Origin of the sequence: Ruminococcus flavefaciens ND2009 (assembly GCF_000621785.1) — a bacterium.
GTDB classification, from domain to species: domain Bacteria; phylum Bacillota; class Clostridia; order Oscillospirales; family Ruminococcaceae; genus Ruminococcus; species Ruminococcus flavefaciens_C.
Map to the genome: position 1 here is coordinate 201,754 of NZ_KK211346.1, position 57,671 is coordinate 259,424.

Here is a 57,671-nt window from a genome sequence, read left to right on the forward strand (position 1 = left end):
GGTCTCCCTCCGCACGGAGGGAGTGGATTGAAATGGAGTTGTTATATTAACCCATGTGGAAGTATCCCAGTCTCCCTCCGCAAGGAGGGAGTGGTTTGGAATCACAACTACTATAAACGCCCGCAGGAAGAAAGCTAACTACCGAACATGGAACACAGGGCAGTCCCACATCATCGGCAAACTTCTGCACAAGTACGGATTAGCCTATACCGGGAGCTCCCCGGGTGAAAACAGGTCAAATATGAGGATAATAAGTGTAATGCGGCTGTTGCTATTTTCAGGAACTTATGTTATAATTATATAAATATTTTATGATGCGGAGGGCATATAAATGGAATTCAAGGAAGTTGTAAAAAATCGTTATTCATGCAAAAAGTACAGCAGCAGACAGGTAGAAGCAGAAAAGCTTGCTGCTATCCTTGAAGCGGGACGTCTTGCGCCTACAGCAAAAAATCTCCAGGAGCAGCATATATACGTGGTCCAGTCCCCGGAGATACTCGGGAAGATAGATGAGCTGACTCCGTGCCGCTATGGTGCGCCGACTGTACTGGTCGTTGCGTTCGATAAGGACAACGTTTTTACATATCCCGGAGATAAGCGGGATTCCGGCGCAGAGGACGCCGCGATAGTTGCCACACATCTTATGCTTGCAGCTTCAAACGAAGGTGTGGACAGCTGCTGGCTGAATTTCTTTGACCCTGACAAGGCGGCAGAAGTTCTCGGGCTTCCTGAGAATGAGGAGGTACTTATGCTGCTTGACCTTGGCTATGCTGCTGAGGGAGTAGGTCCGCTGCCAAATCATGACAGCAGAAAGCCACTTTCCGAAACAGTTACCTATCTGTGATAAATGGAGTATTATTATGAAGAAGCTTAATATTAAAAACGGACCGCAGAATGTGTCCGCTGTCATACAGGGCTGTATGAGAATGCCCGAGCATAGCAGGGAGGATGCTGCAAAGGTAATAAGAGCGGCTTATGATGCAGGCGTCAATTTCTTTGACCATGCAACTTGTTACGGCTATGGTGAAGCGGAGGTCCGCTTTGCCGAGGCTTTTCCGCTGACAGGCATAAAGCGTGAGGACATCTTTATACAGAGCAAGTGCGGAATATGTCCCGAGCGCGGAGAATTTGACTGGACCAGGGAGAATATCCTTTCAAGTGTTGACGCTATCCTTGGAAGATTAAAGACGGACTATCTTGACACTCTGCTGCTTCACCGTCCCGATCTCCTGTTTGAGCCCGAAGAGGTGGCAGAAGCCTTTGATACCCTGGAAAAATCGGGAAAGGTGCGCTGGTTCGGCGTCAGCAATACTATGCCCATGCAGACTGAGCTGCTGAAAAGGTACGTAAAACAGCCTCTTGTCATTAATCAGCTTCAGCTTTCACTGGAGCAGTCCCAGCTCATAGATCAGGGGCTGTATATGAATAACAAGACCACAGATATGTCCGTGAGCCGTGACGGAAGTGCGCTGGATTACTGCCGTCTTAACGATATTACTATACAGGCTTGGTCGCCGCTTCAGAAAGGAATGTTCGGCGGTACCTTCATTGATGATCCCGAGTATCCCGAGCTGAACAAGGTACTCGGAGAGCTTGCAGAGCGTGAGGGTGTGACAAAGGCAGCTGTAGCAGTTGCGTGGATACTCCGCCATCCTGCTAAAATGCAGGTGATAATCGGCACTATGGATCCCGCGCATATCAGGGAGACCTGCCAGGCGTCAGATGTGGAGCTGTCCCATAATGACTGGTACAGGCTGTACCTTTCATCGGGAAAATTCCTGCCGTAAATGTTTTTTGTACGCGCACGGAGCCGTTTTTTATGAATATCGAAAAAGCCTGTGGAAGATCATCTGCCGCAGGCTTTATTTAGGGTATAGGTAGAGAGTCTGGTTACTCGCTTTGCTTATCCGTTAGCTGATAGCAATGTACGGAATCGTTTCATTGCTTCGGCTGTGTTTTCCCTGCTGTTGAAGGCGGTAAGGCGGAACCAGTTATCACCGTTTTTGCCGAAACCTGCGCCCGGAGTTCCGACAACACCTGCCTTTTCAAGCAGAAAATCGAAGAAATCCCAGCTGTTCATTCCGAATGGGCATTCAAACCATATGTAGGGGGAGTTGATGCCGCCTGTATAGCGGATTTTCAGCTCCTCCATAGTATTTGAGATGATACGCGCATTTTCCATATACGAATCGGTCATTGCTCTTGCTTCTGCCATTCCCTGGTCTGAAAACACAGCTTCTGCGGCACGCTGTATCACGTAGGGCACACCGTTGAATTTTGTACACTGGCGGCGGTTCCACATCTTGTTGAGAATCATCTCTCTGCCGTCTGCGGACTTCGCGGTTATCGCCTTGGGAACAATGGTATATCCGCAGCGCGTTCCTGTAAAGCCTGCTGTTTTGGAAAGTGAGCAGAACTCCACAGCGCAGCTTTCTGCACCCGCTATTTCATAAATGGAATGGGGAAGGCTTTCGTCCGAAACAAAGCTCTCATAGGCTGAATCAAAGAGGATAACTGCATCATTTTCAAGGGCGTAATCCACCCATTTGCGGAGCTGTGTCCTGTTATAGCAGGCTCCCGTAGGATTGTTGGGAGAGCATATATAGATGAGATCAGCGTGAACGCTTCTGTCGGGCATGGGAAGGAAGTCATTCTCGGCAGTTCCGTTGATGTATATGATATTCCTGCCGTTCATGGTATTTGTATCCACATAGACAGGATAAACCGGGTCGGGGATCAGGACAGTGTTGTCCTTGCTGAAAAGATCGGTGATATTTCCCGTGTCGGACTTAGCACCGTCGGAGACGAATATCTCGTCAGCATCAAGCTCAACACCGAATGCTTTATAATGCTTCTGTATAGCCGTTCTCAGGAAGTCGTAACCCTGCTCGGGACCGTAGCCGCGGAAGGTCTCAGCCTGTCCCATTTCCTCAGCGGCTGAGCGCATAGCCTCCACAACTGTCTTTCCGAGAGGCAGCGTAACATCGCCTATGCCAAGTCGGATAACAGATCTTTCGGGGTGTTGTTCCTTAAATGCGCTGACTCTTTTTGCGACTTCGCTGAAAAGATAGCTCTCTTTCAGTTCAAGAAAATTCTCGTTAAACTTTGCCATAGCTTCCTCCGTTATATTTCGCCGTCGAATACAAATTCTGCTGGACCTGTCATGTATATGTGTCCGTCCTCTGCATTCCATTCTATAGTCAGCTGACCGCCAAGGAGATCAACTGTTACAGGCTCCCGCGGACATATGCCGTTAAGACAGGCTGCCGCTACTGTTGCACAGGTGCCTGTTCCGCAGGCAAGAGTTTCGCCTGCACCCCGCTCCCAGACTCTCATTTTCAGGTGAGTGGGAGATAATATCTCAGCAAACTCAATGTTTGACCTGTGGGGAAAATGCTCGTCAACTTCAAATACATTTCCGAAACGCTCTACATCGAAGCTGCTGACTGCTTCGTCAATGAATGTTACTGCGTGAGGATTTCCCATTGATACGCAGGTAAATGTGAAGTTCCGGTCAAAAGCCGAGAGCTTCAGGTCTGTGACGGGAGAGCGGTCCGCGAAAACCGGTATATCAGCGGCTTTGGTTATGGGAGCTCCCATATCCACGGTCATAGTCCGCGCTATGTCGTTATTATCTGTGTTTATAGTTATATACTTTATTCCTGCGAGAGTTTCAACTGACAGCTCACGCTTATGTATGATGTCGCGGTCATAGACGTACTTTGCAACGCATCGAATGGCATTTCCGCACATCTCCGACTCACTTCCGTCGGAATTGAACATTCGCATTTGGCAGTCAGCATTATCGCCGGGCATTATCAGCACCAGCCCGTCAGAGCCTATGCCGAAGTGTCTGTCACTGACGGCTTTGGCAAGCTGCTGAGGAGAGGTAACGCTCTCCTCAAAGCAGTTGACATAGATATAGTCATTGCCGCAGCCCTGCATTTTGGTGAATTTCATTGTCTCACACTCCGAAAAGCAGCTTGTCATAGGTGGGGAAGGGATAGTAGTCCTCGGCAGTCATAGTTTCAGCCCTGTCAGCTGCGCTGCGGAGCTTATCCATTGCAGGGAGCATGGTGTCGCGGACGAATTCGGAAGCCTTGATTATTTCAGCTATGCCCTTGAATTCAGCGATGGCAGCTTCGAGCTCAATTGTGGCAGCGTCCATTTCGTCGATAAGCTCGGAGAGCTCGGTAACAAGTCTTGTTTCATACTTGCAGGCAGACTTGGAAATGCTCTTTTTTACAGCGACCGCACTTGCTGTATCGGCTGCAAATTTAGCAACAGCAGGGATTATCTCCTTGCGGGCCATATCAACCATTGTTACAGCTTCAATGTTGACAGTCTTTACGTAGTTTTCAAGCATAATATCACGGCGAGAGAATATCTCGGCTTCGGTGAAGATACCGTGGGAAGTGAGCATCTCAACGTTCTTCTTGTCGCAGATATGAGGCATTGCATCAGCAGTAGTCCTGAGATTCATAAGTCCGCGCTTCTCGGCTTCTTTTATCCAGGCGTCATCGTAGCCGTTGCCGTTGAAGATTATACGCTTGTGATCCTTTATAGTCTTGCGGATAAGGTCGTGGAGTGACTTGTTGAAGTCCTTAGCCTTTTCCAGCTTGTCAGCGAACTGCCTCAGCACCTCGGCAACTGCCGCATTGAGGTGTATGTTTGCGCAGGAGATACTGTTTGAGGAGCCCAGCATACGGAACTCAAACTTGTTGCCTGTGAATGCAAAGGGTGAGGTTCGGTTGCGGTCTGTGGTGTCCTTGCTGAACTGAGGGAGAACATCAACGCCCAGCTTCATTTTCTCCTTTGCAGTTCCGCCGTAGGGCTTATCCTTTTCGATAGCATCGAGAACTGCTGTGAGCTCATCGCCCAGGAATATGGATATAACTGCCGGGGGAGCTTCGTTTGCACCAAGACGGTGATCGTTGCCTGCGGTAGCTACAGAAAGTCTCAGCAGATCCTGATAGTCGTCAACAGCCTTTATAACAGCTGCAAGGAACAGCAGGAACTGTGCGTTTTCGGCAGGTGTTTCACCGGGTGAGAGCAGGTTCTCGCCCTGGTCCGTGGAAATGGACCAGTTGTTGTGCTTGCCCGAGCCGTTTACGCCTGCAAAGGGCTTTTCGTGGAGCAAACAAACAAGGTTGTGGCGGAGAGCTACCTTCTGCATTACCTCCATAGTCAGCTGGTTGTGGTCGGCAGCTATATTTGTTGTATCATAGATGGGAGCAAGTTCATGCTGTGCGGGAGCTACCTCATTGTGCTTGGTCTTGGCAAGGATGCCCAGCTTCCACAGCTCACGGTCCAGGTCAGCCATATACTCGGCAACTCTGGGCTTGATCGAGCCGAAATAGTGGTCGTCCATTTCCTGGCCCTTCGGCGGCATTGCTCCGAAAAGTGTTCTTCCTGTCATGATGAGGTCCTTGCGCTTTTTCCACATCTCACGGTCTACAAGGAAGTATTCCTGCTCGGGACCTACTGAGGTCTTGACGCTTTTTACCTTGGTGTTGCCAAAGAGCTTCAGGATACGCAGAGCCTGCTTGTTGATAGCCTCCATTGAGCGGAGCAGGGGCACCTTCTTGTCCAGAGCCTCGCCTGTATAGGAGCAGAAGGCGGTAGGTATATAGAGAGTTCCGTCCTTGACAAAGGCGTATGAGGTAGGGTCCCAGGCTGTGTAGCCTCTTGCCTCAAATGTGGCACGAAGTCCGCCGGAGGGGAAGGAAGAAGCGTCGGGCTCGCCCTTTACAAGCTCCTTGCCAGAGAACTCCATGATGACTCTGCCGTCGGGAGCAGGGGAGATGAAGCTGTCGTGCTTTTCGGCAGTAACGCCTGTCATGGGCTGGAACCAGTGGGTGTAGTGTGTAGCACCCAGCTCGATAGCCCAGTCCTTCATAGCAGCTGCCACTGCATTCGCCACGGAGATGTCAAGCGGTGCCCCTCTGTCGATAGTTCTCTTTAATGACTTGTAGACCTTCTCTGAAAGAGTTGCCTTCATTATTCTTTCGTCAAATACCATTGAGCCGAAATATTCTGTTATCTTTTCCATAATTATTCTCCTTTACTATCAAGCGATGCTTTTATAAAATCCGCAAAAAGCCTGTGGGGCTTATTGGGACGTGATTTGAATTCGGGGTGGAACTGCACTCCCACGAACCAGGGGTGGTCAGGCAATTCAACTATTTCAACGAGTTTTTCATCAGGTGAAAGACCGGCGATGTGAAGTCCGTTATCTGTAAGTACCTTGCGGTATGCGTTGTTGAACTCATAGCGGTGACGATGACGCTCATAGATCAGTTCATCACCGTAGACGCTGCGGCATTTCGAGCTCTCGGAGAGCTTGCAGGGATAAAGTCCCAGACGCATGGTGCCGCCCTTCTGGTTGATATTCCTCTGCTCGTCCATGATGTCGATAACGGGGTAGGGAGTCTCGCCGAACTCAGCTGAATTTGCATTTTCAAGTCCGCAGACATTTCTGGAGTATTCGATAACGGACATCTGCATACCGAGACAGATACCGAAAAACGGCACTCTGTGCTCGCGGGCATAGCGTATTGACTCTATCATTCCCTCAACGCCCCTGTGACCGAAGCCGCCGGGAACAATGATACCGTCGCAGTCCGCAAAGACCTCGGCTGCGTTGTCGGCGGTGACTTCCTCGGAGTCTATCCACTTTATATCAACAGCTGCGTCATTGACAATACCGCCGTGACGGAGCGCCTCAGCTACGGAGAGATAGGCATCATGGAGCTCCACATACTTTCCCACAAGTCCGATAGTTACATTTTTGTGTGCATTCTCAGCGCGGCGTACCATTTCCGTCCATTCTGTCAGGTCGGGAGCGCTGTCCGTAAGTCCAAGATGACGGCATACCGAATGTGCCAGTCCTTCATTTTCCAGCCACAGGGGCACCTCATACAGCGATGGTGCTGTAAGGTTCTGGATAACATCCTCCTTGCGGATATTGCAGAACAGTGCGATCTTCTCAGCCATATCGTCGGGGATCCGCTTTTCTGTGCGGCAGACTATAATATCGGGCTGGATACCTATGGAGAGAAGTTCCTTTGTGGAGTGCTGGGTGGGTTTGGATTTCAGCTCCTCTGAGCCTGCGATATAGGGCACCAGAGTAACGTGGATATAGCAGACATTCTCGCGTCCCTGCTCGGTACCCACCTGCCTGATGGCTTCGAGAAAGGGAGTGGACTCTATATCGCCTACAGTTCCGCCTATTTCCGTGATGACAACATCAGCATTTGCTTCCTTTGCGGCACTGTATACCCTGTCCTTTATCTCATTGGTGATGTGCGGTATGACCTGTACGGTGCCGCCGAGATAATCGCCGCGGCGCTCTTTTGTGATGACATTCCAGTAGATCTTTCCCGTTGTTACGTTGGAGTGCACCGACAGATTTTCGTCCACGAAGCGCTCGTAGTGTCCCAGGTCCAGGTCGGTCTCCGCACCGTCATCGGTGACGAACACCTCACCGTGCTGGAAGGGGGACATAGTACCCGGGTCTACATTGATATAGGGGTCGAATTTCTGTATCGTCACCTTATACCCGCGCTGTTTTAGAAGTCTTCCCAGTGAAGCCGTTGTGATACCCTTGCCCAGACCGGAAACGACTCCGCCTGTTACAAAAATGAACTTTGACATTATCCTTGCTCCTTGAAATACATTTATGATAAAGGCTATCTGCGGATAGTGGGAGATTTTTCAGATATTGATATTTTATTATCCGCAGATGCCCTTGTCAGCTTATGAACGCTCCCATTCCTCGGAATCATGGAGCGCGTTGTAGCCCTCCTCGCCTGTTCTTATCTTGATGACGTTCTCGATGTCGTAAATGAACATCTTGCCGTCGCCGTAGTTGCCTGTATAGAGAGCTGCCTTTGCGGCGCTTACGACCTTATCAACGGGAACCGCACATACTGCGATCTCTGCCTTTACTTTGGGGAGCAGATTCATCTCAACTGTAGTTCCGCGGTAGTAGTTCCTCTGTCCGTTCTGCATACCGCAGCCCATAACGTTGGTGACTGTGATACCCTTTACGTCAATGGCTTCCATAGCCTCGATGAACTGCTGGAGCTTCTGCTGTTTGAATACAACAACGATGTTTGTCATCTTGGGTCTGCCGTCGGGAGCAGGTGCAGAGTAGTTCTCCACCTTGACTGCCTCGTCAACAGGTACTTTAACAACGCTCTTTGCATCGTCTTTAGTGTAGCCCTTCATGGAGATGTCACCCATAGCAGGTGCAAAGTCTGCGTAAGAGGAGATGAGTCCGTGCTCTGTGATGTCCAGACCGAGGATCTCCTCCTGCTCTGATGCGCGGAGACCGATGGTCTTCTTTATAATGAGGAACGTAACTGTTATGGTAACAGCTGCCCATGCTGCTACGGAAGCAAATCCCAGGAGCTGCAATCCGAGCTGCTCAAAGCCGCCGCCGTAGAAAAGTCCCTCTGACTTTATTCCGCCGCTCTCAATCTGTATAGCATATCCGGGAGCTGATGATGTTGCGAAAAGTCCGACTGCGATAGTGCCCCAGATACCGTTCATCATGTGTACTGCAACTGCGCCCACGGGATCGTCGATGTGGAGCTTATAGTCGAGGAGCCATACTCCGAAGCATACCAGAAATCCTGATACAACACCTACTGCGATAGAGCCGAAGCAGTCCATAACATCGCAGCCTGCTGTAATGCCTACAAGTCCTGCCAGTGAAGCGTTGAGACACATTGAAACATCGGGCTTACCGTACTTTATCCATGTGAAGATCATGCAGGTAACCGTTGCCACTGCAGGGGCTACCGTAGTTGTAAGGAAAATGGAGTCAAGCTGTCCTACGCTTGATGCAGCCGCAGGGTTGAAGCCGTACCATCCGAACCAGAGGATGAATACGCCCAGCGCGCCGATAGTAAGGTTATGACCGGGAATAGCGTTTACCTTGACCTCGCCCTTCTTGTTCTTCTGGAACTTGCCGATACGTGCGCCGACGATCTTTGCGCCGATGAGAGCGCATATACCGCCTACCATATGTATCGCACATGAGCCCGAGAGATCGTGGAAGCCCATCTGTGCAAGCCAGCCGCCTCCCCAGATCCAGTGTGCCTCTACAGGATATATCAGAGCGCTGATAATTCCCGAGTATATGCAGTAGGAAAGGAATTTTGTTCTCTCAGCCATTGCTCCTGAAACTATTGTGGAAGTTGTGGCACAGAATACAAGGTTGAATACGAACTGATCCCATTCAAAATTGCTGTAGCTTGTAAATATGTCAAATCCGGGCTGTCCGATGAGACCTGCTGCGTCCTCACCGAACATGAGTCCGAAGCCGATGAGTATGAACATTACTGTACCGATACAGAAGTCCATAAGATTTTTCATGATTATATTGCCTGCATTCTTTGCGCGGGTGAAGCCTGTCTCTACCATTGCGAAGCCTGCCTGCATAAAGAATACGAGAGCTACCGCTATCATAAACCATACGCCGAATACTGTTTTATCTGTATGATCAGTCAATTCCTGAATGATCGCCTGTGCGTCCATAATAATTCCTCCTATGATCGTATTACAGCAAAAAATATCAAAGGGGTGCAGAAGTCCTGAGACTTCATACACCCCTTTGTGTATGGAATTAGCGCTATAAACCAAAAAAGAGAGCTACGGATACCTTATCCGCAGCTCCCTTGCTGTTTACAATGCCATTATAGCCCTTTGGCGCGGATTTGTCAAGAGCTTTTTTGAAATTTGACGTATCGTACATTTTTGCTTCCGAGTTAGAAGAAAGTAACTGTAAAAAATCAACGAAACTGAAAAAATACATTTATTCGCTATTGACATTTGCGCTTTGACGTGCTAATATAAATGCAGGAACAAAGACGTTTGAGCAGACTATCTGTCTGCCCGGACGTCTTTTTTTATTACATCAGTGCAGATCAATGGCGCTCTGCACCTGAAAGGCAAGTGAAAGATATGGATTTATTCAGAAAAGAAGCTCCATATGAGCAGCAGGGACTTTACGACCCCAGATTTGAACACGATAACTGCGGTATAGGCGCAGTTGTCAATATTAAGGGAGAGCAGTCCAGATATGTTGTTGACAGTGCTCTTACAATAGTTGAAAAGCTTGAGCACCGTGCAGGCAAGGACGCAGAGGGCAAGACAGGCGACGGTGTCGGTATACTTGTGCAGATGCCCTACAGCTTCTTTATAAGTGAGACTGCGAAGCTTGGATATGACATCGGCGGCAAGGGCGATTTCGGCGTGGGAATGTTCTTCTTCCCTCAGAGCGAGATGAAGCGCAGACAGGCTATGAAGCTTTTCGAGCTTATCGTGAATAAAAATGGCATGGAGCTCATCTGCTGGCGTGATGTGCCTGTATCAGCAGGTATCCTCGGACAGAAGGCGCTTGAAAGTATGCCTTATATAATGCAGGCTTTCGTTAAGCGTCCGCAGGAATGTCCGCAGGGACTTGACTTCGACCGCAGACTCTTTATTGTAATGCGTGAGTTTGAGCAATCCGATGACAATACATATGTATGCTCACTTTCCAGCCGTACTATCGTGTATAAGGGAATGTTCCTCGTTGACGAGCTGAGAAGATTTTACACAGACCTTCAGAGCGATGACTTCACATCTGCTATCGCTATGGTACACTCCCGTTTTTCCACAAACACCAATCCAAGCTGGCAGAAGGCTCATCCCAACCGTTTCATAGTTCATAACGGTGAGATAAATACTATCACAGGCAACGCAGATAAGATGCTTGCCCGCGAGGAGAGTATGTCTTGTGAGGCACTGAAAAATGATATGTACAAGATACTCCCTGCAATAAACGTTAACGGCTCCGACTCCGCAAGGCTTGACAATGCTCTGGAATTCATGGTTATGTCGGGAATGCCCCTTCCTCTTGCAGTAATGATAACTATTCCCGAGCCATGGAAGAATGACAAGACCATTTCACGTTCAAAATACGATCTTTACCAGTATTACGCGACTATGATGGAGCCCTGGGACGGACCTGCTTCTATAATATTCTCTGACGGCGAGGTAATGGGAGCTGTTCTGGACAGAAACGGTCTCCGTCCGTCACGCTACTGCGTCACAAGCGACGGATATCTCATACTCTCATCGGAGACAGGCTGTATCGACATTCCTGCCGATAAGGTAGTCAGGAAAGACCGCCTACGTCCGGGAAAAATGCTTCTTGCCGACACAAAGCAGGGACGCATCATCGAGGACGATGAGATAAAGTCAGCATATGCCCTCCGTCAGCCCTACGGCGAGTGGCTGGACGCAAACCTTGTCCGTCTTCATGACCTGCATATCCCCAACAAGGGAGTGCAGACCTATTCGGGCGCAGAGCTTGCAAGGCTTCAGAAGGCATTCGGCTACTCTTATGAGGATATACGTACATCTATCCTGCCCATGGCTGAAAAAGGCGCAGAGCCCATTGCTTCTATGGGAAGCGATATACCCCTGCCGCCTCTGGACAAACAGTCCCCGAGCCTTTTCAACTATTTCCGCCAGCTCTTTGCGCAGGTAACAAATCCGCCCTTTGACGCTATCCGCGAGGAGATAGTCACCGATACCAGCGTCTACATCGGCAAGGACGGTAACCTCCTTGAGGAGCGTCCCGAGAACTGCCACGTTCTCAAGATCGAGAACCCCATTCTCACCGAGACTGATATGCTGAAAATAAAGGCTCTCAGCTCAGAGGGACTGAAAAGTGCTGTCATCCCCATAACCTATTACATAGGAACTCCTCTTGAAAAGGCGATAGAAAGGCTTTTCATCGAGGCAGACAAGGCTTACCGCGACGGTGCGACCATACTCATTCTCTCTGACCGCGGCGTGGACGAGTTCCACTGTCCTATTCCGTCTCTGCTTGCAGTTTCCGCACTCCAGCAGCATCTCGTTTCTACAAAAAAGCGCACGGCTGTGGCGATGATACTGGAGTCCGCAGAGCCCAGAGAGGTCCACCATTTTGCTGCACTTCTCGGTTATGGAGCCTGTGCGGTGAACCCATATCTGGCTCATGAAACTATCCGCTCCCTCATAGATGAGGGTACTCTCGACAAGGACTTCTACGCCGCTGAGGACGACTATAATTCGGCTATACTCCACGGTATTGTGAAAATAGCTTCAAAAATGGGCATATCCACTATACAGTCCTATCAGGGCAGCAAGCTCTTTGAAGCCGTTGGCGTTTCAAAGGAGCTCATTGACAAGTATTTTTCGGGAACTGTCAGCCGTATCGGCGGCATAGGACTTGCAGATATAAGCCGCCGCACAGAAAAGCTCCACACATCTGCATTTGATCCCCTTGGACTGACTGTCAATAACAGTATCGGCAGCGCAGGCAGCCACAAACTCCGCAGCGGTAAGTCCGAGCATCTCTACACTCCCGAGACCATACATCTGCTCCAGCAGGCAGCAATGACTGGAAGCTATGAAACCTTCAAAAAATACAGCGAGTGTCTCACCCGTGAGGACAATGAGCTGACACTGAGAAGCCTGCTTGACATCAGATTTGACGAGAATGGCGGTATCCCTGTTGATGAAGTGGAGTCCGTTGAAAGTATCTGCAAACGCTTCAAGACGGGAGCTATGTCCTACGGATCCATTTCTCAGGAAGCCCATGAGTGCATGGCTGTGGCTATGAATCGTATCGGCGGAAAGTCCAACAGCGGAGAGGGCGGAGAGAGCCCCGAAAGGCTGAGATCCGACCGCTGCTCTGCCATCAAGCAGGTAGCTTCTGGACGCTTCGGCGTTACAAGTGAATACCTCGTTTCCGCACAGGAGATACAGATCAAAATGGCTCAGGGAGCCAAGCCGGGTGAGGGCGGACATCTTCCCTCGGGAAAGGTCTATCCCTGGATCGCCAAGACCCGTCACTCCACCGCAGGCGTGGGACTTATCTCTCCTCCGCCTCATCATGATATATATTCCATCGAAGATCTGGCTCAGCTCATCTATGACCTGAAAAATGCCAATGATAAGGCGCGTATCTCCGTAAAGCTTGTCTCCGAGGCAGGTGTGGGAACTGTTGCGGCAGGCGTTGCCAAGGCAGGAGCACAGGTAATACTCATCTCGGGCTATGACGGCGGAACGGGAGCTGCACCAAGAAGCTCAATATACAATGCAGGACTTCCATGGGAGCTGGGACTTGCCGAGGCTCATCAGACCCTTATGCTCAACGGTCTCCGTTCAAGGGTACGCATAGAGACTGACGGCAAGCTCATGACGGGCAGAGATGTTCTCGTTGCGGCACTCCTCGGGGCTGAGGAGTTCGGATTCGCAACAGCTCCGCTTGTTACTATGGGCTGTGTTATGATGAGGGTGTGCAATCTGGATACCTGCCCCATGGGTATAGCTACGCAAAATCCCGAGCTGAGAAAGCGTTTCCGCGGCAAGCCGGAGTACATCATAAACTTCATGCACTTCATTGCACAGGAGCTCCGCGAGTACATGGCAAAGCTGGGAATACGCACAGTCGATGAGCTTGTGGGTCGCACAGACCTGCTCGTACCGAAAAAGGAGACTCACGGTATCGACTTCACAGCTATACTGGGGATGTCTTCTGTGGGCAGCAAGCAGCACTTCGACGCTGAGGATATTTACGATTTTGCACTTGACAGCACCATAGACCGCCGTGTTATAATGAAGAAGCTGGGAAGCGCTCTGAAAAACGGTTCCGCAAAAACTATCTCCATTGATGTTGTGAACACAGACCGCTCTGTGGGAACTCTCACGGGCGCTGAGATAACCCGTATCCACGGCGAAAATGCACTCTCTGACGACACCTTCACTGTGAAGTGCAGCGGAAGCGGCGGACAGTCCTTCGGTGCATTCATTCCGAAGGGACTCACTCTTGAGCTCTGCGGCGACAGCAACGATTACTTCGGCAAGGGACTTTCAGGCGGCAGGCTTGTACTTTATCCGCCGAAAAATTCAGCATTCAAGGCTGACGAAAATATCATCGTCGGCAATGTGGCACTCTACGGTGCTACCTCGGGAAAAGCCTTTATCAACGGCATTGCAGGCGAACGCTTCTGTGTCAGAAATTCCGGAGCAGTCGCAGTCTGCGAGGGTACAGGCGACCACGGCTGCGAATACATGACAGGCGGACGCGCTGTTATCCTCGGAAGGACGGGCAAGAACTTCGCTGCGGGAATGTCCGGCGGTATCGCCTATGTTCTCGATGAGGAGCACGACCTGTACACCCGTCTCAACAAGGCACTTGTCTCTCTGGAGGCTGTTACAGCTGAGGAGGATATTGCCGAGCTGAAGGGCTTTATCGAAGAACACGCAGAGGCTACGGGGTCGGAAAAGGCAAAGACCATACTTGCCGATCTTGACAGCTATATCCCGAGGTTCAAGAAAATAATCCCTCACGATTATGCGAAGATACAGACCACTGTAAGCAGGCTTGAAAAGTCAGGTGTATCACACGATCAAGCTGAGATCGAAGCCTTTGAGCTTATCAGAAAGGAGGCGTGAGCCATGGGAAAGGCAACAGGATTTCTTGAATATACAAGAGTTGAGACTACTGCAAAGGAGTCCCTTGAGCGCATAAAGGACTTTAATGAGTTCCACACACCTCTCAGTGAGGAGCAGCGCCGCGAGCAGGCGGCAAGATGTATGGACTGCGGAGTGCCATTCTGTCAGAACGGAAAAATGCTCTGCGGTATGATCTCGGGCTGTCCGCTCAACAATCTTATCCCCGAGTGGAATGACCTGCTCTATCACGGTCAGAAGGAACAGGCGCTCAGCAGACTGCTTATGACCAATAACTTTCCGGAGTTTACGTCGAGAGTATGCCCTGCACTCTGTGAAAAGGCGTGTACCTGCGGGCTGGACGGTACTCCTGTCACCGTAAGGGAGAATGAGCGCTCTATCATCGAATTCGGATTTGAAAGCGGACTTATGGAACCTCAGATACCAAAGGTACGCAGCGGTAAAAAAGTAGCCGTTATCGGCTCGGGTCCTTCGGGACTTGCGGCAGCTGATACTCTCAACAAGCGTGGTCACAGCGTCACTGTTTACGAGCGCTCCGACCGTGTCGGCGGACTTCTCATGTACGGCATACCCAATATGAAGCTTGAAAAGCATATCATTCAGCGCCGCACTGATCTTATGGCAGCTGAGGGCGTGAAGTTCGTCACAAATGCCAATGTGGGAGCTGATGTGTCCGCGGATGATATATTGAAGGACTTTGATGCTGTTATCCTTGCCTGCGGCTCCTCAAATCCGAGGGATATAAAGGCTGAGGGCAGGGACGCCAAGGGAATATACTTTGCTGTGGACTTCCTTAAATCTACCACCAAGAGCCTTCTTGACTCCGACCTCACCGATGGTAAGTTTATTTCCGCCAAGGACAAAAATGTGGTCATTATCGGCGGAGGCGATACCGGTAACGACTGTGTGGGAACATCGGTACGCCATGGCTGCAAGTCTGTGACACAGCTGGAAATGATGCCGAAGCTCCCCGATGAGAGAGCGGACAGCAATCCCTGGCCTCAGTGGCCGAGAGTCTGCAAGACGGACTACGGTCAGGAGGAAGCGATAGCTGTATTCGGCCGCGACCCGAGGATATATACCACCACGGTCAAGGAGTTCATAAAGGACGAAAAGGGAAACCTGACAGCAATAAAGACTGTGAAGCTTGAATTTGTAACCGATGAAAAGAGCGGCAGGAAGGTGCCCAGGGAGATAGAGGGCAGCGAGGAGCTGCTCCCATGTGAGCTCTGCCTTATCGCAGCAGGCTTCCTGGGCTGTCAGAGCTATGTAGCCGACGCCTTCGGAGCAGAGCTGGACCAGCGTACAAACGTAAAGACCGAAACAGGCAGTCATGCCACCAATATACCAAAGGTATTTGCCGCAGGAGATATGCACATCGGACAGTCCCTGGTGGTAAGGGCTATCCGCGAGGGCAGAGATGCTGCTGCAGAGGCGGACAGATACCTTATGGGCTATACAAATCTGTAACGGAGGACGATATGATATATTCAGAAAATGAAATACTACAGTATATTGAGGAAAATGATGTCAAATTCGTGAAGCTCACCTTCTGTGACCTCAACGGAAGACTGAAAAACATCTCAATACTCTCCAGCGAACTTGCTGCGACCTTTGAAAGCGGTGCGCGAATAACCGCCAAGAAAATATCAGGCTTTGAAGCTGCAAATGGGAAGGATCTTTTCCTGTTCCCCGATGCACAGACTATGACTGTGCTCCCCTGGAGACCCCAGCAGGGGAGAGTTATAAGAATGTTCTGCTATATCAGATATGCCGATGGTACTCCCTTTGAAGGAGACGGCAGATATTTTCTGAAAAAGGCGATGAGATCGGCAGTGTCCGCAGGCTATTGCTTTCGCTTCGGTACCTCCTGCGAGTTCACGCTCTTCAGGATCAATGAAAACGGTGTACCCACGAAAACACCTCATGACAATGCAGGCTACTGCGATACAGCTCCCGATGACAAGGGAGAGAATATCCGCCGTGACGTCTGCCTGACTCTTGAGCAGATGGGTATTCACCCTGTATCATCACGTCATGAGAGCGGCTGCGGTCAGCATGAGATAGACTTCAACGCCTCGTCAGCACTGAAGGCTGCGGACACCTTCCTCAGCTTCAAATCTGCGGTAAAATCCGTGGCAGAGACCCACGGTGTCCACGCCAGCTTCATGCCCAAGCCCCTTCGCACAGACTGCGGTAACGGTATGCATATCAGCTTCAATATCTTCCCTGACAGCGACCTCCTTGAGGAGCGCAGCACAGCAACGGGTGACGAGCTGAAAAGCACAGCAGCAGGCATTATGGAGCATATCCGCGATTTCACTCTGTTTACTAACTCAACGGTCAATTCCTATGAGAGACTGGGAGAGTTCACAGCTCCGCGAGATATTCTCTGGGCGGCTGATGAAGGCTCACAGCTTGTCAGAATGGACCCCGACAGCCATGATACTCCCGTAGAGCTGAGAGCTGCTGACTGTGTATGCAATCCCTATTTCGTTCTGGGGCTCATGATATACGCTTCACTGGAGGGAATATCCGAAAAGGCACAGCTTCCGGCGGAGAATGAGAGCATCGGCAGACTTCCCGCGACACTTGAGGAAGCGGCAGACCTGGCTGAGGGCTCAGAGTTCATCAGGAAGTATATCCCTGAAAATATTCTTGCAACTCTCATATCATGCAGCAGAACCGAGTGGAAGGAATACTCAACTGCATACGACAAGGAAGCATTTGAGGATCAGAAGTATTTTTACAGTTTATAACGGAGGTCGGCTTTGGAAAAGGTACTTGTAATATCAAGCAGCAAAAGCGCCTCTGAAGCACTCGTTAATTTTCTCCGCGATTCATTCCGGTGTACGCCGAAGCTTGTGGAATCGGCTTATCAGGCAAAGACCTATCTCGATTCCGATCCCTCTGTGGAACTGACGGTGATAAATTCGCCGCTGATGGACGAATCGGGCTTTGAGCTTGCGGAGTATATAATCGAAAAAACTGCCGCAAACTGTATCTTTATGATAAAGGAAGAGCACATCGAAAAGGTAAGTGACCGCGCAGAAAAAAGCGGTATCATTATCGTCGGAAAGCCCTTCAGCAGGACTCTTCTCTATCAGCTGGTGAAAACGCTGGACATTGCTGTGACGCGGTCGCTCAAGCTGTACAGTGAAAATCTTCGCCTTGAGGAAAAGGTCAGGGAGATACAGACCATAGACAAAGCAAAGTTCATGCTGATGGAGTTCAAGGACATGACCGAAGCAGAGGCTCACGCATATCTTGAGCAGTACGCCATGAACAAGCGCAAGAAGAAAAGCATTGCGGCTCTTGAATTGATCGACAGGATAAACGAGCAGTATTTATAAGAGGTGTAAAAATGTTTGATTCCATACACGAGGAATGCGGAGTTTTCGGCATATACGAAAACGGCTGCGCCGATCCTGCTTCCTCGGCATATTTCGGACTTTATGCACTCCAGCACCGCGGTCAGGAAAGCTGCGGCATTGCGGTGTGTGATGACGGAGTTTTCAGGCATAAAAGGGCTGACGGACTTGTATCGGAGGTTTTCAGCCGTGAGGAGCTTGACAAGCTGGGCAAGGGCAATATGGCAGTGGGACACGTCCGCTATTCCACTACGGGCGGACATAACCCCAATAATATCCAGCCCCTTGTTATCCGCCATATCAAAGGAAATATGGCACTTGTCCACAACGGGAATCTGGTCAATGCCTCAGAGCTGAGACGGTCCTTTGAGATGTCGGGAGCTATATTCCACGGCACCTCCGATACGGAGGCTATCGCTTATGAGATAGTACGTGAGCGGCTTGACTGTCATTCCACCGAGGAGGCTGTAGAAAAGGCAATGCCCCGTCTCAGGGGAGCCTACTCCTGCATACTTATGACCGCTACCAAGCTCATTGCTTTCCGTGACCCCGACGGATTCCGTCCGCTGTGTATCGGCAGAACTCACGACGGCGCCCATGTTGTGGCTTCCGAGTCCTGCGCCCTTGAGACAGTGGGTGCGGAGTTTATCCGTGATGTGGAAGCAGGGGAGATAGTTGTCATCGGAAAAGAAGGTCTGAGGTCTATCCGTACCAACTGCGGAAAAAAGCAGAATATCTGCATATTTGAGTATATCTATTTTGCCCGTCCCGACTCGGTCATAGAGGGCGTATCGGTACATCATGCGAGGCTGAAGGCAGGGGAGCTCCTTGCGAAGTACAGTCACGTAGATGCGGATATAGTTATCGGTGTTCCCGATTCGGGACTTGACGCGGCTCTGGGCTATGCAAATGAAAGCGGCATACCCTACGGTATAGGCTTCATCAAGAACAAATACATCGGCAGGAGCTTTATACAGCCCCAGCAGGCACAGCGCGAAAATGCGGTGAAAATAAAGCTGAATGCAGTGCGTGAGAGCGTTGCAGGCAAGCGTGTTATTATGATAGACGACTCCATAGTCCGCGGCACTACCAGTGCGAGGATAGTGAAGCTGCTGCGTGATGCAGGAGCAAAGGAGGTACACGTGCGCATATCATCTCCGCCCTTTCTGCACTCCTGCTATTTCGGCACCGATATAGATTCAGAGGAGAACCTAATTGCAGGGAAGTGTCATTCTACCGGGGAGATAGCACGTTATATCGGTGCGGACTCCCTGGCATATCTGCCCATAAAAGCCCTTGGCGAGCTGATAGACAATAAGTGCGGCTATTGCAGCGGCTGCTTTACGGGAGATTATCCCGTGGACGTTTCAGGTGCTGGCAGCAAGAACAAATTTGACGAAAAAATTCATGGGTGACATTTTCAAAGGGCTTGTATCAATGGCGATACAGGCTCTTGATATTACAGTATTTCGGAGGAATAGAAAATGTGTACGATAATGGGATACTGCGGCACAGGCGGCGGTATGCAGAAGGTTTCCGAGGGACTTACGGCTACAGTGTCAAGAGGTCCCGACGATGAGAGGATAATCGACCTTAAAGACGGTGTTCTGGGATTTCAGCGCCTTTCCATAATGGGACTGACTCCTCAGGGAATGCAGCCCTTTGAGCTTGATAATAATTATGCCGTCTGTAACGGTGAGATATACGGCTTCAGGAAAATACGCGATGAACTTATTGCAAAGGGTCACACCTTCCGCAGCGACAGCGACTGTGAGATACTGCTGCCCCTGTATAAGGAATACGGCACGGATATGTTCTCCATGCTTGATGCTGAGTTTGCCTGCATCATCTATGACCATGAGCAGCATAGCTTTATAGCTGCCCGTGACCCAATAGGCATTCGTCCCCTGTATTACGGCTATGACGGGGACATCATAGTTTTCGCCAGCGAGGCAAAGGACCTGGTGAAGGTGTGCGAAAAAATTATGCCCTTCCCGCCCGGACATTACTACAAGGACGGTGAGTTCCATTGCTACTGTGATATAACAGCAGTAGACAGCTTTATTCACGATGATATTGAAACGGTCTGTGCCAATATCCATGACAAGCTGGTCTCAGGCGTAAAAAAGCGCCTTGACGCAGACGCAAAAGTGGGATTTCTGCTGTCAGGCGGACTTGATTCGTCTCTTGTGTGTGCCATTGCTCAGCGTGAAATGGATAAGCCCATACGTACATTCGCTATCGGTATGAACACCGATGCTATCGACCTTAAATACGCAAAGCAGGTGGCAGATTATATCGGCAGCGAGCATACGGAGGTCATCATCACTAAGGAGGATGTCATTGCTGCGCTTGAAGATGTTATCCACCTTCTTGGCACATACGATATTACGACCATTCGTGCAAGCATGGGTATGTACCTTCTGTGCAAGGCAATACATGAGCAGACCGATATACGCGTGCTGCTGACGGGTGAGATCTCCGACGAGCTTTTCGGCTATAAATATACGGATTTTGCTCCATCGGCGGAGGCTTTCCAGGCTGAGTCGGTGAAGCGTGTACGCGAGCTCCATATGTATGATGTTCTCCGTGCGGACAGGTGTATTTCCGTTAATTCTCTTGAGGCGAGAGTGCCCTTCGGCGATCTTGACTTTGTGAAGTACGTTATGGCAGTTGATCCCGAGATGAAGCTGAACAAGTACAACAAGGGAAAATATCTGCTTCGTCATGCCTTTGAGGGTGACTATCTGCCCCACGAAATACTCTACCGTGAAAAGGCTGCTTTTTCCGACGCTGTAGGTCATTCAATGGTGGACTATCTTAAAGAATACGCCGAGAGCTATTACTCCGACGAGGAATATGAGCTTCTCTGTACCAAGTATTCCCACGCAAAGCCCTTTACAAAGGAGTCATTGCTTTACCGCGAGATATTTGAGAAATACTATCAGGGCAACAGCAAAATGGTAGTGGATTTCTGGATGCCCAACAAGGAGTGGGAGGGCTGCAATGTCAATGACCCCTCTGCCCGTGTACTCTCCAATTATGGTGAGAGCGGCAAATGAGCGTTGATATATGAACAGGATAGCAAAAGCCGCGGGGGATCACCCTGCGGCTTTCTGTTTATAGCCAAACGAACGGACCATCGGTTATGATCCGAAATAATAACGTATAAATTCATCAATGCACTCGGTTTTCGACATGGGAGCTGACTGCCATACAAGCTCGCCTTCACATTCAAGGCTGAGAAAATAGCCGTCGCACTGCTCCCAGCCGTATAACAGATAGTCCCTGCCGTTATGCGAAAATGTCAGTTCGTTATCGGTGATCACTGCATCCCTTATCTCATTACTGCTCATGATCCACCTCATATCGCTGCATACTGCCTGATATAGCTTTCGATGGGGACGCCGTTCTTTATTCCGTTCACCATAGTCCTTGCGGGATTTGTGTGTCTGCGTACTCTTTCATAGAGCGGAGCAAGCAATGCTTCCTCACCAAGTCCGCGTTTAATCAGTCCTTCTGATGAAAGGTAAAGTATGCGGATGAGCTGTCGCTCAACAGCTCCCTCATCGATATAATCAGGGAGCTTCTGTTTTGACAGCAGCTTCTGGAGCTCCGTGGCATTGAAGCCGTGGGAGTAGATGACCTCATCGTTTTCAACTATCTCTTTGAGCTCGTACAGCTTTTCTTTCAGTCCTGTGTGGAATGCGGCAACTGTCAGAGCTTCCGAAAGGGGCTGGCAGCAGGAGCTTCTGTATTCAATAGTTCCTCTGAATGTGAGATCCTCGAATTTGAAGGTGCGGAGATATTCAAGGTCGCCTGCTTCGGGAGCAAATTCTATCTTCCGATATTCATTTCCGTCGAAAAATTCGCCCTCAATGACTTCACGGGAGAAGTATTCGTCTACAGTCAGAGGTGTAAAGTTCACATATTTTCCGTCACGCATGGTGCAGTAGATCGACTGAGAGCCGATATAGTCGATAAGCTCATCTGTATTCGTCAGTAACTTTCCGAACATCCCCACATTATGGGGATTATAGCCCTGCATACTGTGTTCCCAAAGCATATTTCTCACGCAGAGAAAGTCGGGATAGTCGGGGAGGTAGGAGTTGGCGAACAGTATCGACTTGTAGGGTTCAAGAAGCCCGAAAACGTTGATAACATCGGTAAGCTGCTCATAACTAACATCGAGCTGGACCTGGGAAGCACTGGTGAATGTACCGAAATCAGGACGTTTGTGAAAACGAATATCCACCTCATCGGTATGCTCGGGATAAGAGTGGAGATAGTGGTAAAGCATACGGTAGCGCTCATTCTGGATAGGCAGATTATGGTTTATATCCGCATTTGGATTTACTCCCATACCCGTCAGAGTGTAGCCGTGCTTTGCAAATTCGGAATTGAGAAAACGGACGTATTTTTCAAACCTTTCCTTTATCTCAAACAGCCCGACAGCTTTGCCGAAGGAAAGCTCAAGGTTGGAATAGCAGCAGTCAAAGGAGAGAATATCTCCTGTTGGTGTATCCTTTGCAGATGTTATGTTTCCGTCTGTATCCCTGCCTGATACTTTGAAGTTGAAGTGATCGGCAAATCTTTCGGCGACTTCAATTGAAACAGCTTCATCAACAGCCTGACCGTTAAGGTTTACTACGGGCATTTCTATCTCAACTCCGATATAGTCGGGACGTACTTTTTTTGTCGGTGCAATATATTTGTCGTAAATAGCCTGTCTGATCTCATTTTTCATATATCTCACCTCTGTGATTTGTTTATGGGTATGAGAATATTATAGTCTTATAAAACTACTTTGTCAATATGATTTGTATGAAATTGATATTGACATATTCTTTAACCTGATATATAATCATATTATATCTATAAAATTACTATTATTTAAAGGTGAGCATTATGTTGAACCAGTTTTCAAGAACACAGCTTCTGATAGGCAGTGATGGAATGAATAAGCTTGCAGATGCAAGGGTGGCGGTTTTCGGCATCGGCGGAGTAGGCGGATATGTCTGTGAGGCGCTTGTAAGAAGCGGTGTATATAAATTCGATCTTATTGATGATGATAAGGTCTGTCTTACAAATCTTAACCGACAGATTATCGCCACAAGAAAAACGGTGGGAAGGTACAAGGCAGAGGTAATGACTGAACGAATGAAGGAGATAAACCTTGATGCGGAGATCCGTATACATAAGTGTTTTTTTCTGCCGGAAAACGAAGATGAATTTCCGTTTGATGAGTACGATTATATAGTAGATGCAGTTGATACCGTTACAGCGAAGCTTGCGCTTGTTATGAAGGCACAGGAGCTTCATATCCCCATTATCAGCAGTATGGGAGCAGGCAATAAGCTTGATCCCACGGCATTTCGTGTGGCGGATATATACGATACCAAAATGTGTCCCCTTGCAAAGGTAATGCGTATAGAGTGCCGCAAGCGCAAGGTAAAAAAGCTGAAAGTTGTATATTCAGAGGAAAAGCCCACACGTCCTATCGAGGATATGTCCATATCATGCCGTACCCATTGCATATGTCCTCCGGGGGCAAAGCATAAGTGTACAGAGCGCCGTGACATTCCGGGAAGTACGGCATTTGTGCCTTCAGTCGTCGGACTTATTATTGCAGGAGAGGTCGTAAAGGATCTGTGCAGAAAAGAAAGCTGATATATAGTGTATGCCTATAATCAGTAATGGCTTTTTTGCATTGGACAAGTTCATTGCCAGGTGGTATAATAAGACCATACCAAACGAAAGGAGCGGTAAAGATGAATTATAAAACGTCCTATGTGCTTGGTATGCTCCGCTCCATCGTGAAAGGAACAGACCGAATGTGCAGCAAATCACGATGTATCATAGGAAAACAAATTTTAGCTGAAAACATTTAGTGTATAACCTCCTAAATAATACATTTAAATGGAACTATAAAACAGCTTCTTCTTCAATGAAGAGGCTGTTTTTTTACGAGGTGTTTTATGACTTTACAACAGATCAACTATCTTATTACAATATCAGAATCACGCTCAATGAACAAGGCGGCTGAAAAGCTTTTCATAGCTCAGCCCACACTGACGGGTGCCGTCAGGGACGTTGAAAACGAACTTGGAATACAGATATTCCACAGGACACATAAAGGTGTTACCACTACTGTTGAGGGAGAGACTTTTCTCGCAAAGATCAAGCGAGTCTATCAGAAGTATGAGGAAGTAATGGAAGAATACGGCGAGGAAATGAATTTTCGCAGACGATTTGCGGTGTCAATGCAGCACTACTCCTTTGCAGTCAAGGCATTCATCGAAATGGCTAAGCATTACGACTCTAACCGGTTCGACCTTGCACTTCGCGAAACTGCAACAGCAAATGTAATAAAGGACGTAAGCTCGCTGAAAAGTGAGATAGGTATAATCTATACCTGCGACACTAATCAGCGTGTGATAAACAGGCTTCTCCGTGAGAATGAACTGGAGTTTACATCGCTGATAGTCTGTCCCGCCAGTGTCTATCTTGCCCGTTCACACCCTATCGCCAAGGAAAAAGAACTGACATTTGAGCAGCTTGATCCGTACCCCTGTCTTTCCTTTGAACAGGAAAATGATACGGAGATATATTTCGCCGAGGAGATACTCATTGAACACGCCTATCAGAAAACCGTCAAGGCTACCGATCGTGCAACTATGATGAATCTCATGGCAGGACTTAACGGCTACACGCTGTGTTCCAGTATTTATTCCGAGAAACTCAGCGGAGACCAGTTCCTTGTGATCCCCTTCAAGAATGATGACAGCGTTCAGAGTACCATGACAATCGGTTATATCACCAAGAGAAACAATGTCCTCAGCAGTATGGGAAAGCAGTTTATTGACGAAGTGAAACGTGAGCTGAAAGTAAGAGAATAAGACAAAAGCCTGAAAGCAGAATTACAGCTTTCAGGCTTTTCTTTATAATTTGTATTGCATGAAATTATTGTTCTTCGTAAAGCCGAAATCAGTATATAGAAGAACTCCCATATCCGAAGCCGTTATCTGAACAGTTCCGCAGCCACACTCTTTGGCTTCATTTACAACTCTTGAAAGCAGTTCTTTGGCAATACCCTGTCGGCGGTAGTTTTTATCGGTGAACATACTTGAAAGAAGCCCTATCCTGCCGCTTGGACAGCCAAAATACGGCGGCTTTTCGACTATTGACATACCGCTTGTGCCGATAATTTTATCATTATCTACAGCCAGCCATGATAAAAATGTGCCGTCTGACATATGCCGAGTGTAGTAGTCATTCAGTGCAGGTCTGAGGTCGATGTCTTCTTTTGCACCTTCCTCACGAAGCTGGTTTATACGCATTTCTATAAATGTATCAAGGTCTTTTTCTGTTAGTTTTCTGTAGATTAGTGCCATTGTGTTTACCTCCTTTGTACTGGGCCGATTATAATAATTATACTGTAAAAGAACACAACTGTCAACTATAACTGACGATATATTGAAGAATTGCTGTGTGTTAACAGTGGTTATCGGGATTTCTGAGAATAGAATCTCAGAAACAAGTATTGGACAAATCACACTTTACCTATGTATAATATATACATACCCCAAAGCAAAGGAGAACAGGTAATGGCTAAGAAAATAAATCTTGATATGACCAGCGTTGAAAACCGTGAAATGCGTCTCGGTACTATCATCGCATGGGACGGAGCTGCCTCAGAGCTCGTAAAAGAGTCTGACTACGAAGGAAGAAAAGAAAAAAAGAAGGGAAACACAGCAGAGAATCATGGCGGCTGCTGCGGAAACGGCAGCAAAGCCTGTCGTTTGTGCGAACTTAAAACTCCGCTTAATCAGCAGACCATGTGCGCTAATGCTATCGTGGAATGTCAGATAGGAAATCTCACGGACTGTATACTTATACAGCATTCACCCATAGGCTGTGCGGCTGACAATGCGTGGTTCAACCTTGCGTTCAAAATGAGACTTACCAGAAGACACAAGCCTGTACAGAATTTAAGGATATTCTGCACAAACCTCCTTGAAAAAGACATGGTATTCGGTGCCAGCGATAAGCTGAGGCAGGCTATAAGAGACGCTAAGGAGCGCTTTTCTCCGAAGGCGATATTCATTTCAATGGCGTGTGCGACTGCGATAATCGGTGAGGATATCGACAGTATCGCCGACGAAATGGAGCCGGAGGTCGGAGTACCCATAATACCGCTTCACTGCGAGGGCTTCCGCTCCAAGCACTGGAGCACAGGCTTTGACATCTCACAGCACGGTGTGGCTCAGAAGATAGTAAACAGGAACCCGAAGAAGCAGAAAGATCTCATAAATATCGTAGCACTGTGGGGCACTGACTACTTCACGGATATCCTCAAGCCGCTGGGACTGCGTGTGAATTACATGATAGACTGCGCCAACTATGCAGAGCTTGAACAGGCGTCGGAAGCTGTGGCGACCTCCACATTCTGCCACACTCTCGGTTCATATATGGCAACAGTTCTGGAACAGCATTTCGGAGTTCCACAGAAAGACGCTCCACAGCCCTACGGCTTTGCAGGCACCGATGCTTGGCTGAGAGCCATCGCAAAAATAGTGGGCAAGGAAAAGGAAACTGAGGATTACATAAAGTCAGAGCATGAAAGAGTAATGCCGAGGATACTTGAGCTCCGCGAGAAATTCAAGGGTGTTAAAGGCTTTATAATGACAGGTTCAGCCTATGCACACGGACTTATCTCCGTACTTCGTGAGCTTGGCATCGAGGTTGACGGCTCAGTTGTATTCCATCATGACCCTGTTTACGACGGCGTTGGTGAAAATCAGAACTCCCTCAAAAATCTTGTTGAGGAATACGGCGATATACCGCACTATACTGTCAGCAAAACTCAGGCATATCAGCTTCCGCAGGTATTCCGCAGAGTAAAGACGGATTTCGTTATCATTCGCCATCAGGGACTTGCTCCCGAAGCCGCAAAGCTTTGTATCCCTGCTCTCGCGATGGGCGATGAGCATATTCCCGTAGGCTATGACGGAATGATAAGAACAGGAGAGATACTCCTTGATATACTGGCGAGAAAGCGCTTTAATCAGGTGCTTCAGCGCCATGTTGAGCTGCCATATACAAAGTGGTGGCAGTCACAGGATGATCCGTTCATCCTCTCAAAAGAGCCCGAAGTGATAGACAAGGCTCTTAATGAAAAGTTAAAAAAGAAAGGTGCATAAAAATGGCAGAGACAAAGACTAAAAGCGGTACGATAGTTCATCCTCATTACGGCTGTACAGTAGGTGCGGCATATACGGTCGCAGCGATAAAGGGCAGAGTTCCAATAGCAAACTGCGGTCCGGGCTGTATGTACAAGCAGTTTTTCCTTATCAGCTTCGATAACGGATTTCAGGGCTCGGCAGGTGCAGGCGGCGGAAATGTGCCAAGTGCCAATGTGGGCGAAAATGACATAGTTTTCGGTGGTACACAGAAGCTTGACGACCTTATAAAATCTTCCCTTGCAGTGCTGAAAGGCGACCTTTATGTAGTTCTCACAGGCTGTTCGGGAGAGCTTATTGGTGATGATGTTGAAAGCGTTGTCCGTAAGTATCAGGAACAAGGATTTCCGATAGTCTGTGCTGAAACGGGAGGCTTCAAGGGCACTAACCTGACAGGTCACGAAATTGTTATTGAGTCCATAATAAACCAGTATGTCGGCGATTACGACGGTGAAAAGGAACAGGGACTTGTTAATCTCTGGTTCGATGTTCCATATTTTCATCAGAATTGGCGCGGCGATTACCTTGAAATTGTCCGTATCCTCAGAGCAGCGGGACTGAAAGTCAATGTTCTTTTCGGACCACAGAGCGGCGGCGCGAAGGAGTGGAAGAATATTCCAAAGGCGCAGTTCAATCTGGTCATATCTCCGTGGGTAGGAGTAAAAACCGCAAAGCTTCTTGAAAGAAAATACGGACAGCCCTATCTGCACATCCCGGAAATACCGATCGGCGAGGAAGCTACAACAGCATTTATCCGCAAGGTTGTGGAATTTGCAGGAATCAACAAGCGCAAGTCCGAGGCATTCATCAAAGAGGAATCACAGCTTTATTACTACTTTCTTGAACACTTCGCAGAATTCTTCTCGGAATACTGGTTCGGACTTCCCTCGCAGTTTGCAGTCATCGGCGACAGCGCATATACTCTCGCCTACACGAAATTCCTCGCATCTCAGATAGGAATGATTCCCGTAAAGCAGATAATCACGGACAATCCTCCGCCGAGATACAGGGAGAAAATAACTGAATACTTCCGCAATATCGCAGAAGGTGTTTCAGTCGAGCCCGAGTTCATCGAGGACGGCTACCTTGTGGAGGAATCGCTGAGAACGGTGAATTTTGGTTCGGGAGTACCGCTTATCCTCGGTACTACCTGGGAAAGTGATGTTGCCGCTGAAAAGGGCGGACTGCTTATAGAGGTAGGTCCTCCCACAACGGAGGAAGTCACCATAAACAAGACCTATATCGGCTACCGTGGAGCTTTCACTCTGCTTGAAAGGATATACTCAGCCGCAGTCGGCGGTAAATAACGAGGTGATAATATTGCGTACAGAATAGCTGTCGCTTCAACCGATGGTATCGTCGTTAATCAGCATTTCGGTCATGCAGAGAGATTTCATATAATCGAAATAGGCGATAACACATATAGATTTATCGGCACAAGGGAAGTTGAGCGTGTCTGTCAGGGGCATTATCACAATGATTCGTCATTTGACAAGGTGATAGATGTACTCAGTGATGTTCACGCAGTAGTTGTGGCAAAGATAGGCTCGGGCGCATCACAGCAGCTTGAAAGCCGCAGACTTACGGTCTACGAAGCGCCGTTCCCGATCGAGCCGCTTATTGAAAAAATAATAGCCGACAGGCTGTGGGAGGTGGACGAATGGCAATATCCTATAGACCTCATCGAGGAACTGTCCCTCATCATATGCAGGATATACAATTTCTTGTTCTTCGGCATCGTCTTCTATTTCATTTCCAAATAGTGCATTGAGCTTTTCGACATATTCCGTATATTGAGTGATATCAGTTAGCGCCTTCATGACAGCCTGACCTGGATGCTCCCATTCGCCCTTGTGCGTCCATTTTACTTTACGAACATTTTTGAAATTAGGCTGATTTTCGTCATAGTAATAATCAGATTCGACAACACCGCGACCTACTATCTGATGCATTCCCTTCTTTACGAATACTATATCGCCCGGTTTCATTTCATTGGCGAATTGCCATGTGGCATGAGCTGCATTTTTATATGATAACTCCGGATCGAAGCGTTCTTTCATATAGAGATAAGATTTTGATTATTGACGCTAAGTATTATTCTCATAATCTTCAGATTCAATATGATTCTCGATCTATACATTCGGGAAACCTGTATCAAATATTTACATATACGAAGAATAAATCATTAGAAGCTGGATCAGACAAGGAAGTCTCTGGATTGCTACTATATGCCAAAACTGATGATTTCATTCAGCCCAATCAGGAGTATTCAATGAGTGGTAATACTATTGGCGTAAAAAGTTTGGACTTAGACTGTGACTTTAATGGTATAAAGCAGCAATTAAATAATTTAGTAGCCCAATACTTTTAACAAAAAATCGGACAGCAGAAACTGTCCGATTTTTTATGGATGAGCTATGGTGAGATGGTGTGAGGAGTGGGTGAGCCTTGGTGCGGTAGGAATTAGTCTCAAGATCGCGTCAATACCTAATTGCTTGGATTATTGATCAATAATAAATTCCTTCGGTGAGGGAAAGTCATAAAAAGAAAAACACCCCTATAAATAGGGATGTTTTTCACTAACGTCAAATGATAAATATCTCCATTGTGACGTCTAAATATGGTGCGGGTGACAGGACTTGAACCTGCATTCCTTTCGGAAGTAGCACCTAAAACTACCGTGTCTGCCAATTTCACCACACCCGCATATTAAATTTTGACTGTCGATTTGGACTGCCGACAGGAGCAGTATTATAAAATCAATGACGTAGCGTGAACGAAATCTGGTGCGTATGCCAATTTCGCCATACCCGCATATTAAACATATTAAAACCAATACCTGTTCATTTTAGTAAGGAAATCCTTAGTGATAGGGTAACCTGAGCTTTCACCGATAACAGAATCAATTCCACAATATGGGCAAATTGCTGTGCCATTTCGGTCACAGTCATTGTCAGCAACTATCCATTCGTTTATTTCTGATGGAGAATAGATCTCTAAACAATAAAAACAACCACAAAGCTTATCATTTTTCAATTGTTCCATATGGTTATTGCTGAACTTATGTGCTTTGATGAAATCTTCCATATCTCAAGCAGTCCTCCAATGACGCAACGCAAACGAAATCTGACGTGTCTGCCAATTCCACCATACCCGCATATTAAACTATTATATATTTACTGAATTGAACTTTTATACAAAAGCCAAACAACACAATAATAATTATACATTTTTGTAAGGGATTTGTCAAGGGGAAAATATATCACTTGGCGAGAGCATTGCGGAAATGTTCCGCAAAGGCGCTAATGGACATATATCGCTGCTCTCTTTCGGGGGACACAGCTCTGAGGATCACTTTGTAAGCCGCGTCGGAAAGCTCCCATTTGTTACGTGAGCAAGGGATAAAGGCACATTTTTCGTATCTCTCGGCTATATCAGTGTCGGAGAAGCTTCCGAACATATCGAATATGATCGCTCCGAGAGTAAAGACGTTAGTGACCTCATCTATAACAGCTCCCATTATGTACTCCTCGGGAGCCTTCAGGCGTTTAGTGCCCCAGTAGTTCTCACCGAGAGTATTCACCACGGGAGCCTTACGGAAAAAGTCAATATCGCAGATAGTAAGCTTGTCACGGTCAAAATCGTAGATAAGGCTGCCGTCATAGAAGTCGCAGGCAACATAGCCCTTTGCAGCAGTATTCTCAAGGAATGAGATAATATCCGACACTGCATTCAGCCGCTTAGTTACAGGGAGGGCTTTGAATCGCTGATATGGAGGCGTTATATTCTCGGCTGAATATTTATCAAAGTTCCAGTGATCGAAGAGTCCCTCTCCGTCAGCCCAGTCAAAAACCGCTGCATAAAGCTTGCCATGCTGAAAGCTGTCCCTTATGTGTATGAGAGACGGGTGAGCAAGGTCGCGGTATATCTGAACAGCGTTTTTCAGAGCATCTACAGACTCTGCAGGGGAGACCTCTCCCTCTATGGTATCGGCGCCGGCGATCTTGAAGAAATATCTTCCCTCAGAGCTTTCAACTCCGAAGCAGATACAGCCCGAGCCTGTTTCGTCAATAACCGAAAACACCTTGCCGTATTTATTGAGCCATGTCAGATCGTGTTTGGTTTTAAGTCTGTAGCTTATACCGTTAATGCTCTGTATAATCATTTTACCTCCGAAAAACAAAAAGAGGAGCATGACGTTCCTCTTTTGATGCTTGTTTAATTATTCATTCTGAGCTCCGCTATTCAGAGCCTCTTCCGCAGCCTTGGCTGCGTCTGCCAGTGAAGTTGCTTCCTGAGCTGTTTCATTTGCAGCCTGCTGAACAGGAGCAGGACCTTCTTGTACGGGAGCAGGTGCAGGTGTCACAGGCTGTGCGGGAGCAGGTGCAGCTGCCTGAGCAGGAGCTTCTGCCTTGGGAGCAGCCTCCTCATTAGCCTTTTTCTCTGCCGCTTCCTTTTCTGTACGATCGCCCTTTGACTCTATGTAGAGTTCGTCGTCAGCGATACTGCCGACAAATCTGAGCTGCTTTACAGGAATTCTCTTAAGGGGAGAATAGATGAATGCCTTACATGAATAGTTCTGTTCAACGAGACCTCTCTTTTCACAGAGAACTCTGTTTCCATCCTTGGTTCTTTTACCGTATGAGCAGTAATCGCACTTTGGATCGATCTTTTTATCGAAATATTTAGCTCCGCCCTGGAAAAATGAGAATAAACCCATTAATAATCACCTCAAAAATAAATCTAAAATAAGTATATCACAAATAAATTATTTTGTCCAGTGATTTTTGAAAAATTATATATTTATTTGAAAAAGGGACTGCCCCATTGTTCGTTTTGCACAAAGGACAGTGCTGCTTACTGGTGATTTGAACCGTTATATTAATATATTAAGTCTTACATATGTAAATCTTAGTAGATACTAACAAATTAAGATTGACAATGTTGTAACAATGTGTTAGAATGTATACAGCGGAACAGAGGATTTATTCTCTGTTTGGCGGTTTGAATTTATTGTTTTCGGGCAGCAGGGTGGATACTCTGTTATCGGATGGCAGTTGAGTGATGTGAACGATCATATAGCAGACTATCTCCGTCCGTACCATGGGCGGAGTTTTTTGTTGACTGCCGTTTTTCTGCCTGCAAAGGAGGAGAAATGGAAAATAAACGTATTGCGGTAGCTGCTATCGTCATTGATGAGCAGTCCGCAGCTGTAGAAGTGAACAACGTGCTTCACGATTACAGCGACATCATCATCGGACGCATGGGGATACCCTATAAGGAGAGGGGAATATCACTGATCTCCGTAGCGCTTGACGCAGAGCCCGATGTTATCAGCAGTCTCACAGGAAGGCTGGGACAGATACAGGGCGTATCTGTAAAGGCAGCAATATCAAAAAAGTAAGACGTTCAATATTGAATCAGGAGGAATTATTATGTATGATATGAAGTCCCTCAAGGCAGAGGAATTTATAAACGATGAAGAAATAAAGGCTACACTGGAGTATGCCGAGCAGAACAAGCACAACCGTGAGCTTATCGAGCAGATACTTGAGAAGGCAAGACCCAGGAAGACCGGCAGAGGCGTTGAATGTGCAGGACTGTCACACCGTGAGGCAAGTGTGCTTCTCGCCTGTGATATTCCCGAAATGACGGAGAAGATGTACGACCTTGCCCGCGAGATCAAGGAAGCTTTCTATGGCAACAGAATTGTTATGTTCGCACCTCTTTACCTCTCTAATTATTGTGTAAACCAGTGCGTATACTGTCCCTATCATATGCAGAACAAGGAGATACCCCGTAAGAAGCTGACTCAGGAGGAGATACGCCAGGAGGTCATCGCTCTCCAGGATATGGGACACAAGCGTCTTGCCATCGAGTCGGGCGAGGATCCTGTAAACAATCCTATCGAGTATATTCTTGAATGTATCGATACTATTTATTCCATCAAGCACAAAAACGGTGCTATCCGCCGTGTTAACGTAAATATCGCGGCTACAACTGTCGAGAACTACAAGAAGCTCCATGACGCAGGCATCGGCACATATATCCTCTTCCAGGAGACCTACCACAAGGAGAGCTATGAGAGACTTCACCCCGCTGGACCAAAGCATAACTATGCTTACCACACTGAGGCTATGGACCGCGCTATGGAGGGCGGTATCGATGACGTAGGTCTGGGCGTTCTCTTCGGACTTGATATGTACAAATACGAATTTGCAGGTCTTCTTATGCACGCCGAGCACCTTGAGGCTGTTCACGGCGTAGGTCCCCACACTATAAGCGTTCCTCGTGTAAAGAGAGCTTCCGACATTGATCCGACTGTGTTCGACAATGGTATCGACGATGATACATTTGCAAAGATAATCGCTTGTATCAGAATAGCAGTTCCCTACACAGGCATGATAATCTCTACCCGTGAGAACGAGTCATGTCGTGAGAAGGTGCTTGAGCTGGGCGTTTCTCAGATCTCAGGCGGCTCAAGAACATCTGTCGGAGGCTATGCAGGCTATACTCCCGAGGAAAGACCTCACGACACAGAGCAGTTTGACGTTTCCGACCAGCGCTCACTTGATGAGGTAGTGAAGTGGCTCATGAACATGGGACATATCCCTTCATTCTGTACTGCCTGCTACCGTGAGGGAAGAACAGGCGACCGCTTCATGGCACTCTGCAAGGTGGGACAGATACAGAACTGCTGTCACCCCAACGCTCTCATGACGCTTCAGGAGTACCTGACCGACTACGCTTCACCCGAGACCAGGGCTGTGGGCGAGGCTCTTATCGCAAAGGAGATACTTAACGTTCCCGATGAGAAGCGCAGACAGCGTGCAATGGACTATCTTGATGAAATAAAGAACGGCGGCAAGCGCGATTTCAGATTTTAAACTGTTCCGCCTGACTGTGACATTTTTACAGTGGTTTATCGTGGATACTGCGGGGAAAACTTTTGAAAAAAGAACTCCCGCAATGTTCACATATGCCCCTGCTTAAAAGTGAAACGGTCGGGCGGGATTTTATATTTGACAAATCAAGTTCAATGTGTTACAATAGTCTGTGATATAATACATATATATTAGGAGGACAATAAAATGGCTATGACATTAGCGGCTTTAGCTGCGGCGATCCCGCAGACAGGAGATACATTTCCCAAGGGCTTGCTTATAGGCATAATCATCGGAGCAGTCCTGCTTGCTGCGGGCACAGCTGTCTTCGCCAAGAAAAAGGGCGACGATGATGACGACGATGAGGAATGATGCTTCGTGCTGAAACGGCGGCTGCATAAGCGGCTGCCGTTTCTTTTTTGAGGCATAAATATATAATGACTACTTTACAGGAACGGAGTGGTGGACTTGAAACACAGATCGGCAGCAGTATTACTTTCAGCATTTATTCTCACGGCATCAGTGCCGTTTACAGCTTTTGCGGTAGACAACACGGAAATAACCGAAACATCGGAATACGAGAAGGACACTGTCTTCGAGGAGAACGGTCTGGAATACCGGCTGTATCAGACAGATCCTCCGCGGCTTGAGGTAAAAAGATGCCTCAGCGAAGATGAGGAAATAGAGATCCCCGAGGTCGTTAACGGCTTTATCGTTGACAGCATAGGGGAATATTCCTTCGAGAAGGTAAAAACTCTCGGATCGCTGAAGCTTCCGGAGTCTATCAGATATATCAGGAACCATGCGTTTTTCCAGTGCAGCAGGCTTCGGGACGTTACCTTTCCGAACTGTCTTGAGAACATCGAGTTTCTTGCTTTCAGCAACTGCGATCGTCTTAGCCCCGTCAAGCTTAACAAGGGGCTTACCGAGCTGGGCTTTGCTGCATTTCAGTCCTGCGGGGCTATAACATCGCTTACTGTCCCGCCGAGAGTTGAGGTGTTTTCCGAATACGCCTGTAACTTCACCCATGATCTGTATACTCTGCGTCTGTGCAACGGAGTGCAGAAGATAGGAAGCCATGCGGCTCAGAACAATTACTATCAGAAAAGGGTCATCATTCCGCCTTCGGTCACCGAGATCGGAGACCACGCTGTCGGTTATCTCTTTCAGAAGGGAGAGTATCAGGGCTTGAATGAAGCTGTCATATACGGAGAAAAGGGGACAGCTGCCGAAGCATATGCCGCTGAGAACGGAATGCCTTTTGTGGAGTTCGACTTCAGATACGGCGATATGAACAACGACGGAGCTGTCAACGCTCTGGACGCTTCCGTTGTACTTTCAGAATACGCCAGAACTTCCACCGACGCGGGCGGCGAGGGCTTTACAGAGGCGCAGAAGCTGAAATCGGACCTCAATGACGATTTCGCAGTCAATGCGTATGACGCTTCCCTTATCCTGTCCTACTATGCGTATACTTCCACAGGCGGAGGTGAAACTCCCGAGGAGTTCTTTTTCCTTCGCTGACATACATATATAATGTATGAGGGGGGCGGTGGGCTTGCGGCTTTGCTTTGATGATATATGCAGGAAGGAAGTCATAGATATGACCTCTGGGGAGCGCCTGGGGTTCATAGACGATATAGAGCTTGATATAGAAAGCGGCAGTGTGACCTCTCTCATCATATACGGAGGACAGCGGCTTTTCGGGCTTCTCGGCAGAACAGATGATACGGTGCTGAGCTGCTCCGAGATAAAGGTCGTTGGTGAGGACATTATCCTGGTAGAGCGCTCTTCGGAGAGCCCTGAGATGAAATGGACAAAAAAACGCAGGAACTCACTTTCAAGTTTGTTGAAATAGATATTGCAAAAATGCTTGAAAAATACTGCGGAAAATGATATAATATTAAGGCAATTCGCACGCTTGTACTTTCGGCGGTTGGTGCGCATTTTTCTGCGTTGCTGCTGAGCTAAGTCAGGCGGAGGATTAATATTAACCAATTTTAAGGAGGACTACACCATGGGAGTAGTATCAATGAAGCAGCTTCTTGAAGCAGGCGTTCACTTCGGACACCAGACAAGAAGATGGAACCCGAAAATGGCACCCTACATTTTCACAGAAAGAAACGGCATCTACATCATCGACCTTCAGAAGACCGTAAAGAAGCTTGAGGAAGCTTATATGTTCGTTCGCGACATCGCTTCACAGGGCGGCGAGGTTCTTTTCGTAGGTACAAAGAAGCAGGCTGGCGATTCCGTTAAGGAAGAAGCTACAAGAGCCGGTGCACACTATGTAAATGCAAGATGGCTGGGCGGTATGCTCACCAACTTCAAGACAATCCAGACAAGAATCAAGAGACTTGAGCAGCTCCACGCTATGGAAGAGGACGGCACATTCGCACTCCTCCCCAAGAAGGAAGTTGTTAAGCTCAACCTTGAGATAGAGAAGCTCGAGAAGTTCCTCGGCGGTATCAAGACAATGAAGAAGCTCCCCGCAGCACTCTTCATCGTAGACCCCCGCAAGGAAAAGATCGCTGTAGCTGAGGCTAAGAAGCTCAACATCCCGATCGTTGCTATCGTTGATACAAACTGCGATCCTGATGAAGTTGACTACGTTATCCCCGGTAACGACGACGCTATCAGAGCTGTAAAGCTTATCGCAGGCACTATCGCTAACGCTGTTATCGAAGGCAGACAGGGCGATGACACAGCTGCTGCTGAGGAAGCTCAGGAGGCTCCCGCAGAGGAAGCTGCTGCTGAGACAGCTGAGGCTGACGCTGAATAATCTAAGAATACAATCAAAAACCCGAACTAACCCTTCGGGTTTTTGCGGATTTAATATTAAAATAACAGGAGGTAATTACAATGGGAAAGGTTTCCGTTGCTGAAATTAAAGAACTCATGAAGTCCACAGGCGTTGGTATGATGGACTGTAAGAAGGCTCTCGAAGAGAACGATGGCGATATGGACAAGGCTATCGAGTTCCTCAGAGAAAAAGGACTTGCTACACAGGCTAAGAAGAGCGGCAGAGCTGCTGCTGAGGGCGTTGTAACTGCTGTTGTAAACGGCGAGGTAGGCGTTCTTCTCGAAGTAAACACAGAGACTGACTTCGCTGCTAACACAGACGACATCAGAAACTTCGTTGCTAACGTAGCTAACACGATCATTGAGAAGAATCCTGCTGATGTTGAGGCTCTCAAGGAGATGCAGATCAGCGGCGGCAGCAATACAGTAGGCGAGGTCCTCACTGAGCTGGCTGGCATGAAGATCCGTGAGAACATCGTTATCCGTCGTTTCGTAAGACTTGAGGGCAAGCTTGCTTCTTACATCCACAATGGCGGAAGCATCGGCGTTCTCGTAAAGATGGACACAGATCTTGCTGCTGATCAGGTAGCTGCTATCGGTAAGGACGTTGCTATGCAGTCCGCAGCTCTTAACGCTCCATACCTCTGCCGCGAGCAGGTTCCTGCTGAGGTAATTGAGAAGGAGAAGGAGATCATGATGGCTCAGATGGCTGAGGATCCCAAGATGGCTTCCAAGCCCGAGCAGGTTCGTGCTAAGATCGTTGAGGGTAAGGTAGGCAAGTACTACAGCGAGAACTGCCTCCTCGAGCAGGCTTTCGTTAAGGACGACAAGATGAGCGTTCAGGGCTATGTTGATGCTGAGGCTAAGAAGCTCGGCGGTTCTATCAAGGTCGTAGACGTAGTTCGTTATGAGCGCGGCGAAGGCGTTGAAAAGAAGGAAGATAACCTTGCTGACGAGATCGCTAAGATGATCAAGTAATCAGAGATTTTACAAACAGTGGCGGATGTTCCGCCACTGTTTTTTGATTTAGGGAGAAAATATAATGGCAGTAACTTCAAATCCTAAAAGGACTATGCTATTGATAGCGTTTTTGGCTTATTTTGTTATGCTTTTATGTGGGTGTATGGAAAAACACGATGAGATTCAAGGAGATGAGCGCTATAGTGTAAATACTGATAATCTTGACTATTGTGTTGAGAACAGGGGAATAGATGGGTATGCGGGGCGCGTGTTATCATTTTACCGAACAGAGGAAGTTAAAACACAAATAAGATCCGGACGGTATCATTATGAGATTTCGTATCTATATTATTACATATTAGATAATGCTAGCTCTGCTGATATTGAAAAAAATAAGAACGACAGAAGCTACGTTCCCGAAAACTACCGTGTTTATTCGTTTTATACCAGCGATGAGAATAAAAAGAAAGAGCTTGACGAGCTTTGTGTTCAGTGGGCTGCCTATATGAACGGCGATTCGGATACAATGCCCGGTACATTTTATATAAATGGACGTGTTTCGCCTAAATCCTTTAATGAATATGATGTCGGTGAGTTTAAAAAAGCTGCAAGAGAATGTGGGGTTGCTGAAAAACAGATATCCTCACTGCTGATATTTGACGATCCTGTCGGCACCGATGTGAAATCCGGGGCATACTGGATTATTTTAACTGTAGCATCTGCTTCTCTTTTGGTTGTATGGATATTTCTTATAAAGATACGCTGGTATGATAAGAGAAAATACTGATATTATCTTTTGTTGATATTAGGGCAAAAATCAGCTGAAACTGCTGCTTAAAATAATCATTTGGACAAATTTTCAACATTCCAACACCTGCATTATTGTAAGATGTTACAATAATACAGGCTTTTTTTCGTAGGGTTTTCCCTTGCAGTCATTGACAAAATATGATATAATAAGTTTAATTGGATAATATACTCAGATAAACGAGGTACACATCTATGAATTCAAATATAAGCAGACTTGCCGAATCAGTGGGAAGAGTTATCGTCGGAAAGCAGGATACAGTGGTAAAACTCATCGCTGCACTGCTCTGCGAAGGCCATGTTCTTCTTGAGGACGTTCCCGGCGTCGGCAAAACTCAGCTGATAACCGCACTTTCGCGTTCAATCGGCGGAAAATTCAACAGAATACAGCTCACCCCCGACATCATGCCTTCCGACATCGCAGGCTTTACTATGCTTGACTCGGCGAAGGGAGAGTTCGTTTACCGCGACGGAGCTGTAATGTGCAATTTCCTCCTTGCGGACGAGATAAACCGTGCCTCGCCTAAGGTGCAGTCGGCACTTCTTGAGGCTATGGAGGAGCGCCAGATAAGTCTTGACGGTGTTACACACAAGCTCCCCAGGCCCTTCCTCGTAATGGCTACACAGAATCCCGTAGAGACCTACGGTACCTTCCATCTTCCCGAAGCACAGATGGACAGATTTTTCATGAAGCTTTCAATGGGCTATCCCTCAGTTCAGGAGGAGGTAATGATCCTCGAAAGAACGGAGAGACATAACCCTATCGCAAATATACCCGAGCCCGTTATGCACGTTGATGACATCGCTGCTATGCAGGAGGAGGTCAAGCGCGTGAGAGTAACGGATGAGGTCAAGAATTATATCGTTAGGATAGTTTCATCTACCCGCCAGGACAGGAACACTATCCTGGGTATCAGCCCCCGCGGAAGTATCGCTCTTTTCAAGGCTGCAAAGGCATTTGCCTATATCTATGACAGAGAGTATGTTACTCCCGATGATGTCAAGAATACGGCAGTTTCCGTGCTGGCTCACAGAATAATCCTTTCACCTCAGGGAAAAACCGCTTTCAGTACAGGCGAGGCTTATATTGAAAACGTTCTCAGGACCTGTCAGGTCCCCTCAATGATCAGATGATCAAGCATATTAAAAGCATCGTAAGTGTTCTTGCAGTTGCCTTTCTCGTCTATATCTTCACATTCTATATAGACGGCGAAATGGGTATCATACTTCTCGCATTTGTGCTGTTCGCACCGCTTGTCTCACTGTTTTTTGTGCTTTACGCAAGGAACAGGGTCAAGGTGGACTTTACCTGCGACGCATATGTGCCAAAGGGAAGCAGGCTCCCTGTCAGGGTGACTGTCAGCAAGACGGGAGTTTTTCCCCTTGCGGTGATAGAGATCGAGCCCTATGCTACCGAGATATTCGGTCAGCAGATCAAAAAGCGTAAGCTGACAATGCTCGGCGAGAAGAAAAAGAGCTTCACTATAGAGCTTGACGCCCTTATCGGCGGAAACGGCGAGGCAGGCATAAAAAGCGTATACTCCTGCGGCTTCCTCGGATTTTTCAGGCTCCCCCTGAAGACTCCTCTCCCTCAGCCTGTCTCCATCGGCGTTATACCGCCGGTTCCCGAGATCAAGGCTTCAACACAGCTATTCCGCTCTATTGCGGACGTGGTGTTTACAAGCGATGAGGATGAGGAAAACGATACGGCAATGATGTTCTCAGCCAATACATCTCCGGGCTATGAACACCGTGAGTATGAGCTGGGAGACCCGCTCAAGCGTATCAACTGGAAGCTTTCCTCCAAAAAAGGAAAGATGATGGTGCGACTCGATGAGGCAGTTGCCTCTGTTCAGCCTGTTGTGGTGCTTGACCTGTACAGGCGCAGCGGTTTCCCTGCTGAAAAAGTGGTATTGGGTGAAGAAAAGCTTATAAGGTCTGTATTCGGACTCCTTTCCCTTCTGGTCAAGCAGGGTATCGCGTGCAGCTTTATTTATCGTTCAAGCTCGGGAGAGACGGTGAGCGAGAGCGTGGATAATCCCGATTATCCCGATCAGCTCCTGCTGAAGGTGCTTGCTGTCAAGGTTGTTCCCGACAAACGAGTTGATATATCACAGTTTGGCGGCTCGGTGTGTGCCTGCGTGATCGCCACCACTGATGCTTCGGGGGATTTTGGCTTTATAACCAAGAATATTGACAGTCCCGATAATATAAGTATCGTTGGGCTTTCTCCCTCAACTCCCAATTCGACCTCGCTGCCTCTGTGGTATCTTGATGAGGATAATAACTTTAAACTGGTATAAATAATGAAAGAGACCAACACTAAACCATTCAGCCTGAGATCATTCCTGCTGAGGACTCTCACTGATCCTGTTCTCTGGTACACGGTGCTTATAATGATAGCACTGATGTATCATCACCGGAACAGGGATAAGGCAGACTCTGAGGGCATTGTATTTGCCCTTGGCTTCGGAGCAGTGACATTTGTCGTCGGCTGGCTGCTTTTCAGGGTATTTGACTTCATGCAGAAACGCCATATTATCGGCTTTTGTGCATACACTGCGTGTGTGGGAGTCTTTGCTATGGCGATACGGCTTACTCTTGCCCTTGGTCAGGAGAACTATCCTATCACATGGATGCTTTGGTTCCTCACTCCGCAGGACTCTATTGAATATAACTTCTGGTTCGCGGTGACCTTCTTCCTGCTGTTCCTTATATTCATGGCTTCGGTCATATACTACTTCACAAGGGTAAGATACAGGATATTCATGAATTTCCTTATCTTCATAATCCCCTTCGTGATATACGGTAAGGAATACGAGAAGATGCCTACCCTCATGATAATACTCCTTGCAGTCGGATTTATCCTGCTGATGGTGTATTATCGTCAGCTCAAAGACTCTGAGGATACTGAGTTCGTTGAGAGGAGGCGCTCGTGGAAACCGATAGCTGTCTACGCTGTGATCTTCGCATCTGTAGCTGCTCTTTTCCCGAAGCCTGCCATCGAAGCGGACAGGACCACCCTTGAGACACTTATCAACGCTGATGTGCTCACTGACAGACTGGTCGATATGCTGAACGTTTTCCGTAATACCACGGGCGGTCAGCGATTCAGGACAAGCGTCAGGGACATGATAGTGTATGAGGCGGCTTCACAGGACGAGTTCCACCTTAAGATGGCTTCATATTCCACATATAACTTTAAAGACGATACATGGTCCACAGGCGGTCTCGACCTTCATTACGATGAAAGGACCGAGGCACTTCCTCTGAACATAATGTCGCCCATGGGAATGGCAGATGCCTTCCTTGAGGCAGCTTCGCTCGATGAAGCATACGCTGAGAAATACGGTCTTACCGAGTATCTGGAGGAGGGGCTGGACGCTCCCGAGGTCAGATCTGCCACGCTATACACTGTAGTGGGTTCTGCGGGACTGAGCTATGAGAACGACTCCGCTCCCGTACCTCAGAACGCTGTCAGGCTCGCAGACTGCTCCAAGGACGGTGAGCTTGCTACCCTTACAGGCGGAACGGTCGTATCCGTAAGCTCTGATTTCTCAAGTACAGAGTACTTCGTCTTTGATTACGCTGCTGATACTTTCTTTATGAGCAGCAGGAACCAGGAATTCCTTGATCATATCGGTCAGTTTGACTATGAACAGCTCCTTGAGGACACAGATGATGTTCTGTACTGGGCAAAGTACGATGATGAGGACAAGGGCGAGGCTTATGACTATTTCGGTATTGATTACAGGTATTATGAGGACTATCTCAATGACCTGCTGGACTACGGTGATAATCAGCGTATAAAGGAGCTTGCCGATGAACTCACAAAGGACGCGAAGTCTGATTATGAAAAGGCAAAGATACTTGAGGGATATTTCTACAATAATGATTACATCTATGATCTTGACTATGTGAAGAAGGAAGGCGAAAATGCAGAGGACTTCATCTTCGAGACGAAGACAGGCGTCTGCTATGAGTACGCTACCTCAATGGTACTTCTTGCCCGTGCGGCAGGTATCCCTGCAAGATATTGCGAGGGCTACAATATGACCCGCAGGGAAGAGGGCTACTGGAATCAGGGGACAGATCACGTTGTTACAACAAAGGACGCTCACGGTTATCCTCAGCTGTACATAAGAGGCTATGGCTGGACAGACTTCGAGCCTACTGTGACAGACACTGTTGTGGAGGAAAAGAAAACATCCGCCACGAATATGCTTTCAAGAGCAGGACTTATTATCCTTGCAGGCGCACTTTTGGTTTTACTCGGTGCATTCCTCTATCCGAGATTCTCTCACAGGTTCTTTATAAGAAGAGCACGCAGGAGGGCTCCGGGTGAGTTCGTAAAGAGCGCAATGCTCAGGATATGTAAATTATATGATATAGAAGATGTCAATACCTCGGCAGAGGCTGCGGATCTGGTACGGAAGGCAACAGGAGCTGAGATCTCGGAAACCGCTGTACTATTCGACAGAGCTGCTTATGGTGGGGAAGCTCTCAGCGAGAGCGAAAGAGAGATAGCTCTGAACGACTACATAGCTGCTTATGAGGCGCTCAGGGAGGCTAAAAAAAGAAGGGGCATAACAAACCGACAAAGTATGAATGGAGGTTAATTATGCGAACTGTAAAAGACAACGGAATATCGAAGCTCCTGCTCACATTCCTGATGATCATCGGAATTCTGGCAGGAGCGTACAGACCTGTTCATTCGGCTCATGCCGCAGAGGACTTCAGACTGTGGCGCCAGATGGACAGCCGATGGGGCAATACTGCTATCGGCGGCTCGAATGTACGCAGATCGGGCTGCTATATAACGTCCATAGCTATGGTCGCAGTTGCCTCGGGTGCAAGGAATACCACGGATTTTGATCCGGGAGTATTTGCAAAGCAGCTCAATGACATCGGAGCATTCAATTCCTCGGGCGGACTCAGCTCGTGGGCTTCCGTAAACAAGGTAGTCAAGGAGATAAGCATTGATTCGGCTAATCTTAGCTTTAAATCAACAGACCAGAAGGGCAAGGCTGCCGAGATCAAGGCGGCTCTCGACAATGGCAGCTACGTAATATGCAATGTCGGCGGACACTGGGTCTATATCGACGGTGTCATCGGCGACGATGTTTACATGGCTGACCCCGCTAAGGACGATATACTCATGTTCAAGGCGTATAACAACGCCAATATAACAGTATATCAGCTCCTAAAGGGCAAGACCCCATACAGCGGATTCACTCCTCTGTATACTCCCGAGGGGGCAGCACCTGTGACCACTACCGCTGTAACAACGACCACCACTTCTACAACAACCAAAGCAGCAGCTACTACAACGAAAGTTACTACAACAACCAAGGCGGCTACAACTACAAAAGCAGCTGCCACAACTACAAAGGCATCAGTCGCTGCCACAAAGGCTGCCTCAACAACTGCAAAGCCTTCAACTACAGTTGCATACGTGAAGGGCGAGTATTACTGCCCTGACAGCAGAACTGTAACCGTTTATTCAGAGGACGGTAAGGAGACTGCTGCTGTTCTGGAGGAAGGCAACATAGTCGATGTTGTCAGTGTCAGCGGTGATACGGGGGAGGTAGTCATCAACAGCAAAAAGTGCCGTGTAAAGCTTTCAGAGCTTGTCTTTGCAGGCAAGGAAAAGAAGCTTGTAATGGGCGATATAAACAATGACGGCGCCTTTGACGGCTACGATCTTGCACTTATAAATGAATATATCATCAGCCGTTCAAGGCTTCCCGAAGGCGTTTCCGTACTTACAGGCGCGGAGATAGCTGCTGCGGATATAAGCGGCGACGGACTGATAGACAATACTGATGTGCTCATGTATCTCATGCGCATCTGCAATTAAGGAGAACTTTTACTGATGGAATGGACAGAAGTCAACATCTACACAACGACCGAGGGAATAGAGCTTCTCTGCTCTAAGCTTACGGACATAGGCATCAAGGGATTTTCTATCAAGGATCCCGAGGATTTCAAGGAGTTCCTTGAGAACAAGAACGGTCAGTGGGACTACATTGACGATGATCTCATGGGGCTTTCCGAATGCGAGACCTGTATCACCGTATATATCCCTTCAAACGGTCAGGGAGCCGAAATGCTCCTTGCTATAAAATCCATGCTTGCCGAGATGAAGGCTGCCGATACCGAGGGCGTTTACGGACGTCTTGAGGCTGAGATGTCAAGCATACGCGAGGAGGACTGGGCAAACAACTGGAAACAGTATTTCAAGCCCTTCAAGGTCGGCGAGAAGCTGGTCATCAAGCCCTCCTGGGAGGACTATGACAACAGCGACGGCAGACTGATCCTTGAGATCGACCCTGCTTCGAGCTTCGGAACAGGCAAGCATCACACCACACGGCTTTGTCTGGAGGTCCTTGAAAAGTACCTCAATAAGGGCGACAGGCTGCTGGATATGGGCTGCGGAAGCGGAATTCTCTCCATCGGAGCAATGCTACTGGGAGCTGAGAGCGCAGTTGCAGTGGATATTGAGGAAAATGCAGCGGTCACAGCTCTTGAGAACGCTGTCAAGAACCACATTCCAAAGGAGAAGTACAGGACCTACTTCGGAAATATTCTCACCGATGAGAAGCTGGCTGACGAGATCGATGATAAGTACGACATCATCGCGGCAAACATCGTTGCCGATGTGCTCATCGCCATGAAGGAAAGCTTCCTGAGATACCTGAAAAAAGGCGGTATACTTATCGTATCCGGTATCATCGAGGAGCGTATGGACGAGGTAATAGACGCGCTGAAGTCAGTCGGCTTCAAGGATCCCGAGCCCGAGGTCCGCGAAGGCTGGGCAGCGGTCAAATTCACAGTTTAATATTATGCAGAGCATATATTTATAACATTATATAAGGAGAATAGAAAATGGGACTTTTTAAGAAGAAGAACAATCAGAAGGATGAAGCAGCTTCAGCAGCAGTAGTTGATCCTAAGGAAGGTATGAAAAAACTTATCCTTGATCAGCTCAATGAGAAGCTGAGCGGCACTCTTTACGACGACTGTGTTATTATGCCCAAGGGCTTTACCATTGACGTTCAGGTGGCAAGACTTGATGACGTTGAGGACGTAAAGGTGCTCCAGGTCGTATTCATCGTAAGACACGACGACTTCGATGAGCCTCTCATCGAGCCTGTTGATGCTCAAGGCAGAACTGACGAGGACGTTGCCAAAATGGCTGTTGAGATATTCCACGGCGGCGTATGGCATCCCCTCGACCAGAGCATGACCAAAAAGAACGGTATCCATGTTCCTGTTGACTTCCTCAGACAGCACTATGACTTCGATATGTACTGCCAGTCTGTTGTAAGAATAGGTGTAAAGGACAAGGAGCCCACAATGCTGGTGAACTTCATCAGAAACGAGATACCCAAGTACATCGGTTCAAAGAAGTACTACTGGCTAAGGATCTATCTTGCAAAGTTCAAGGATAAGGAGATCATTGAGGTTCGCCTCAACGGCTCTGTTCTTGTTGAGCTTCCCCAGTACTTCAAGGAGTACGTGGCAAAGGAAATGAACGCTACCGAGACTTTCGTTTCCGAGAAGCAGTATGCTATCCTCGTTCAGCGCGAGGAGGATAAGTGCCCCTTCAATAAGGAGCTGGTAATGTCTGCTGCAAAGGAGACTATCCAGTCAATGACAAAGATCACATCAAGAGAAGAATATATAGAAATGTCCAAGAAGCTTGAGGAGCTCACCGAAGGCAACAAGGATCTTGCAGCTGAGATAAGAGTATTTATCCCCGAGATCTTTGCAAAGCTCACTCTGGGCTACCGTGAGGGCGACAGCCTCTTCCTCCTTGAGGGTGAGGGCGATGAGCAGCAGAGCATTGAGTTCAAGAAGACTCAGCTCCGTTCGTATTTCTACCTCCAGCAGGCTATCCTGGAATTCCTCAGCACAAGACCTTCTCAGGAGGACGTTTCCCGTATAGTTACCAACAGTGTTGCATTCAGAGAGCTGAAGAAGGCTCTTGACACCGCTAAGGAGGAGAACAGAGAGCTCAAGCCTGAGGATCTCTACGTTCCCGGTACTTCCTACAAGATCGGCCATGAGGGCTACAGAGTCTGGTAAGACCGTTTACACTTCCCCTGTACTGAGCAGGGGAAGTTTTTTTGCGGAATATAGTAAAAAAAGCTTGACAAAGCCCTTTGTTTGTGATAAAATATTATTGCCGCTTGTAAACAGGCTTTAAAGTTGTGCCATCACACGCCTGTAACAGCGAGTTTATTGAAAAGGCAGGTGCCACAATATGTACGCAGTTATTGAAACCGGCGGAAAGCAGTATCAGGTTAATGAGGGAGATATCATCTTCATCGAGAAGCTTGCAGCAGAGGCTGATGAGACAGTTACTTTCGATAAGGTAGTTGCTCTCGGAGCAGACGATGGTCTTAAGATCGGTACACCCTATGTTGACGGTGCAGCAGTAAGCGCTAAGGTTCTGAAGAACGGCAAGGCTAAGAAGATCACTGTTTTCACTTACAAGCCCAAGAAGGGTGAGAAGAAGAAGCAGGGTCACAGACAGCCTTACACTCAGGTGAAGATCGAAGCTATCAAGGCTTGATCATGATCCGCGCAGAATTTTATGAAAAGCAGGGACTTCTGACAGGCTTTAAGTTCAGCGGCCATTCGGGTTATGCCGAGGCTGGCGAGGACGTTGCTTGTGCGGCTGTTTCCTCAGCTGTACAGCTTACCGCAAATATCCTCGGAGAGTTCGGGCTTCAGCCGAAGATCACAGTGGGTGACAATGTCATCGAATGTGTCTGCGAGGACGGCGGAGAGATACCGCCAAGACTGCTGAATGTTTTGAAACAGCATTTTGAGGCTATACTGGAAGAGTTCCCTAACACGATCAAAATCATTATTTCGGAGGTGTAAGTATGTTAAAGATCAGTATGCAGTTCTTCGCTCATAAGAAGGGTGTTGGTTCTACTAAGAACGGACGTGACTCTGAGGCTAAGAGACTCGGTGTCAAGAGAGCAGACGGTCAGTTCGTTAAGGCAGGCAACATTCTCGTTCGTCAGAGAGGTACACATATCCATCCCGGTAACGGCGTTGGCATCGGTTCAGATGATACATTATTCGCTACAGTAAGCGGTAAGGTAAAGTTTGAGCGTTTCGGCCGTGACCGTAAGAAGGTTTCTGTTTACGAGATTGAGCAGTAACAGCCATAACGTGACAATAAAACCCGAGCATTTGCTTGGGTTTTTTCTTTAGAAACGGAGGTCGGAAATGTTCGTTGATCAGGCGAAGATAAAGATCAAAGCAGGTGACGGCGGCGACGGAGCAGTGTCCTTTCACCGTGAAAAATATGTTGCGGCGGGAGGTCCCGACGGCGGCGACGGTGGACGCGGCGGAGATGTAGTCTTTCAGGTCGATGATAATTTCTCGACCCTTATAGACTTCAGATACAAGAGAAAATATGTGGCGGACCGCGGTGAGAACGGAAGCAGCAGAAACTGCACGGGCAAAAGCGCTCAGCCACTTATAATCAAGGTGCCGAGAGGTACGGTTATCCGCGACGCCAAAAGCGGAAGGATAATGGCGGATATGTCAACTGACGAGCCGAAGGTCCTTGCGAGAGGCGGTCAGGGCGGTAAGGGCAATGTCCATTTTGCCACTTCAACTCGCCAGATACCCAAGTTTGCAAAGCCGGGATTTCCCGGTGAGGAGTTCGAGGTAACTCTGGAGCTGAAGCTTCTTGCTGATGTGGGACTTGTGGGCTATCCGAATGTGGGAAAATCCACACTTATCTCGGTAGTCAGCGCCGCTAAACCTAAGATAGCAAATTACCATTTTACTACTCTCACTCCTGTTCTCGGAGTTGTAAGGGTAGATGAGGAAAAGTCCTTCGTAATGGCTGATATACCCGGTCTTATCGAAGGTGCAGGAGACGGTGTAGGTCTGGGGCATGAGTTCCTCAGACACGTTGAAAGATGCCGTCTTATAGTCCATGTTGTAGACGTTTCGGGCATTGAGGGACGCGATCCCTGCGAGGATTTCGAGGTGATCAATGCTGAGCTTGCCAAGTTCAACGAGGAACTTGCAGACCGTCCACAGATCGTTGCGGCAAATAAGTCCGACATGGCGACAGAGGAACAGATCGAAAAGTTCCGTAAATATATCGAGGACAAGAATATACCATTTTTCTGCATATCAGCAGCCACTACCCAGGGTACTGCCGAGCTTATGAACAAGGTCTCGGAGGTGCTTGATACCCTTCCTCCCATCAGGGAATTCGAGGCAGAGCCTATCCCGCAGGAGGAGCTTGACGAGATGCTTGGCGTTGACAAGAAGTTCGAGATAACTGTTGAGGACGGCGTTTACTTTGTTGATGCTCCCTGGATACAGCCTATCATGCGTACTGTTGATCCCGACGACTATTCGTCGCTCCAGTATTTCCAGCGTGTTCTCATCAACAGCGGTATCATTGCAAAGCTTGAGGAGATGGGTATACAGGAGGGCGACACCGTAAGCCTTGAGGGCTTCGAGTTCGACTTTGTAAACTGATATGAGCAGAGAAAAACTTACAGAGCGTGAAGCTAATTCATACAGTCCGCTGACTCTGGCTTTTCTGGGTGACAGCGTATATGATACACTGGTGAGAGAGTATCTTCTACGCAGGGCTAATATGCCTGTTGCGAAGCTTCATTCCGCAAAGATCAGGCTGGTCTGTGCGGAGTTCCAGTCGAAAGCCTACGACCTCGTTGCAGAGAAGCTCTCGGAGCATGAGCTTGCGGTCTTAAAAAGGGGACGCAATGCTACGGGCAATACTGTTCCGAAGCACGCAGACGCTGCGGAATACCGCCGTGCAACTGCGCTTGAGTGCCTGTTCGGATACCTTTATCTGACAGGCGGGAACGAGCGTATCAGCGAGCTGTTTGAACTTATTATAAATTCAGATCTTAACGAAAATGAACAGATAGGAGTGTAAAACTATGTCAGGTCATTCAAAATGGAATAATATCAAGCGTAAGAAGGAAGCGACCGATGCTGCAAAGGGCAAGATCTTTACAAAGATCGGCCGTGAGATCACAGTTGTTGTTAAGGAGGGCGGTCCCGATCCCAACAACAATGCAAAGCTTCGTGACCTTATCGCAAAGGCTAAGTCCAACAACGTGCCTAACGACAATATCGATCGTATCATCAAGAAGGCAGCGGGCGACGGCGACAAGAACAACTATGAGAACATCACATACGAGGGATACGGTCCTAACGGAGTTGCTGTTATCGTAGAGTGCCTTACAGACAACAGAAACAGAACCGCGGGCGAGATTCGTCACTACTTTGACAAGTTCGGCGGTAATCTCGGTACTATCGGCTGTGTATCCTTTATGTTCACAAACAAGGGTATCGTTATCCTTGAGAACACAGGTCTCGATGAGGACAAGGTAATGGACGATGTATTCGAGTGCGGCGGAGATGATTTCGACATCAACGAGGAGACTGTTGAGATCGAGTGTGCTCCCGAGAATGTAGGCGCAGTTCGTGAGGCTCTTACAGCAAAGGGCTACAACGTACTTTCAGCAGAGGCTGAAATGATCCCTGCAAACTATACAACTCTCACAGACGAGGATCACATCAAGAAGATGAACCTGCTTCTTGAGCACCTTGAGGAGAACGATGACGTTCAGAACGTATACCACAACTGGGAGATGCCCGAGGAAGAATAATTACCTGGGGCAGCTCTGCTGCCCCTTCTATTACAGCGAACAGGAGCTTGTATATGGCTATTACCATAAAGAAGATCGGTAGCGATACCGAACTCAAGGAGACAGCGCAGCTGGCGGACATTATTTGGCACGAGTGCTTCACCGGTATTATCAGTGAAGGACAGATCGACTACATGGTCGAAAAATTCCAGTCATACAAGGCTATGACAAAGCAGATAATCGATCAGGACTACAGTTACTTTGCAGTCCGTGATGACGGAGAGCTCTGCGGCTACATTGGCATGAGACCCGAAAAGGATCATCGTTTCTTTCTCAGCAAGCTTTATCTCCGCAGGGATAAGCGGGGCAGGGGAATTGCTTCGCAGATGCTGGAAAAGGTATTTGAGGAGGCGAGAGACAGCGGCAAGTCCCACGTCTATCTCACGGTAAACAAGCACAACGTTCACGCAATAGATGTATACAAGAAGACGGGCTTTACAGTCACCGACCAGGTCGTTACCGATATTGGTGAGGGCTTTGTTATGGACGACTACATAATGACATATGAGCTTTAAATTTGTTTTGAAGTGCTAACGGTAATATATTGACTTGCTTCCCTGTATAATGTATAATAAGCTATGTTATGTGAGGGAGTAGTTAACACACGTTAGTGTGCGGCAAGCCGACATACTGGCGCATAGAGCGTCCGGTTTTGCCTTAAATAATGAGACTCATGTACGGCTTTATCGCTGTACCTGAGCAGAATTTCGGGTACGCAGGTATCCGAATTTTTTTTGAGAGGACGTTTGTAATGGGAATAACGGAATTACTGCTCATATCTGTAGGACTGGCTATGGACGCCTTTTCCGTGTCGGTCTGTAAGGGGCTGAGTATGAAAAAGATCAGCCTGAAGGGCGGTGTGATAACTGCTCTGTTCTTTGGCGTATTTCAGGCGCTTATGCCGATGATAGGCTATTTTCTCGGAAGTCGTTTTGCAGAGTTTATAAGCTCCTTCAGTCACTGGGTATCTTTCGGTCTGCTTGCAGTTATCGGCGGAAAAATGATGATAGAAGCTTTCGGAAAAAATGACGATGAGGAGAGCGGCAAGGAGTACAGCCTTGATATTAAGGAGTTGTTCCTGCTTGCAATAGCCACAAGCATAGATGCACTTGCTGTGGGCATAGTCTTCGCTGCGGAGAAAACTCCACTTATCTCCTCGGTTGCGGTTATAGGTGCTGTGACATTTTTGCTTTCGCTTATCGGAGTTTTTATCGGGCACCGTTTCGGCAGCAAATACGAGAAAAAGGCTGAGTTTGTGGGCGGTGCAGTGCTGGTGCTCATAGGAGCAAAGCTGCTCCTTGAGGGGCTTGGTGTTATATAAACAGAAAACCGAGGGCTTATTTATTCACCCTCGGTAAACTTACGTTTTATGAGACTGCTTTGCAGTCTTTTTTATTTTTCAGCGGGAACAAGAGTGTTTATCTTCTTGAGAAGGAACTCCTGTATCATAAGAGCGTCGCCTGATGTGATACCCACAACGGACTTATCAACGTCTCCGTTGTTTGCGCCCTGGCGAGTGAGGTGCTTGGCATCGCTGCCTTCCACGCCGTACTTATCGGGATTTGCGATGGACTGCATAAGAAGGATAGCGTCAGCAAGCTCAACCTTTTCATCGCAGTTTGAGTCGCCGTAAGCAATATCGCTCACAGGAGCAGATGTTGTAGTTGTTGTCTCCGAAGGAGCAGATGTAGTAGTTGTCTCTGTCACTGTTGTAGTGGTTGTTTCAGTCACAGTTGTAGTTGTAGTGGTAACAGGATCTGTGACTGTAGTTGTGGTGACATCAGAACCTGCCTCGTTCCAGATCGCTGTAAATCTGATACCGAGTCCGGGAGCGGCTCCCTTGATAGTATATTCCTCACCGGCCTGTACTGTTTCGTCACCGTACTGCCAGCCGCCGAATGTATAGCCTTCCTTTGTTATGGGGCACTCGGGAGCTGTAATGGCTGTACCTGTATATCCCGGTACCTTTACATTATTTTTGTCTGCCGAGAAAACAACAGTGTATCTTAAAGGTGACCAGTTGGGTTCGATGAGGACGTCACTGCCGGGCATTATAAATACAGCATTGGGCTCATAGTCCTTGCCGTCGGTAATGCAGTGCCAGTTCTTGATCTCATAGCCGATCCTTGAGAAACGGTCAGCAGCCTGAAGGGAAGTGGGGAAGGATTCTGCCAGCTCATACTCCTGGAAAGATGCGCCGACAATACCCTCATAGTCGCCTGCGGAGTATCTGAGCTTGTAGATCTTCTTGAGATTGGGACGGAGGATGATGTCTTCGTCGCCGACAAGTATATAAGTCTCAACATCGAACTCGTGAACGCCGTCGGTCCAGCCCTTCTGGTCATAGCCTTCCTGTTTGAATTTCCAGGAAGGAATCAGAATGTATCTGCCCTTGAGAGCGTTCTGTGCGGGGACGTACTTTTCGGCTTCCTTATCGATCTCGCCGTTCTTTTCGACTCTGAAAGTGACCTTGTGGAAGTTTTCGTCTTCTTTGTCGATCCACACGGGGTGAAGGTCCACATTTTCGGTGTCTACTCTCATAACGGTTCCGGCGGGGTATGCAGCAATATTGTCAGCAGTCCAGCAGCTAAAGATATAACCCTCGCGCTCGGGAATTACATTTGTAACGTATACCGAAGAATTGGGATCTGTCTCGATGTCCTCGATAGACTGAGGATTTCCGTCTTTGTCTTCGGGAATGATGATACCCTCACCGCTTAGATCATAGTGTACTACGCATTTGTCAGGTATTTCGTCATCTGCTCCTGCGTAGAAGCCCGCATTGAAGGAGCAAAGAGCCATCACAGCCGCAGCTGTGACAGACGTAATGTTTTTGAAAAATGGTTTCATAAGCCCTCCCATCCGATGCAGTTGCATCGCCTCAGTATCCGGATCTGCGGATACTATCTGAATGAATTAGTATTAGGATCATAAACATATCCGATGCCGCTCAGTTTGCTGCTGATCTCCTCCTCGGGGATACAAAGGCTTTTGCAAAGCTCTGTAAAAGACGGATACTCATCACGGAGAAGAGTATTGATATAGCTTAGTAAGATCACGGGGTCATTGGGTAAATTCATAAAATTCTCCTTTTCCATATGAAGTCGCAGAGCACCCGGGAATGCAGTGCAGGACATTGCCGGGCTGAGCAGAAAAAGCGTATCATAGCGCTTATTTATATGTTCTAAAATTAATATACAATACGAAACGGGTTTTGTCAATAAATTTTGAAAAATCGGAAATGAGAATTTTTAATTAATATGTATATATTTTTAATATCTTTTTTGAAGCGGATAAAATATAACAAAATATGCGTGATGTGCAACGATTTTATAGCCTGAAAGTCGATGCGCAGCACAATAAATAATTGGAAATATAAAATTATTATTAACAATTCGTACAAACACTGACAGAAGTCAGATTTAAGGCTTGCTGCAACAAAATATAGGCGAAATACAAGAACATTGACACTTGTAAATGTTATATGATACTAACATTATGGTTTTCGACATTATTGTATAAAATGCACAGTAATCATGTGACGAATTAGGCTAAATTGGAGATAGAAATTTTCTTTTATATATGGTATAATATCTAAGATATGTGAGATGTGATATTTTGTCTCATTTTATTTTTGTACATGACATTGTTACATTTTTCACAGCTAAAACAAGGAGGTCCATTAAATGAATTCAGCTAAATCAACTGTTCCCTTCAAGGGTACTCCCGAGCAGGAAGCTGAGCTTCTCAAGGTTATCGCAGAAAAGAAGGACGATAAGGGTTCTCTTATGCCGATACTCCAGAAGGCTCAGGAGATCTACGGCTACCTTCCCATTGAGGTCCAGGCTCTCATTTCCGACAACACAGGCATCCCGCTTGAGAAGATCTACGGCGTTGTTACCTTCTACGCTCAGTTCTCACTCTATCCCAAGGGAGAGTACACGATCTCAGTCTGTCTCGGTACAGCTTGCTATGTAAAGGGTTCCGGAGATATCTACAATAAGCTCCAGGAAAAGCTTGGAATCGGCGGTGGCGAATGCACTCCCGACGGTAAGTTCTCTCTTGATGCTTGCCGCTGCATAGGCGCCTGCGGTCTTGCACCCGTTCTTACAGTCAATGAAGATGTTTACGGCCGTCTCACTGTTGACGACGTTGACAAGATCATTGCAAAATACGCTTAATTCCAAACATTACCATTTAGGAGGTTAACTTATGAAGACTCTTGAAGAACTCAAGGTTGTCAGAGACAGCATGGTGGGCGAGGTAGCTCTCAGAACACATGGCAATGCTTCTTCAAAATATGAAAGACACGTCCTTGTCTGCGGCGGTACAGGATGTACCTCTTCGGGCTCACCCAAGATCATTGAGGAGCTTAAGAAGGAATTCGCAGAAAAGGGACTTACAGATAAGGTACAGATCGTCAAGACCGGATGCTTCGGACTTTGTGAGCGCGGTCCTATCATGATCGTATATCCCGAGGGCTCATTCTACTCACGTGTTAAGGTAGATGAGATCCCCCGCATCGTTGATGAGCACCTCATCGGCGGCAACCCTGTTAAGGAATTCCTCTATGAGGAGACTGTTGCCGGCGACGAGATCAAGTCTCTCGACGATACATCATTCTACAAAAAGCAGCACCGTGTAGCTCTCAGAAACTGCGGTGTTATTGATCCTGAGAATATCAACGAGTACATAGGCCGTGACGGTTACCAGGCTCTGGGCAAGGTCCTCACAACTATGACTCCTGAGGACGTTATCCAGACTATCCTCGATTCAGGTCTCCGCGGACGTGGAGGCGGCGGCTTCCCCACAGGTATGAAGTGGAAGCTTGCAAGAAACATCGTTCCCAACGCTGACCAGAAGTACGTTTGCTGTAACGCCGACGAGGGCGACCCGGGTGCATTCATGGACCGTTCAGTACTCGAGGGCGATCCCCACGTTGTACTTGAGGCTATGTCCATCGCAGGTTACGCTATCGGCGCAACACAGGGCTACATCTACGTTCGTGCTGAGTATCCTATCGCTGTTGAGCGTCTTAACATCGCTATCAAGCAGGCTCGTGAGAACGGTATGCTCGGTAAGAACATCTTCGGAACAGATTTCTGCTTCGATATAGACCTCCGTCTCGGTGCAGGCGCTTTCGTCTGCGGTGAGGAGACAGCTCTTATGACATCTATCGAGGGCAACCGTGGTGAGCCCCGTCCGAGACCTCCTTTCCCTGCTGAAAAGGGTCTCTTCCAGAAGCCTACTGTCCTCAACAATGTTGAGACATATGCAAATATTCCTCAGATCATCCTCAACGGTGCAGACTGGTTCGCATCTATGGGTACCGAGAAGTCAAAGGGTACCAAGGTATTCGCTCTCGGCGGAAAAATCAAGAACACAGGTCTCGTTGAAGTTCCTATGGGTACAACTCTCCGCGAAGTTATCGAAGAGATCGGCGGCGGTATCCCCAACGGAAAGAAGTTCAAGGCTGCTCAGACAGGTGGTCCTTCAGGCGGATGTATCGATCCTTCAAACTTCGATATCCCCATCGATTACGATAACCTCATCGGTATCGGTTCAATGATGGGTTCTGGCGGACTTATCGTTATGGACGAGGATAACTGTATGGTCGACATCGCTAAGTTCTTCCTCGAGTTCACTGTTGACGAGTCCTGCGGTAAGTGTACACCCTGCCGTATCGGTACAAAGAGAATGTGGGAGATCCTTGACAAGATCACAAAGGGCAAGGGAACTCTTGAGGACCTCGACAAGCTGGAACAGCTGGCTTACCACATCAAGGCTAACTCACTCTGCGGTCTCGGACAGACAGCTCCTAACCCTGTTCTCTCTACACTCAGATGCTTCCGCGATGAGTACATCGCTCACGTTGTTGACAAGAAGTGTCCTGCAGGCGTATGTAAGGACCTCCTCAGCTTCGAGATCGAAAAGGACAAGTGTATCGGCTGCGGTATGTGTGCTAAGCAGTGTCCTGCATCCGCTATCACAAGAACTGACTATATCGCTCCCGGCAAGAAGCTTGCTGCTATGGAGATCGATAAGAGCAAGTGCGTAAAGTGCGGCGCTTGTATCGCAACATGTAAGTTCAAGGCAATCATCAAGAAGTAAGCGGAGGAATAGTAATGGAAAATATAACTGTTAAAATCAACGGTGTTGAATTAGAAGTCCCCAAGGGCACTACTGTTCTTGAAGCTGCTCACATGGCCGGCTTTGAAATTCCTACACTTTGCTATATGAAGGAGATCAACGAGATCGGTGCCTGCCGTATCTGCGTTACAGAGGTAAACGAGGGCAGAGGCTTCCGTCTCGTAGCAGGCTGCGTATATCCCTGTTCCAACAACATGGAGATCCTCACAAGCTCACCCAAGGTCATCGAGTCAAGAAAGAGAACTCTCGAGCTCATTCTTTCAACTCATGACAGAAAGTGCCTCTCCTGCGTAAGAAGCGGCAACTGTGAGCTCCAGAAGCTTGCTAAGGATTACGGCGTTGAGGATGCTACTGTATACGACGGTATCAAGAACGAGTATGAGGTAGACAACTCAGCTGCACATATGTACCGTGACAACAACAAGTGTATCCTTTGCCGCCGCTGCGTAGCAGTTTGTGCAAAGACTCAGGGTATCGGCGTTATCGGTGCTAACGAGAGAGGCTTCAAGACATACATCGGCTCTGCATTTGACATGGGTCTCGGCGAGACAAGCTGTGTATCCTGCGGTCAGTGTATCGCTGTTTGTCCTGTTGGCGCACTCTCAGAAAAGGATTACACCAAGGAAGTTCTGGCAGCTATCGCTGATCCCGAGAAGACTGTTCTCGTACAGACAGCTCCTGCTGTTCGTGCAGGTCTCGGCGAGTGCTTCGGCAATCCTATCGGTACAAACGTTGAAGGCAAGATGGCAGCTGCTCTCCGCAGACTGGGCTTCGACAAGGTATTCGATACAGATTTTGCTGCTGACCTCACAATCATGGAAGAGGCTAACGAGTTCCTGGATCGTTTCACAAATGGCGGAACACTTCCTCTCATCACATCATGCTCACCCGGATGGGTCAAGTTCTGTGAGCACTACTATCCCGATCTTCTCGATCACCTTTCTTCATGTAAGTCTCCTCAGCAGATGTTCGGTGCAACTGCAAAGACATACTACGCTCAGAAGATGGGTATCGATCCCAAGAACATCGTTATGGTATCTATCATGCCTTGTACAGCTAAGAAGTTCGAGATCGGAAGACCCGATCAGAGCGCTGCAGGTGTACCCGATGTTGATTACGCTCTTACAACACGTGAGCTTGGCAGAATGATCGAGCGTGCAGGTATACTGTTCAATTCACTTCCCGATGAGAAGTTCGACGATCCGC

51 protein-coding genes and 1 tRNA gene (1 of these 52 running past the window's edge) are annotated in these 57,671 nt (G+C 47.9%); 38 read left to right on the forward strand and 14 right to left on the reverse strand.

Annotated elements, in window-relative coordinates:
• Window positions 1-331: 331 nt before the first annotated feature.
• Together T488_RS0107740 and T488_RS0107745 are read left to right on the forward strand one after the other, a co-directional pair.
• Window positions 332-844: a nitroreductase family protein gene (locus T488_RS0107740; protein ID WP_028520270.1), complete on the forward strand. Its 513-nt coding sequence runs from the start codon at window positions 332-334 to the stop codon at window positions 842-844.
• Between the two features lie 16 nt (window positions 845-860).
• On the forward strand, window positions 861-1,787 hold the full coding sequence (locus T488_RS0107745) for an aldo/keto reductase (RefSeq protein WP_028520271.1): 927 nt from the start codon (window positions 861-863) through the stop codon (window positions 1,785-1,787).
• A gap of 116 nt (window positions 1,788-1,903) precedes the next feature.
• On the opposite strand, the gene T488_RS0107750 is transcribed toward T488_RS0107745, so the two are convergent.
• From T488_RS0107750 to T488_RS0107770, 5 genes are all read right to left on the reverse strand, one after another.
• Window positions 1,904-3,112, reverse strand: coding sequence for an LL-diaminopimelate aminotransferase (locus T488_RS0107750; protein WP_028520272.1), 1,209 nt, complete (start codon window positions 3,110-3,112; stop codon window positions 1,904-1,906).
• An 11-nt stretch (window positions 3,113-3,123) separates the two neighbouring features.
• On the reverse strand, window positions 3,124-3,960 hold the full coding sequence (gene dapF, locus T488_RS0107755; RefSeq protein WP_028520273.1) for a diaminopimelate epimerase: 837 nt from the start codon (window positions 3,958-3,960) through the stop codon (window positions 3,124-3,126).
• Window positions 3,961-3,964: 4 nt separating this feature from the next.
• On the reverse strand, window positions 3,965-6,052 hold the full coding sequence (locus T488_RS0107760; protein WP_028520274.1) for a glutamine synthetase III: 2,088 nt from the start codon (window positions 6,050-6,052) through the stop codon (window positions 3,965-3,967).
• Window positions 6,053-6,054: 2 nt separating this feature from the next.
• Window positions 6,055-7,659, reverse strand: a complete 1,605-nt coding sequence (locus T488_RS0107765; protein WP_278245082.1) for a CTP synthase — start codon at window positions 7,657-7,659, stop codon at window positions 6,055-6,057.
• A gap of 99 nt (window positions 7,660-7,758) precedes the next feature.
• Complete coding sequence (locus T488_RS0107770) at window positions 7,759-9,546, reverse strand: ammonium transporter (RefSeq protein ID WP_028520276.1); 1,788 nt, start codon at window positions 9,544-9,546, stop codon at window positions 7,759-7,761.
• A 426-nt stretch (window positions 9,547-9,972) separates the two neighbouring features.
• On the opposite strand from T488_RS0107770, the gene gltB reads away from it, so the two are divergent.
• From gltB to asnB, 6 genes are all read left to right on the forward strand, one after another.
• On the forward strand, window positions 9,973-14,502 hold the full coding sequence (gltB, locus tag T488_RS0107780; protein WP_028520277.1) for a glutamate synthase large subunit: 4,530 nt from the start codon (window positions 9,973-9,975) through the stop codon (window positions 14,500-14,502).
• A gap of 3 nt (window positions 14,503-14,505) precedes the next feature.
• Window positions 14,506-15,990: a glutamate synthase subunit beta gene (locus T488_RS0107785; RefSeq protein ID WP_028520278.1), complete on the forward strand. Its 1,485-nt coding sequence runs from the start codon at window positions 14,506-14,508 to the stop codon at window positions 15,988-15,990.
• 11 nt (window positions 15,991-16,001) lie between these two features.
• On the forward strand, window positions 16,002-17,279 hold the full coding sequence (locus tag T488_RS0107790) for a glutamine synthetase family protein (RefSeq protein WP_028520279.1): 1,278 nt from the start codon (window positions 16,002-16,004) through the stop codon (window positions 17,277-17,279).
• Window positions 17,280-17,291: 12 nt separating this feature from the next.
• On the forward strand, window positions 17,292-17,873 hold the full coding sequence (locus T488_RS0107795) for an ANTAR domain-containing response regulator (RefSeq protein WP_028520280.1): 582 nt from the start codon (window positions 17,292-17,294) through the stop codon (window positions 17,871-17,873).
• Window positions 17,874-17,884: 11 nt separating this feature from the next.
• Window positions 17,885-19,306 carry an amidophosphoribosyltransferase gene (gene purF / locus T488_RS0107800; protein WP_028520281.1) on the forward strand — a complete coding sequence of 474 codons (1,422 nt, stop codon included), beginning with the start codon at window positions 17,885-17,887 and terminating at the stop codon, window positions 19,304-19,306.
• 69 nt (window positions 19,307-19,375) lie between these two features.
• Entirely contained in the window at window positions 19,376-20,953 is a 1,578-nt protein-coding gene (asnB, locus tag T488_RS0107805) for an asparagine synthase B (RefSeq protein WP_028520282.1), read from the forward strand.
• A gap of 84 nt (window positions 20,954-21,037) precedes the next feature.
• Here the strand turns inward: asnB and T488_RS0107810 are convergent, their stop codons facing one another.
• Together T488_RS0107810 and T488_RS0107815 are read right to left on the reverse strand one after the other, a co-directional pair.
• The gene (locus T488_RS0107810) at window positions 21,038-21,247 is read right to left on the reverse strand and encodes a hypothetical protein (RefSeq protein WP_028520283.1); all 210 of its coding nucleotides are present in this window, start codon (window positions 21,245-21,247) and stop codon (window positions 21,038-21,040) included.
• 8 nt (window positions 21,248-21,255) lie between these two features.
• A complete protein-coding gene (locus tag T488_RS0107815; RefSeq protein WP_028520284.1) occupies window positions 21,256-22,638 on the reverse strand; it encodes a glutamylcysteine synthetase in 1,383 nt (460 codons plus the stop codon).
• Window positions 22,639-22,799: 161 nt separating this feature from the next.
• Here T488_RS0107815 and T488_RS0107820 point away from each other — a divergent pair, with 161 nt between their 5' ends.
• Entirely contained in the window at window positions 22,800-23,561 is a 762-nt protein-coding gene (locus T488_RS0107820) for a tRNA threonylcarbamoyladenosine dehydratase (RefSeq protein ID WP_028520285.1), read from the forward strand.
• Between the two features lie 308 nt (window positions 23,562-23,869).
• Window positions 23,870-24,790 carry a LysR family transcriptional regulator gene (locus T488_RS0107825; RefSeq protein ID WP_028520286.1) on the forward strand — a complete coding sequence of 307 codons (921 nt, stop codon included), beginning with the start codon at window positions 23,870-23,872 and terminating at the stop codon, window positions 24,788-24,790.
• A 42-nt stretch (window positions 24,791-24,832) separates the two neighbouring features.
• On the opposite strand, the gene T488_RS0107830 is transcribed toward T488_RS0107825, so the two are convergent.
• Window positions 24,833-25,285: a GNAT family N-acetyltransferase gene (locus T488_RS0107830; protein WP_028520287.1), complete on the reverse strand. Its 453-nt coding sequence runs from the start codon at window positions 25,283-25,285 to the stop codon at window positions 24,833-24,835.
• 213 nt (window positions 25,286-25,498) lie between these two features.
• Here T488_RS0107830 and T488_RS17415 point away from each other — a divergent pair, with 213 nt between their 5' ends.
• Genes T488_RS17415 through T488_RS19285 form a run of 3 tightly spaced genes read left to right on the forward strand, consistent with a single transcriptional unit; the run spans window position 25,499 to window position 28,896 of the window.
• Window positions 25,499-27,094, forward strand: a complete 1,596-nt coding sequence (locus tag T488_RS17415) for a nitrogenase component 1 (protein ID WP_037297576.1) — start codon at window positions 25,499-25,501, stop codon at window positions 27,092-27,094.
• A 2-nt stretch (window positions 27,095-27,096) separates the two neighbouring features.
• On the forward strand, window positions 27,097-28,440 hold the full coding sequence (locus T488_RS0107840) for a nitrogenase component 1 (protein ID WP_028520288.1): 1,344 nt from the start codon (window positions 27,097-27,099) through the stop codon (window positions 28,438-28,440).
• Window positions 28,441-28,488: 48 nt separating this feature from the next.
• Window positions 28,489-28,896: a NifB/NifX family molybdenum-iron cluster-binding protein gene (locus tag T488_RS19285; protein WP_278245083.1), complete on the forward strand. Its 408-nt coding sequence runs from the start codon at window positions 28,489-28,491 to the stop codon at window positions 28,894-28,896.
• An 858-nt stretch (window positions 28,897-29,754) separates the two neighbouring features.
• On the opposite strand, the gene T488_RS0107855 is transcribed toward T488_RS19285, so the two are convergent.
• The 4 genes from T488_RS0107855 to T488_RS0107870 all read right to left on the reverse strand — a co-directional run bounded on the left by T488_RS0107855 (window position 29,755) and on the right by T488_RS0107870 (window position 31,853).
• Window positions 29,755-29,839: transfer RNA gene (locus T488_RS0107855), tRNA-Leu, on the reverse strand.
• Window positions 29,840-29,959: 120 nt separating this feature from the next.
• Window positions 29,960-30,220: a hypothetical protein gene (locus tag T488_RS0107860; RefSeq protein WP_028520291.1), complete on the reverse strand. Its 261-nt coding sequence runs from the start codon at window positions 30,218-30,220 to the stop codon at window positions 29,960-29,962.
• Window positions 30,221-30,395: 175 nt separating this feature from the next.
• Window positions 30,396-31,298: a hypothetical protein gene (locus T488_RS0107865; protein ID WP_028520292.1), complete on the reverse strand. Its 903-nt coding sequence runs from the start codon at window positions 31,296-31,298 to the stop codon at window positions 30,396-30,398.
• 57 nt (window positions 31,299-31,355) lie between these two features.
• A complete protein-coding gene (locus T488_RS0107870; RefSeq protein ID WP_028520293.1) occupies window positions 31,356-31,853 on the reverse strand; it encodes a hypothetical protein in 498 nt (165 codons plus the stop codon).
• Between the two features lie 435 nt (window positions 31,854-32,288).
• On the opposite strand from T488_RS0107870, the gene T488_RS0107875 reads away from it, so the two are divergent.
• The 22 genes from T488_RS0107875 to T488_RS0107980 all read left to right on the forward strand — a co-directional run bounded on the left by T488_RS0107875 (window position 32,289) and on the right by T488_RS0107980 (window position 51,636).
• Window positions 32,289-32,537: a TM1266 family iron-only hydrogenase system putative regulator gene (locus tag T488_RS0107875; protein ID WP_028520294.1), complete on the forward strand. Its 249-nt coding sequence runs from the start codon at window positions 32,289-32,291 to the stop codon at window positions 32,535-32,537.
• A 31-nt stretch (window positions 32,538-32,568) separates the two neighbouring features.
• Complete coding sequence (hydG, locus tag T488_RS0107880; RefSeq protein WP_028520295.1) at window positions 32,569-34,020, forward strand: [FeFe] hydrogenase H-cluster radical SAM maturase HydG; 1,452 nt, start codon at window positions 32,569-32,571, stop codon at window positions 34,018-34,020.
• A gap of 204 nt (window positions 34,021-34,224) precedes the next feature.
• Window positions 34,225-34,389, forward strand: a complete 165-nt coding sequence (locus tag T488_RS19595; RefSeq protein ID WP_155267185.1) for an LPXTG cell wall anchor domain-containing protein — start codon at window positions 34,225-34,227, stop codon at window positions 34,387-34,389.
• Window positions 34,390-34,485: 96 nt separating this feature from the next.
• Entirely contained in the window at window positions 34,486-35,541 is a 1,056-nt protein-coding gene (locus T488_RS0107890) for a leucine-rich repeat protein (RefSeq protein ID WP_028520296.1), read from the forward strand.
• Window positions 35,542-35,575: 34 nt separating this feature from the next.
• Window positions 35,576-35,875, forward strand: coding sequence for a YlmC/YmxH family sporulation protein (locus tag T488_RS17420; RefSeq protein WP_431767945.1), 300 nt, complete (start codon window positions 35,576-35,578; stop codon window positions 35,873-35,875).
• Between the two features lie 159 nt (window positions 35,876-36,034).
• Window positions 36,035-36,799, forward strand: a complete 765-nt coding sequence (rpsB, locus tag T488_RS0107900) for a 30S ribosomal protein S2 (RefSeq protein WP_028520297.1) — start codon at window positions 36,035-36,037, stop codon at window positions 36,797-36,799.
• Window positions 36,800-36,879: 80 nt separating this feature from the next.
• Window positions 36,880-37,797, forward strand: coding sequence for a translation elongation factor Ts (gene tsf / locus T488_RS0107905; protein WP_028520298.1), 918 nt, complete (start codon window positions 36,880-36,882; stop codon window positions 37,795-37,797).
• Between the two features lie 64 nt (window positions 37,798-37,861).
• Window positions 37,862-38,566, forward strand: coding sequence for a hypothetical protein (locus T488_RS0107910; protein WP_028520299.1), 705 nt, complete (start codon window positions 37,862-37,864; stop codon window positions 38,564-38,566).
• A 215-nt stretch (window positions 38,567-38,781) separates the two neighbouring features.
• The gene (locus T488_RS0107915; protein ID WP_028520300.1) at window positions 38,782-39,720 is read left to right on the forward strand and encodes an AAA family ATPase; all 939 of its coding nucleotides are present in this window, start codon (window positions 38,782-38,784) and stop codon (window positions 39,718-39,720) included.
• Window positions 39,717-40,889, forward strand: coding sequence for a DUF58 domain-containing protein (locus T488_RS0107920; protein WP_028520301.1), 1,173 nt, complete (start codon window positions 39,717-39,719; stop codon window positions 40,887-40,889). The genes T488_RS0107915 and T488_RS0107920 overlap by 4 nt, the downstream gene beginning before the upstream one ends.
• Before the next feature lie 3 nt (window positions 40,890-40,892).
• On the forward strand, window positions 40,893-43,205 hold the full coding sequence (locus tag T488_RS0107925) for a transglutaminase domain-containing protein (RefSeq protein ID WP_028520302.1): 2,313 nt from the start codon (window positions 40,893-40,895) through the stop codon (window positions 43,203-43,205).
• A 2-nt stretch (window positions 43,206-43,207) separates the two neighbouring features.
• A complete protein-coding gene (locus T488_RS19860) occupies window positions 43,208-44,446 on the forward strand; it encodes a dockerin type I repeat-containing protein (RefSeq protein WP_028520303.1) in 1,239 nt (412 codons plus the stop codon).
• A 15-nt stretch (window positions 44,447-44,461) separates the two neighbouring features.
• On the forward strand, window positions 44,462-45,427 hold the full coding sequence (prmA, locus tag T488_RS0107935; protein WP_028520304.1) for a 50S ribosomal protein L11 methyltransferase: 966 nt from the start codon (window positions 44,462-44,464) through the stop codon (window positions 45,425-45,427).
• A gap of 47 nt (window positions 45,428-45,474) precedes the next feature.
• Window positions 45,475-46,677 (forward strand): DUF6348 family protein, encoded by a 1,203-nt coding sequence (locus tag T488_RS0107940; RefSeq protein ID WP_028520305.1) that lies wholly within the window; start codon window positions 45,475-45,477, stop codon window positions 46,675-46,677.
• A gap of 178 nt (window positions 46,678-46,855) precedes the next feature.
• Window positions 46,856-47,167, forward strand: a complete 312-nt coding sequence (gene rplU / locus T488_RS0107945; RefSeq protein ID WP_024859279.1) for a 50S ribosomal protein L21 — start codon at window positions 46,856-46,858, stop codon at window positions 47,165-47,167.
• A 2-nt stretch (window positions 47,168-47,169) separates the two neighbouring features.
• Complete coding sequence (locus T488_RS0107950) at window positions 47,170-47,481, forward strand: ribosomal-processing cysteine protease Prp (protein ID WP_028520306.1); 312 nt, start codon at window positions 47,170-47,172, stop codon at window positions 47,479-47,481.
• Between the two features lie 2 nt (window positions 47,482-47,483).
• Window positions 47,484-47,768 carry a 50S ribosomal protein L27 gene (gene rpmA, locus T488_RS0107955; RefSeq protein ID WP_028520307.1) on the forward strand — a complete coding sequence of 95 codons (285 nt, stop codon included), beginning with the start codon at window positions 47,484-47,486 and terminating at the stop codon, window positions 47,766-47,768.
• A 67-nt stretch (window positions 47,769-47,835) separates the two neighbouring features.
• Window positions 47,836-49,113 carry a GTPase ObgE gene (gene obgE, locus T488_RS0107960; RefSeq protein ID WP_028520308.1) on the forward strand — a complete coding sequence of 426 codons (1,278 nt, stop codon included), beginning with the start codon at window positions 47,836-47,838 and terminating at the stop codon, window positions 49,111-49,113.
• Window position 49,114: 1 nt separating this feature from the next.
• Window positions 49,115-49,537, forward strand: a complete 423-nt coding sequence (locus T488_RS0107965) for a Mini-ribonuclease 3 (RefSeq protein WP_028520309.1) — start codon at window positions 49,115-49,117, stop codon at window positions 49,535-49,537.
• Between the two features lie 4 nt (window positions 49,538-49,541).
• Window positions 49,542-50,276: a YebC/PmpR family DNA-binding transcriptional regulator gene (locus T488_RS0107970; RefSeq protein WP_028520310.1), complete on the forward strand. Its 735-nt coding sequence runs from the start codon at window positions 49,542-49,544 to the stop codon at window positions 50,274-50,276.
• A 53-nt stretch (window positions 50,277-50,329) separates the two neighbouring features.
• The gene (locus tag T488_RS0107975; RefSeq protein WP_037297583.1) at window positions 50,330-50,830 is read left to right on the forward strand and encodes a GNAT family N-acetyltransferase; all 501 of its coding nucleotides are present in this window, start codon (window positions 50,330-50,332) and stop codon (window positions 50,828-50,830) included.
• A 236-nt stretch (window positions 50,831-51,066) separates the two neighbouring features.
• Window positions 51,067-51,636, forward strand: coding sequence for a manganese efflux pump MntP (locus T488_RS0107980; RefSeq protein ID WP_028520312.1), 570 nt, complete (start codon window positions 51,067-51,069; stop codon window positions 51,634-51,636).
• A gap of 71 nt (window positions 51,637-51,707) precedes the next feature.
• Here the strand turns inward: T488_RS0107980 and T488_RS0107985 are convergent, their stop codons facing one another.
• A complete protein-coding gene (locus T488_RS0107985) occupies window positions 51,708-53,165 on the reverse strand; it encodes an InlB B-repeat-containing protein (protein ID WP_028520313.1) in 1,458 nt (485 codons plus the stop codon).
• Window positions 53,166-53,218: 53 nt separating this feature from the next.
• Complete coding sequence (locus tag T488_RS19290; protein WP_082320474.1) at window positions 53,219-53,395, reverse strand: DUF4250 domain-containing protein; 177 nt, start codon at window positions 53,393-53,395, stop codon at window positions 53,219-53,221.
• A gap of 606 nt (window positions 53,396-54,001) precedes the next feature.
• Here T488_RS19290 and T488_RS0107995 point away from each other — a divergent pair.
• The 3 genes from T488_RS0107995 to T488_RS0108005 all read left to right on the forward strand — a co-directional run.
• Complete coding sequence (locus T488_RS0107995) at window positions 54,002-54,496, forward strand: complex I 24 kDa subunit family protein (protein ID WP_028520314.1); 495 nt, start codon at window positions 54,002-54,004, stop codon at window positions 54,494-54,496.
• 70 nt (window positions 54,497-54,566) lie between these two features.
• Window positions 54,567-56,426 carry an NADH-quinone oxidoreductase subunit NuoF gene (locus tag T488_RS0108000; RefSeq protein ID WP_051536420.1) on the forward strand — a complete coding sequence of 620 codons (1,860 nt, stop codon included), beginning with the start codon at window positions 54,567-54,569 and terminating at the stop codon, window positions 56,424-56,426.
• 14 nt (window positions 56,427-56,440) lie between these two features.
• On the forward strand, window positions 56,441-57,671 hold the 5' portion of the coding sequence (locus T488_RS0108005; protein WP_028520316.1) for an NADH-dependent [FeFe] hydrogenase, group A6. The gene runs 518 nt beyond the window's last position; only the first 1,231 of its 1,749 coding nucleotides appear in the window; its start codon is at window positions 56,441-56,443; its stop codon lies beyond the right edge, outside the window.

What these genes read in the sequence shown, in the direction of transcription:
- T488_RS0107985 (WP_028520313.1), bottom strand. Translation starts at nt 53,165, where the DNA reads ATGAAACCATTTTTCAAAAACATTACGTCTGTCACAGCTGCGGCTGTG.
- T488_RS0107785 (WP_028520278.1), top strand. Translation starts at nt 14,506, where the DNA reads ATGGGAAAGGCAACAGGATTTCTTGAATATACAAGAGTTGAGACTACT.
- T488_RS0107875 (WP_028520294.1), top strand. Translation starts at nt 32,289, where the DNA reads ATGGAAAATAAACGTATTGCGGTAGCTGCTATCGTCATTGATGAGCAG.
- T488_RS0107975 (WP_037297583.1), top strand. Translation starts at nt 50,330, where the DNA reads ATGGCTATTACCATAAAGAAGATCGGTAGCGATACCGAACTCAAGGAG.
- T488_RS0107760 (WP_028520274.1), bottom strand. Translation starts at nt 6,052, where the DNA reads ATGGAAAAGATAACAGAATATTTCGGCTCAATGGTATTTGACGAAAGA.
- T488_RS0107950 (WP_028520306.1), top strand. Translation starts at nt 47,170, where the DNA reads ATGATCCGCGCAGAATTTTATGAAAAGCAGGGACTTCTGACAGGCTTT.
- T488_RS0107820 (WP_028520285.1), top strand. Translation starts at nt 22,800, where the DNA reads ATGTTGAACCAGTTTTCAAGAACACAGCTTCTGATAGGCAGTGATGGA.
- T488_RS0107870 (WP_028520293.1), bottom strand. Translation starts at nt 31,853, where the DNA reads ATGGGTTTATTCTCATTTTTCCAGGGCGGAGCTAAATATTTCGATAAA.
- T488_RS19595 (WP_155267185.1), top strand. Translation starts at nt 34,225, where the DNA reads ATGGCTATGACATTAGCGGCTTTAGCTGCGGCGATCCCGCAGACAGGA.
- T488_RS19290 (WP_082320474.1), bottom strand. Translation starts at nt 53,395, where the DNA reads ATGAATTTACCCAATGACCCCGTGATCTTACTAAGCTATATCAATACT.
- dapF (WP_028520273.1), bottom strand. Translation starts at nt 3,960, where the DNA reads ATGAAATTCACCAAAATGCAGGGCTGCGGCAATGACTATATCTATGTC.
- T488_RS19860 (WP_028520303.1), top strand. Translation starts at nt 43,208, where the DNA reads ATGCGAACTGTAAAAGACAACGGAATATCGAAGCTCCTGCTCACATTC.
- T488_RS0107925 (WP_028520302.1), top strand. Translation starts at nt 40,893, where the DNA reads ATGAAAGAGACCAACACTAAACCATTCAGCCTGAGATCATTCCTGCTG.
- purF (WP_028520281.1), top strand. Translation starts at nt 17,885, where the DNA reads ATGTTTGATTCCATACACGAGGAATGCGGAGTTTTCGGCATATACGAA.
- T488_RS0107940 (WP_028520305.1), top strand. Translation starts at nt 45,475, where the DNA reads ATGGGACTTTTTAAGAAGAAGAACAATCAGAAGGATGAAGCAGCTTCA.
- T488_RS0107910 (WP_028520299.1), top strand. Translation starts at nt 37,862, where the DNA reads ATGGCAGTAACTTCAAATCCTAAAAGGACTATGCTATTGATAGCGTTT.
- T488_RS0107920 (WP_028520301.1), top strand. Translation starts at nt 39,717, where the DNA reads ATGATCAAGCATATTAAAAGCATCGTAAGTGTTCTTGCAGTTGCCTTT.
- tsf (WP_028520298.1), top strand. Translation starts at nt 36,880, where the DNA reads ATGGGAAAGGTTTCCGTTGCTGAAATTAAAGAACTCATGAAGTCCACA.
- T488_RS0107840 (WP_028520288.1), top strand. Translation starts at nt 27,097, where the DNA reads ATGGCAGAGACAAAGACTAAAAGCGGTACGATAGTTCATCCTCATTAC.
- T488_RS0107995 (WP_028520314.1), top strand. Translation starts at nt 54,002, where the DNA reads ATGAATTCAGCTAAATCAACTGTTCCCTTCAAGGGTACTCCCGAGCAG.
- T488_RS0108000 (WP_051536420.1), top strand. Translation starts at nt 54,567, where the DNA reads ATGGTGGGCGAGGTAGCTCTCAGAACACATGGCAATGCTTCTTCAAAA.
- T488_RS0107915 (WP_028520300.1), top strand. Translation starts at nt 38,782, where the DNA reads ATGAATTCAAATATAAGCAGACTTGCCGAATCAGTGGGAAGAGTTATC.
- rplU (WP_024859279.1), top strand. Translation starts at nt 46,856, where the DNA reads ATGTACGCAGTTATTGAAACCGGCGGAAAGCAGTATCAGGTTAATGAG.
- T488_RS0107860 (WP_028520291.1), bottom strand. Translation starts at nt 30,220, where the DNA reads ATGGAAGATTTCATCAAAGCACATAAGTTCAGCAATAACCATATGGAA.
- T488_RS0107825 (WP_028520286.1), top strand. Translation starts at nt 23,870, where the DNA reads ATGACTTTACAACAGATCAACTATCTTATTACAATATCAGAATCACGC.
- T488_RS0107810 (WP_028520283.1), bottom strand. Translation starts at nt 21,247, where the DNA reads ATGAGCAGTAATGAGATAAGGGATGCAGTGATCACCGATAACGAACTG.
- T488_RS0107790 (WP_028520279.1), top strand. Translation starts at nt 16,002, where the DNA reads ATGATATATTCAGAAAATGAAATACTACAGTATATTGAGGAAAATGAT.
- T488_RS0107965 (WP_028520309.1), top strand. Translation starts at nt 49,115, where the DNA reads ATGAGCAGAGAAAAACTTACAGAGCGTGAAGCTAATTCATACAGTCCG.
- T488_RS0107970 (WP_028520310.1), top strand. Translation starts at nt 49,542, where the DNA reads ATGTCAGGTCATTCAAAATGGAATAATATCAAGCGTAAGAAGGAAGCG.
- T488_RS17415 (WP_037297576.1), top strand. Translation starts at nt 25,499, where the DNA reads ATGGCTAAGAAAATAAATCTTGATATGACCAGCGTTGAAAACCGTGAA.
- hydG (WP_028520295.1), top strand. Translation starts at nt 32,569, where the DNA reads ATGTATGATATGAAGTCCCTCAAGGCAGAGGAATTTATAAACGATGAA.
- gltB (WP_028520277.1), top strand. Translation starts at nt 9,973, where the DNA reads ATGGATTTATTCAGAAAAGAAGCTCCATATGAGCAGCAGGGACTTTAC.
- T488_RS0107750 (WP_028520272.1), bottom strand. Translation starts at nt 3,112, where the DNA reads ATGGCAAAGTTTAACGAGAATTTTCTTGAACTGAAAGAGAGCTATCTT.
- T488_RS0107815 (WP_028520284.1), bottom strand. Translation starts at nt 22,638, where the DNA reads ATGAAAAATGAGATCAGACAGGCTATTTACGACAAATATATTGCACCG.
- T488_RS0107865 (WP_028520292.1), bottom strand. Translation starts at nt 31,298, where the DNA reads ATGATTATACAGAGCATTAACGGTATAAGCTACAGACTTAAAACCAAA.
- T488_RS0107740 (WP_028520270.1), top strand. Translation starts at nt 332, where the DNA reads ATGGAATTCAAGGAAGTTGTAAAAAATCGTTATTCATGCAAAAAGTAC.
- rpmA (WP_028520307.1), top strand. Translation starts at nt 47,484, where the DNA reads ATGTTAAAGATCAGTATGCAGTTCTTCGCTCATAAGAAGGGTGTTGGT.
- T488_RS0107745 (WP_028520271.1), top strand. Translation starts at nt 861, where the DNA reads ATGAAGAAGCTTAATATTAAAAACGGACCGCAGAATGTGTCCGCTGTC.
- T488_RS0107980 (WP_028520312.1), top strand. Translation starts at nt 51,067, where the DNA reads ATGGGAATAACGGAATTACTGCTCATATCTGTAGGACTGGCTATGGAC.
- T488_RS0107830 (WP_028520287.1), bottom strand. Translation starts at nt 25,285, where the DNA reads ATGGCACTAATCTACAGAAAACTAACAGAAAAAGACCTTGATACATTT.
- obgE (WP_028520308.1), top strand. Translation starts at nt 47,836, where the DNA reads ATGTTCGTTGATCAGGCGAAGATAAAGATCAAAGCAGGTGACGGCGGC.
- T488_RS0107770 (WP_028520276.1), bottom strand. Translation starts at nt 9,546, where the DNA reads ATGGACGCACAGGCGATCATTCAGGAATTGACTGATCATACAGATAAA.
- prmA (WP_028520304.1), top strand. Translation starts at nt 44,462, where the DNA reads ATGGAATGGACAGAAGTCAACATCTACACAACGACCGAGGGAATAGAG.
- rpsB (WP_028520297.1), top strand. Translation starts at nt 36,035, where the DNA reads ATGGGAGTAGTATCAATGAAGCAGCTTCTTGAAGCAGGCGTTCACTTC.
- asnB (WP_028520282.1), top strand. Translation starts at nt 19,376, where the DNA reads ATGTGTACGATAATGGGATACTGCGGCACAGGCGGCGGTATGCAGAAG.